General features: G+C 46.2%; 50 protein-coding genes and 1 pseudogene (1 of these 51 only partly in view). 29 read left to right on the forward strand and 22 right to left on the reverse strand.

Annotated elements, in window-relative coordinates:
• Positions 1-81: 81 nt before the first annotated feature.
• Entirely contained in the window at positions 82-1353 is a 1272-nt protein-coding gene (yjeH, locus tag ACK5NH_RS07615) for an L-methionine/branched-chain amino acid transporter (RefSeq protein WP_416918870.1), read from the reverse strand.
• A 227-nt stretch (positions 1354-1580) separates the two neighbouring features.
• Here yjeH and ACK5NH_RS07620 point away from each other — a divergent pair.
• A pseudogene (locus ACK5NH_RS07620) lies at positions 1581-2013 on the forward strand (Lrp/AsnC family transcriptional regulator).
• A gap of 262 nt (positions 2014-2275) precedes the next feature.
• Here the strand turns inward: ACK5NH_RS07620 and nrfD are convergent.
• From nrfD to ACK5NH_RS07640, 4 genes are all read right to left on the reverse strand, one after another.
• Entirely contained in the window at positions 2276-3217 is a 942-nt protein-coding gene (gene nrfD, locus ACK5NH_RS07625; protein ID WP_416918872.1) for a cytochrome c nitrite reductase subunit NrfD, read from the reverse strand.
• Positions 3214-3900, reverse strand: a complete 687-nt coding sequence (locus tag ACK5NH_RS07630) for a 4Fe-4S dicluster domain-containing protein (protein ID WP_416918874.1) — start codon at positions 3898-3900, stop codon at positions 3214-3216. The genes nrfD and ACK5NH_RS07630 overlap by 4 nt, the downstream gene beginning before the upstream one ends.
• 4 nt (positions 3901-3904) lie before the next feature.
• Positions 3905-4369 carry a nitrite reductase gene (locus ACK5NH_RS07635; protein WP_416918876.1) on the reverse strand — a complete coding sequence of 155 codons (465 nt, stop codon included), beginning with the start codon at positions 4367-4369 and terminating at the stop codon, positions 3905-3907.
• A gap of 78 nt (positions 4370-4447) precedes the next feature.
• Positions 4448-4921 (reverse strand): hypothetical protein, encoded by a 474-nt coding sequence (locus ACK5NH_RS07640; RefSeq protein ID WP_416918878.1) that lies wholly within the window; start codon positions 4919-4921, stop codon positions 4448-4450.
• A gap of 414 nt (positions 4922-5335) precedes the next feature.
• On the opposite strand from ACK5NH_RS07640, the gene ACK5NH_RS07645 reads away from it, so the two are divergent.
• The 5 genes from ACK5NH_RS07645 (at position 5336) to menE (ending at position 11549) form a co-directional block, all read left to right on the forward strand.
• On the forward strand, positions 5336-6304 hold the full coding sequence (locus ACK5NH_RS07645) for a LysR family transcriptional regulator (RefSeq protein ID WP_416918880.1): 969 nt from the start codon (positions 5336-5338) through the stop codon (positions 6302-6304).
• A 175-nt stretch (positions 6305-6479) separates the two neighbouring features.
• Positions 6480-8201, forward strand: a complete 1722-nt coding sequence (menD, locus tag ACK5NH_RS07650; protein ID WP_416918882.1) for a 2-succinyl-5-enolpyruvyl-6-hydroxy-3-cyclohexene-1-carboxylic-acid synthase — start codon at positions 6480-6482, stop codon at positions 8199-8201.
• Positions 8201-9004, forward strand: coding sequence for a 2-succinyl-6-hydroxy-2,4-cyclohexadiene-1-carboxylate synthase (gene menH / locus ACK5NH_RS07655; protein WP_416918884.1), 804 nt, complete (start codon positions 8201-8203; stop codon positions 9002-9004). The genes menD and menH overlap by 1 nt, the downstream gene beginning before the upstream one ends.
• 22 nt (positions 9005-9026) lie before the next feature.
• The gene (gene menC / locus ACK5NH_RS07660) at positions 9027-10076 is read left to right on the forward strand and encodes an o-succinylbenzoate synthase (RefSeq protein ID WP_416918886.1); all 1050 of its coding nucleotides are present in this window, start codon (positions 9027-9029) and stop codon (positions 10074-10076) included.
• Between the two features lie 6 nt (positions 10077-10082).
• Positions 10083-11549, forward strand: coding sequence for an o-succinylbenzoate--CoA ligase (gene menE / locus ACK5NH_RS07665; protein WP_416918888.1), 1467 nt, complete (start codon positions 10083-10085; stop codon positions 11547-11549).
• On the opposite strand, the gene ACK5NH_RS07670 is transcribed toward menE, so the two are convergent.
• Positions 11527-12771, reverse strand: a complete 1245-nt coding sequence (locus ACK5NH_RS07670) for an EAL domain-containing protein (RefSeq protein ID WP_416918890.1) — start codon at positions 12769-12771, stop codon at positions 11527-11529. The two genes, menE and ACK5NH_RS07670, sit on opposite strands and share 23 nt — an antisense overlap.
• 307 nt (positions 12772-13078) lie before the next feature.
• Between ACK5NH_RS07670 and ACK5NH_RS07675 the strand changes: the two genes are divergently transcribed.
• Complete coding sequence (locus ACK5NH_RS07675) at positions 13079-13702, forward strand: response regulator (RefSeq protein WP_416918892.1); 624 nt, start codon at positions 13079-13081, stop codon at positions 13700-13702.
• Entirely contained in the window at positions 13699-17280 is a 3582-nt protein-coding gene (locus tag ACK5NH_RS07680) for an ATP-binding protein (RefSeq protein ID WP_416918894.1), read from the forward strand. The genes ACK5NH_RS07675 and ACK5NH_RS07680 overlap by 4 nt, the downstream gene beginning before the upstream one ends.
• Before the next feature lie 111 nt (positions 17281-17391).
• Here ACK5NH_RS07680 and ACK5NH_RS07685 read toward each other — a convergent pair whose 3' ends face one another.
• The 8 genes from ACK5NH_RS07685 to ftsY all read right to left on the reverse strand — a co-directional run bounded on the left by ACK5NH_RS07685 (position 17392) and on the right by ftsY (position 27173).
• On the reverse strand, positions 17392-18468 hold the full coding sequence (locus ACK5NH_RS07685; protein ID WP_416918896.1) for a fimbrial protein: 1077 nt from the start codon (positions 18466-18468) through the stop codon (positions 17392-17394).
• On the reverse strand, positions 18410-19105 hold the full coding sequence (locus ACK5NH_RS07690) for a molecular chaperone (protein WP_416918898.1): 696 nt from the start codon (positions 19103-19105) through the stop codon (positions 18410-18412). Before ACK5NH_RS07690 ends, ACK5NH_RS07685 begins: the two co-directional genes overlap by 59 nt.
• A 2-nt stretch (positions 19106-19107) precedes the next feature.
• Positions 19108-21483 carry a fimbria/pilus outer membrane usher protein gene (locus ACK5NH_RS07695; protein ID WP_416918900.1) on the reverse strand — a complete coding sequence of 792 codons (2376 nt, stop codon included), beginning with the start codon at positions 21481-21483 and terminating at the stop codon, positions 19108-19110.
• Between the two features lie 318 nt (positions 21484-21801).
• Positions 21802-22362, reverse strand: a complete 561-nt coding sequence (locus ACK5NH_RS07700; RefSeq protein ID WP_416918902.1) for a fimbrial protein — start codon at positions 22360-22362, stop codon at positions 21802-21804.
• Positions 22363-22792: 430 nt separating this feature from the next.
• A complete protein-coding gene (gene rpoH / locus ACK5NH_RS07705) occupies positions 22793-23650 on the reverse strand; it encodes an RNA polymerase sigma factor RpoH (protein WP_011624492.1) in 858 nt (285 codons plus the stop codon).
• A gap of 230 nt (positions 23651-23880) precedes the next feature.
• Positions 23881-24846: a permease-like cell division protein FtsX gene (gene ftsX, locus ACK5NH_RS07710; RefSeq protein ID WP_011624493.1), complete on the reverse strand. Its 966-nt coding sequence runs from the start codon at positions 24844-24846 to the stop codon at positions 23881-23883.
• Positions 24843-25544: a cell division ATP-binding protein FtsE gene (ftsE, locus tag ACK5NH_RS07715; RefSeq protein ID WP_011718689.1), complete on the reverse strand. Its 702-nt coding sequence runs from the start codon at positions 25542-25544 to the stop codon at positions 24843-24845. The genes ftsX and ftsE overlap by 4 nt, the downstream gene beginning before the upstream one ends.
• A 3-nt stretch (positions 25545-25547) precedes the next feature.
• Positions 25548-27173 (reverse strand): signal recognition particle-docking protein FtsY, encoded by a 1626-nt coding sequence (gene ftsY, locus ACK5NH_RS07720; protein WP_416918905.1) that lies wholly within the window; start codon positions 27171-27173, stop codon positions 25548-25550.
• A 213-nt stretch (positions 27174-27386) separates the two neighbouring features.
• Here ftsY and rsmD point away from each other — a divergent pair, with 213 nt between their 5' ends.
• On the forward strand, positions 27387-28034 hold the full coding sequence (rsmD, locus tag ACK5NH_RS07725; protein WP_416918907.1) for a 16S rRNA (guanine(966)-N(2))-methyltransferase RsmD: 648 nt from the start codon (positions 27387-27389) through the stop codon (positions 28032-28034).
• Between the two features lies 1 nt (position 28035).
• On the forward strand, positions 28036-28311 hold the full coding sequence (locus ACK5NH_RS07730; protein ID WP_416918909.1) for a DUF1145 domain-containing protein: 276 nt from the start codon (positions 28036-28038) through the stop codon (positions 28309-28311).
• Between the two features lie 70 nt (positions 28312-28381).
• Here the strand turns inward: ACK5NH_RS07730 and cymA are convergent, their stop codons facing one another.
• Complete coding sequence (cymA, locus tag ACK5NH_RS07735) at positions 28382-28945, reverse strand: NapC/NirT family cytochrome c CymA (protein ID WP_416918911.1); 564 nt, start codon at positions 28943-28945, stop codon at positions 28382-28384.
• 440 nt (positions 28946-29385) lie between these two features.
• Here cymA and ACK5NH_RS07740 point away from each other — a divergent pair, with 440 nt between their 5' ends.
• The 7 genes from ACK5NH_RS07740 (at position 29386) to ACK5NH_RS07770 (ending at position 37334) form a co-directional block, all read left to right on the forward strand.
• On the forward strand, positions 29386-29748 hold the full coding sequence (locus ACK5NH_RS07740) for a hypothetical protein (RefSeq protein ID WP_416918913.1): 363 nt from the start codon (positions 29386-29388) through the stop codon (positions 29746-29748).
• Between the two features lie 101 nt (positions 29749-29849).
• The gene (locus ACK5NH_RS07745) at positions 29850-30308 is read left to right on the forward strand and encodes a DUF2057 family protein (protein WP_416918915.1); all 459 of its coding nucleotides are present in this window, start codon (positions 29850-29852) and stop codon (positions 30306-30308) included.
• A gap of 71 nt (positions 30309-30379) precedes the next feature.
• Complete coding sequence (locus ACK5NH_RS07750) at positions 30380-30856, forward strand: hypothetical protein (RefSeq protein WP_416918917.1); 477 nt, start codon at positions 30380-30382, stop codon at positions 30854-30856.
• A gap of 218 nt (positions 30857-31074) precedes the next feature.
• The gene (locus ACK5NH_RS07755; protein WP_416918919.1) at positions 31075-31335 is read left to right on the forward strand and encodes a heavy metal-binding domain-containing protein; all 261 of its coding nucleotides are present in this window, start codon (positions 31075-31077) and stop codon (positions 31333-31335) included.
• A gap of 21 nt (positions 31336-31356) precedes the next feature.
• Positions 31357-32862: an efflux RND transporter periplasmic adaptor subunit gene (locus ACK5NH_RS07760; RefSeq protein ID WP_416918921.1), complete on the forward strand. Its 1506-nt coding sequence runs from the start codon at positions 31357-31359 to the stop codon at positions 32860-32862.
• A 9-nt stretch (positions 32863-32871) separates the two neighbouring features.
• Positions 32872-36009, forward strand: a complete 3138-nt coding sequence (locus ACK5NH_RS07765; protein WP_416918923.1) for an efflux RND transporter permease subunit — start codon at positions 32872-32874, stop codon at positions 36007-36009.
• A gap of 182 nt (positions 36010-36191) precedes the next feature.
• Complete coding sequence (locus ACK5NH_RS07770) at positions 36192-37334, forward strand: ribonuclease T2 (protein ID WP_416918925.1); 1143 nt, start codon at positions 36192-36194, stop codon at positions 37332-37334.
• A 230-nt stretch (positions 37335-37564) separates the two neighbouring features.
• Here ACK5NH_RS07770 and ACK5NH_RS07775 read toward each other — a convergent pair whose 3' ends face one another.
• From ACK5NH_RS07775 to plsB, 3 genes are all read right to left on the reverse strand, one after another.
• Positions 37565-38341, reverse strand: coding sequence for a VOC family protein (locus tag ACK5NH_RS07775; RefSeq protein WP_416918927.1), 777 nt, complete (start codon positions 38339-38341; stop codon positions 37565-37567).
• A gap of 132 nt (positions 38342-38473) precedes the next feature.
• Positions 38474-39730 (reverse strand): tryptophan permease, encoded by a 1257-nt coding sequence (gene mtr, locus ACK5NH_RS07780; RefSeq protein WP_416918929.1) that lies wholly within the window; start codon positions 39728-39730, stop codon positions 38474-38476.
• Entirely contained in the window at positions 39730-42153 is a 2424-nt protein-coding gene (gene plsB / locus ACK5NH_RS07785) for a glycerol-3-phosphate 1-O-acyltransferase PlsB (RefSeq protein WP_416918932.1), read from the reverse strand. Before plsB ends, mtr begins: the two co-directional genes overlap by 1 nt.
• Positions 42154-42314: 161 nt before the next feature.
• Here plsB and lexA point away from each other — a divergent pair, with 161 nt between their 5' ends.
• The 6 genes from lexA to ACK5NH_RS07815 all read left to right on the forward strand — a co-directional run bounded on the left by lexA (position 42315) and on the right by ACK5NH_RS07815 (position 48449).
• Positions 42315-42935, forward strand: a complete 621-nt coding sequence (gene lexA, locus ACK5NH_RS07790) for a transcriptional repressor LexA (protein ID WP_416918934.1) — start codon at positions 42315-42317, stop codon at positions 42933-42935.
• Positions 42932-43444, forward strand: a complete 513-nt coding sequence (locus tag ACK5NH_RS07795) for a cell division inhibitor SulA (protein WP_416918936.1) — start codon at positions 42932-42934, stop codon at positions 43442-43444. Before lexA ends, ACK5NH_RS07795 begins: the two co-directional genes overlap by 4 nt.
• Positions 43445-43850: 406 nt before the next feature.
• Positions 43851-45392 carry a cytochrome c oxidase subunit II gene (gene coxB / locus ACK5NH_RS07800; protein WP_416918938.1) on the forward strand — a complete coding sequence of 514 codons (1542 nt, stop codon included), beginning with the start codon at positions 43851-43853 and terminating at the stop codon, positions 45390-45392.
• A 9-nt stretch (positions 45393-45401) separates the two neighbouring features.
• Positions 45402-46994: a cytochrome c oxidase subunit I gene (gene ctaD / locus ACK5NH_RS07805; RefSeq protein ID WP_416918940.1), complete on the forward strand. Its 1593-nt coding sequence runs from the start codon at positions 45402-45404 to the stop codon at positions 46992-46994.
• Between the two features lies 1 nt (position 46995).
• A complete protein-coding gene (locus ACK5NH_RS07810; protein ID WP_416918942.1) occupies positions 46996-47577 on the forward strand; it encodes a cytochrome c oxidase assembly protein in 582 nt (193 codons plus the stop codon).
• Positions 47574-48449: a cytochrome c oxidase subunit 3 gene (locus ACK5NH_RS07815; RefSeq protein WP_416918944.1), complete on the forward strand. Its 876-nt coding sequence runs from the start codon at positions 47574-47576 to the stop codon at positions 48447-48449. Before ACK5NH_RS07810 ends, ACK5NH_RS07815 begins: the two co-directional genes overlap by 4 nt.
• A 27-nt stretch (positions 48450-48476) precedes the next feature.
• On the opposite strand, the gene ACK5NH_RS07820 is transcribed toward ACK5NH_RS07815, so the two are convergent.
• On the reverse strand, positions 48477-48707 hold the full coding sequence (locus tag ACK5NH_RS07820) for a DUF2909 family protein (RefSeq protein WP_416918946.1): 231 nt from the start codon (positions 48705-48707) through the stop codon (positions 48477-48479).
• Here ACK5NH_RS07820 and ACK5NH_RS07825 point away from each other — a divergent pair.
• The 5 genes from ACK5NH_RS07825 (at position 48652) to ACK5NH_RS07845 (ending at position 52828) form a co-directional block, all read left to right on the forward strand.
• Positions 48652-49551 (forward strand): SURF1 family protein, encoded by a 900-nt coding sequence (locus ACK5NH_RS07825; protein ID WP_416918948.1) that lies wholly within the window; start codon positions 48652-48654, stop codon positions 49549-49551. The two genes, ACK5NH_RS07820 and ACK5NH_RS07825, sit on opposite strands and share 56 nt — an antisense overlap.
• Positions 49552-49620: 69 nt before the next feature.
• On the forward strand, positions 49621-50166 hold the full coding sequence (locus ACK5NH_RS07830) for a hypothetical protein (RefSeq protein WP_416918950.1): 546 nt from the start codon (positions 49621-49623) through the stop codon (positions 50164-50166).
• Entirely contained in the window at positions 50166-51224 is a 1059-nt protein-coding gene (locus ACK5NH_RS07835; RefSeq protein ID WP_416918952.1) for a COX15/CtaA family protein, read from the forward strand. Before ACK5NH_RS07830 ends, ACK5NH_RS07835 begins: the two co-directional genes overlap by 1 nt.
• 17 nt (positions 51225-51241) lie before the next feature.
• Positions 51242-52144, forward strand: coding sequence for a heme o synthase (gene cyoE / locus ACK5NH_RS07840; protein WP_416918954.1), 903 nt, complete (start codon positions 51242-51244; stop codon positions 52142-52144).
• Between the two features lie 54 nt (positions 52145-52198).
• Positions 52199-52828 carry an SCO family protein gene (locus tag ACK5NH_RS07845; RefSeq protein WP_416919002.1) on the forward strand — a complete coding sequence of 210 codons (630 nt, stop codon included), beginning with the start codon at positions 52199-52201 and terminating at the stop codon, positions 52826-52828.
• A gap of 13 nt (positions 52829-52841) precedes the next feature.
• Here the strand turns inward: ACK5NH_RS07845 and ACK5NH_RS07850 are convergent, their stop codons facing one another.
• Positions 52842-53888 (reverse strand): polysaccharide deacetylase family protein, encoded by a 1047-nt coding sequence (locus ACK5NH_RS07850; protein ID WP_416918956.1) that lies wholly within the window; start codon positions 53886-53888, stop codon positions 52842-52844.
• 22 nt (positions 53889-53910) lie between these two features.
• Between ACK5NH_RS07850 and ACK5NH_RS07855 the strand changes: the two genes are divergently transcribed.
• Complete coding sequence (locus tag ACK5NH_RS07855) at positions 53911-55281, forward strand: MATE family efflux transporter (protein ID WP_416918958.1); 1371 nt, start codon at positions 53911-53913, stop codon at positions 55279-55281.
• A gap of 341 nt (positions 55282-55622) precedes the next feature.
• On the opposite strand, the gene nfuA is transcribed toward ACK5NH_RS07855, so the two are convergent.
• A complete protein-coding gene (gene nfuA / locus ACK5NH_RS07860; RefSeq protein ID WP_416918961.1) occupies positions 55623-56201 on the reverse strand; it encodes a Fe-S biogenesis protein NfuA in 579 nt (192 codons plus the stop codon).
• Between the two features lie 227 nt (positions 56202-56428).
• Positions 56429-57671: the 3' portion of a urocanate reductase gene (urdA, locus tag ACK5NH_RS07865; protein WP_416918963.1), read on the reverse strand. It continues 506 nt past the right edge of the window; 1243 of the gene's 1749 nt are visible here — the last part of the coding sequence; the start codon falls outside the window, past its right edge — the gene reads right to left on this strand; it ends in the stop codon at positions 56429-56431.

Raw genomic sequence — 57671 nt, forward strand, 5'->3', positions numbered from 1 at the left:
ACGCGTAGCGGTTAGCGTTCTGGTCTTTCGTTCAGAGTTTAAATTTAGCTCTATGGCCTTAGTGATAGCTCACATCGTCAGCTACGAAGAAACTTTATTCACCGCTAAGCTCTGTTTGCGACTGATATGTGTCTTCTGCCACCACAGGAATGGGGCCACGAACAGGATCAACACCAACACGTAGGTCATACTCGCTCCGAGTGCGATCCCTAATGCCAAACAAAAACCACAACCTAGTACCACTAAGGGTAAGTTGCTGCGGGGTAATAACTTAGCTGCGGCTAACATCGCCATTAAGTAGATCACCACGAACACCCCATTGCTCCAGGCAATCAAATGTTCGAGCTCTTGGCCCGTGATATGAGTCAGCACTATCACACTCGCCATCACGCTGAGTAACGCCGCCAAGGCACGGATAGGCACACCGTGACGATTTTTTACCGCAAAGCAGCGCGGCAAAATACCTTCGTTACTAAAGCTCCAGATAAGACGCGCGGCACTGGCGGCATACACGTTGACCGTGGCAAGACCGCTGGCAATCCCCAGCACACCGATCACTTGTGCGCCATAGCCGCCCAAGAGCGCATCAAACACGCCAATCATGGCCACGCTTTTATCGGTCGGCACTAACAGTAAAATCAAGGTACAGGCCACATAAATAATGCCCACCAGCACAGTGCCCATCATCATCGCTGGGATCATATCCTGTTGTGGACGGCGGAAATCATCGGCGAGGTGAGTCATGGCCTCAATCCCAAGGAAACTCCAAAAGGCGATACCTGCGGCAATCATAATGGTGGGGATTTCTGGCGTGCCATAGCTTGCTAATGAGGTTAAGTGCCCGGGTTGCACACTGCTCGCCCCAAATAACAGCACCACAATCGCCACAATACAAAGGGTTAAGCCAAATTGCAGTTTGGCCGAGACTTGAATGCCACGCAGATTGAGCAGGAATAAGCCGAAAATCACTAATACCTCGGCGCCAACCTTAGGCCAGCCATCGAGGGGAATGAGTGCATTCACAAATTGGAAGGTCATCAAAATCGCGGCCGGTGCGCCCATGGGCACCACCAGCAAAAAAATCAGCCCAATAGTACGGCCAGCGGTTCGACCAAAGGCCTTTTCGACAAAATAAGCGGGACCCGCAGCATGGGGGAAGATGCTCGCCAGTCGGCCAAAAATCAGCGCCACCGGAATAATCGCCAAGGTCAGGAGTGACCAGGCGATAAGCGCGCCAGCCTGAGCTTTGTCGATTGTCATTTGCGGGAGAATAAACACCCCTGTGCCCAGCAAAGTGGTGGCCATTAAGCCTGCGCCTTGCCAACGTCCTATAGTTCCGCTATGTGAGTTCATCTGTTAAAATTCAGTGGTTTTGAAGCCGTCAGTATAGTGAGATTCTACGCCGCAATCTGCCGTCAATCTCAGTGTTCTTCGTGGCAAACACCGGCAAAATGACGGCAAAAATGCATATTTCCAGTAAAATGACGGCGCCGTTTATGCACGCGGTGCTCAACTCATGTTAGCCTGTCTTAGCGATTTGCCTCACACTTTTTTACAACCCGTTTTTATCGGAGTCCAAGTTGGATAAGTTTGATACTGCCATCATCCACAACCTGCGCCAAGATGCACGCCAGAGTATCTCCAGTATTGCTGAGCAGGTAAACCTTTCCCGTAGCGCCGTTGCCGAGCGGATCAAAAAACTCGAGCAAACCGGGGTAATCCGTGGCTATCAGGTTTTGCTGAGCGAATCCCAAAAAGAGGGCGTGTCGGCCTATTTCGAAATCCAGCATAAATGCCCGCGCTGCGCCGATGTCGTGCATGTGTTCCATAGCCATCCCCGAGGTGATCACTTGCCGTGGTATCTCTGGCGATATGGATTTACTGGTGTATGTGCACGCCCCATCGATGCGCCGCTTGCATGAAATTCGTGAATATATCGATACCCACACGGACATCATTAAAATCAAAACCCATGTGGTGATGAGTGAGTGGATTAATAACGCGGGTGAATAACTTGCTATGCCCCCAAACAAGAAACGCCACCCCTAAGGAATAAAGGTGGCGAGGCCCTTGTGGAGGCAGGGCAAACAATACCAAAAATGTGGCTTCCCTTCCCAATAACCTCCCTGTGACAGTAAATCGCGACAAGGCAACGCACCTTTAACTACTTCAGCCAGTGTAATCAAAGGCGGTTAACTCACAGTGCATTCCTTAGACACCGCTTCGCCATTCACCGTAATCCTTCTTATCTTTGCATCGGGCGAACCATGCCCCATTAAACCACCGTCATTTGCCCCGTATAGAGAATAAAGTTACGTAGCAACAGTACACCAATCAGACTAAGACACGCGGTACCAGCAACATAGGCCCATTTACGTTTTGAAGTGGCCGTCATAAACAGGTTCATCGCCAGTGGACCAGACAATCCCAGTCCGACGATACCAATCCAGAAGACCCATCCCCAAAAGCCATAACCTATGGCATTGAAGGCGGCAAACTTACTCTGACCACCGGATAGCACTAAGCCCATAAAGAAGGTGAAAATCAGCACTATCTCCACCAAAATCAATGGGATCTCAACCTTATGGATAAAGTGCACTTCCTTGGCATTAGGGTTAGCATTAAGCAGCACGCCACCCAGCAGAGAAGATGCGGCGCCGGATGACAGTCCCGAAGCTAAAAACAGCAATGGCAACACGGGGTTTTTCAACATCGGATAGCCGGGTAAGGCCGACAGTAAAAAGCCGGTATAAGCGCCAAGCGCAAGGGAGAAGATCACCAACAAACCGGTAACCGTTGCCTCGAAGCGGCCCAACCAAGCAGTCAGCTTAAGCACTATGGGAAAGCGATTCTCACACCAGGCATCGATAGGTTTACGGAATAACAAACCAATCCACATAAACATAAAGACTTGGTAGATGAGCAGGATCAGCACCCCCATCGACATCACTGACTTGGGATTATAGAAGACTAAGATCTTCCAAAAATCTAAGGGCTTAGTTAAGTCCAAGACCAAGATGCCCAAACCCGCCATCACCGCCACAGGTGCCACAATACAGGCCGCCTGCACAAAGCCAGACTGGTAGGCGTTATGCTTTAACACAAAATGTTTGAGTAACACCGCAAAGAACATAGCGCCGGCCGATGCCCCGGCTAAAAACAGGTAAATCGCGATCGGCCAATGCCACACTAGCGTATCAAAATGTAGGGCGCTCATATTGCCACCTCCCCTGATTTGGCCACGATACGGAACAGTTTTGGCCGCGTTCCTAGGTCAACCTTAGCCCTTTGGGTTGGGTTGGCCTTCAGCACTTGTACCACCTCTGAACCCGGATCCTTTAAGTTGCCAAACACCAATGCCTTAGTCGGACAAGCCGCGACGCAGGCGGGCTGTTTACCTTGAGCAAGGTTGGTTTCACGGCAAAAATCACATTTGTCCGCGGCGTGGGTAACGGGATTAATAAAGCGGATTTTGTATGGGCAGGCCGCGATACAATATTGGCAGCCGACACACTTCCACGCATCCACCGCCACGATTCCCGTCTCTTTATCGATAAAGGCGGCTCCCGTTGGGCAGACATTGACGCAGGGCGCGTCTTCACAGTGTTGGCAAGACCTACGGCTGAAGTGATAAAATTGGTTCGGATATTCCCCATAGGGTCCGGTTTGCTCTATCTTCAGCCGAGCAACACCCTCTGGCACATGGTTGGTTTCACGGCATGCGAGCTCACAGGCCTTACAGCCTATGCACTTTGTCTCATCGTGGATTAGGGCATATTTCACACTGGGTTCGGCCTTCGCTTCATTCGAGGCGCTCACCGTAGCGAGTAGGGTGGCGCCCGAAGCACCGGCTAATAGGGCGCATGTTCCTTTGAGAAATCTTCTTTTTGAAATTTCCATAACCTTACTCCTGCTGGCCTGTATGACAATGACGGCACAGCTCACTGCGAACCTTAGGCGTCATCTCAACCATAGGATCAGTTGGGCTATGTAATTTATGGCAAGCAGCACAGGCCACTTTTTGTGCATGCACATTATGCGTCCACTCCTGGGAGCTGAGTTTGCTGGGAGTGTGGCATTTTTGGCATACTTTCAACTGGGCTGCGGTTTCGGATGCCTCATTTAATCCAAAAAGTACTAAATCATTTGGTTTTTTAGGGTGGTCACCTTTTTCACCGTGACAACTTGAACAGGTCATTTTCATGGCATCTTGGCCGTGATGCCCTAACATTTGACCATTACGCTTATGACACTTCATGCAAGCATCATTGTTAATTTGCCGAGCAGGTTCAGCACTCGTGGCGGAAAAACTGAGCAACACAGCCACGGCACCCAAGCGTAATGACCACAGCCATTGTCGTGTAGACATAGCGAGTCCTCATATCGATAGATGGGGGATATAGAGAGGAAGTCAGGGTTCGGAGAGTTCCGAACCCGACAGTCGTGGTCAGACGGCTAAAGCTTGCTTAAGGCTTTGGGTATCCCACTGTTTATGCTGGTTCATTTCAATAAAACCAATATTGAATTTACCGAACAGCTTTTTCATGGGTGAGTTTGTCTGCTTGCCAGCGTCGCTGATCACCATTTTGACTTCAGAAGAGTCATGGTCAATCAACACATAGTCGAGACGGCATTCATGATTTAAATCAGCATCATGCTGGTCCATATCAAATACAGTGTCCAATGGCACATTGCAGCAGACATCGTATTTACCTTCTACGACAGTTTTTAGTGATTTAAAAAAGTTGAAACTTTCTTCATCAAATAACACAGGCTTTAGTTTCATTTCATGTTGAGCGTCATCAGGATCTGCTCTAAAAAACTTAATGCAAGTCATGATAAACATTACAAACACGAATGGTACCGCGACGAATAGTACAAAGTACATAAACGCATAGCTGAGAATGACTGAAGTGTTCATATACGCCTCCAATAACACAGTTATATTTTTATTATCTCCTTTAAAGCAGCTTCAGTATTATTGTTAACCCCAATTATTTTTTTGATCTAGATCACATTTGAAATTAACAACTAAAACATAAACAACAAGTTAAGATACAGAACACATTACCGTTTAACATAAATCTTAAATGCATATATTGATAATGGTTAATTGAAAAAATGAAATTCAAATAACCAAATATCACAAACTAGAATTTCGAATTAAATTAAAAATAATTTTTTGAAAAATGAAAAAATAAAAATCAAAAAACCGGTTATACATAGATAAAAAAAAGGTGCTAGACTTGAGACTGATTTCACATTAACTTTAATAGTCGACACCATAATTATGCTTTATTTATATGGTATTACCCAATATTAAGGAATATAAAAAATGCATATTAACAACATGGATAGCCTCGATATTTTGAGTTTGAAAATACTTGTTTCATTATATGAAAACAAGTCTGCAACCTATGTATCCAAGGCGTTAGATATTCCTGCACCTAAAATAAGTCGCAGCCTTAAAAACCTGCGGGAAACATTTGGTGATGAGCTTTTCATTCGTAAAAAGTACGGTTTATTTCCAAATGAGTTTGTGACTCATTTATATCCTATTGCGAAAAAAACCATAGAATGCTCGGATAAATTTCAAAAGGTGCGCGCAGCGAATGCAAGCCATGTCAAAACCCATGTTGAAATCGCAGCGCCAGGCCTGATTGCCTATGCGTTTCCGAAGGCTTTGATGCAGGCCATTAAGGAAGAGCAAAAGCCCATGCAGATTAATATCACCCCATGGTCGCTGCACACGACGCAGGACATCATCAATGGCGATGTGGCCTTAGGCATTTGCTGCAATAAGAGCACCGCCGATGTGGCCGCCTTCGGTGACAAACTGCAAACGACCACCTTGCAGCGCATGGGAAAGGTTTACCTCATCGCTAGCCGTAACCATCCGATTTTTAAGCGCGAAATCACGCTTGAGACCATTGCCGAGTATCCCTATGTCAACACAGATCTCGGTAATCCCAGCACGAGGCTCAGTCCATATCAGGAGTTCTGCATTAAAAATGGCATAAAACTCAATACTGAAATTACTATTACCAGTATTTCCAGCTTGTTTGAATATCTCGGCGAGAGCCAGACGATTTCATTGTTGCCCTATCGAGTGGTCTATGAAATGGTGAGCGATATTCCCGAGCTACACACCTGCCAATTGTCGCAACTGGAGGCCGAACGTTTGTACGCCCATACCGAGGCGCCGACGATTTTCCTCGTGCAAAAAAACCAACCGAATAAGGTGAATGAAGACTTGCTCTGGCTAAGCGGGCAGATAAAGAAAATCGTCGATAATATTATCTAACCACTAATAACTGTTCATTTTCCATCTTGTTATACGAGGTGATAGGCAACCTGCGCCTTAGCTTAGGCTCCACCTCACCCTCCTGCGCACAACCCCAAGTTTTGTTAAGCCAGACATACATCTTAGCCGCCAAACACGTTACACTAAGCCCATCTTTATCCTGATAGATCTTGCTATGCGAACCGAAAACACAGCCACACTTAACCTAATGTGGGGCGCATTGATTCTGGAAGAATTAGCACGTCTTGGTGTGCAGCATGTCTGTATGGCACCGGGCTCTCGCTCAACGCCGCTAACCTTAGCCGCGGCTCAGCAAACTAAGCTTAAACGTCACTTGCATTTCGATGAGCGTGGCTTAGGTTTTATGGCCCTCGGATTAGCCAAAGCCAGCTGCGCTCCGGTGGCGATTATCACCACCTCAGGCACGGCCGTCGCCAACCTTTATCCTGCGATAGTCGAAGCTTGGCTCACCCATGTGCCCTTGATTGTCTTAAGCGGTGACAGACCGCCAGAATTACTCGGCTGTGGCGCCAATCAAGCCATTGTGCAACCGGCGATTTTTGCCAATTATGCCCAGCAGGTAAACCTGCCTACGCCGGATGCGCACATTGCGCCGCAGATGTTGCTCACAACACTCGATGAGGCGGTGGCAAACCAAACACGCCCAGTGCATATCAACTGCATGTACCGTGAACCCTTATATCCGAGTGAGATGAACGGCAGCATTCTCGATAGCGAATCGCCTTATCTCAAGCCACTGCAAACTTGGTTGCAACACGCCAGACCCTACACTCAATACGGTAAGAGTGAACAACTCAGCAGCCCGAGCGATGACGCTATTATGCGTTTCGTCCACGGCAAGGGCGTGATCATTGCGGGTACGCTCACGCCGGAGCAAGATCCACAGCAACTCATCGCCCTCTCACAGAAGATTGGTTGGCCCTTGCTGACCGATGCCCAGTCGCAACTGCGACAACATCCGGCGGCGATCGGCAATATTGACCAACTACTGCAACATCCCAAGGCGCGCAATCTGTTACAAGAGGCGGATCGCGTGCTGGTGTTTGGTGGACGCTTATTGTCTAAGCGTTTGATTGCTTACCTTGCCGAGCAAAACTGGCACAGTTACTGGCAAGTGCAGCCACAGCAGGACAGACTCGATCCAAGCCATAATGCCAAACACATTTGGCACGCCAACGCCGCGCAATTTGCTCAACTTAATTGGTATCGTTCCTCTTCGGCTAATTGGGCCAACACCTTAGTCACCTACAACGATGAATTACATAGTTTATTTGTGCGTAATATCGATCAAGGTGAGTTTGGTGAGGCGCAGGTTATCCGCGCCATTGCCAATACGCGGCCGTTAGAGCAGCAATTGTTTATCGGCAATAGTCTGCCCGTGCGGTTATACGATATGTACGCCCCAGTGAGTTGTTGCACGGCCACCACTTACACCAACCGTGGCGCATCGGGGATCGACGGCTTGCTGGCCACCGCCTGCGGCATTGCCGCGCATCAAGGTAAACCGACCAGCTTGATTATTGGGGACTTATCCCAGCTGCATGATCTCAACTCGTTTGCCATTGCCCGCAGCTTAACCAGCCCGCTGGTGATCATTATTCTCAACAACGACGGCGGCAATATCTTTAATCTCTTGCCCGTTCCCAACGAGGAGCTGCGCAGTGATTACTACCGCTTAAGCCATGGCCTAGAGTTTGGTTACGCCGCTGCCATGTTTAATCTGCCATATAATCAAGTGGATAACTTAGCCGACTTCCAAAGCTGTTATCACGAAGCGCTGGATTATCAGGGCGCCTCGGTGATCGAAGTCAGTGTAAGCCAACACCAAGCCAGCGAGCAGATCGCCGCGCTGAATTTATGGGTGAAACAAAGCTAATGCCAACCGTGGCCCGTTACGGGGAAGTCTCGCAGCCAAACTTAGTCCTGCTTCACGGCTTTTTAGGGACTAAGGCCGATTGGCTGCCGCTTATCCCCGCACTGAGCCAGCATTTTCACTGTATCTGCCTCGATTTACCCGGACACGGCGATAATCAGCATGAGCTGCCATCGACGCTCGCCAATGGTTTTGAGCATTGTGTTCAAGACATTATCAGTCGCCTCGATCGTCTTGGTATTGAATCCTTTTATCTCTACGGTTATTCCCTCGGCGGCCGCATCGCTCTGCACTTTGCAAAGGCGTATCCGCAGCGCGTTTTGAGCTTATGGCTAGAGTCCTGTCATCCCGGGCTAACCGATACCGCAGAGCAAGCCGCACGCAGTAAAAACGACAACCTGTGGGCCAAACGCTTACTCAGCTTAAGCAGTCGGGATTTTTTACAGCTTTGGTATCAACAGGCGGTGTTTGCCGATATGTCCGACAAGGCTCGGCATGCCTTGATAGCCAAGCGTGCGGCGCTGCTCGAGCAACATCCCAAGCAAACGCTAAAACAGATTTTTTTAGCCACATCGCTGGCTCGCCAAGCCCCTCTCTGGGATGTACCTGCAAGCCTTGGCTGTGAATGCCATTTTTTTGCGGGCAGCCAAGATGCGAAATTCACCGCAATAGCAAAGGCTTGGCAAGCGCAACACCCCATCATCTTGCATCAGATTGAACAGGCTGGGCATAACATACATCAAGCCAATCCAGCGGCATTAGTCGCCTGCTTAAGCGCACTAAAGCTTAAAAAGTCGATGACTTGAAACAGATAAATTGAGGGAAAATATGATCTTAACTTCACTTAGCTTGTATTTATATCGCCTGCCCTTAAACCGCTTTTTGCCTGTGGGTAAACAACGCATTGACTACAGAGCTGGCTTAGTACTACAGGCAAAAGCGCAAACCGAAGGTGAAGTGCGTGAGCAGTATGTTGAAATCGCGCCACTCTCAGGGTTCGATATCGACCAACAGCCATTATTAGGCTTTAGCCGTGAAAGCCTCGATGAGGTTCAACAGGCCTTAGTGGCGCTATTACCCAAGCTGCAAAACCAATCAATTGATTGCTTGCTCGAGCAGGCCGAAGCGAGTTCCTATCCGTCCATTGCCTTTGGCTTAAGCCTGCTACATGCCAAACTCAGCGGCAAACTCGATACAGTGCGCCCAGTTACCACCACAGTGCCGCTCATCTATCAGCCGTCGGACGCGCCCAAAACCGAATTGATCGCTAACATTGCGAGTCTCGATTGCGGCGTGCGCTCAGTCAAAGTGAAAGTAGCACAAACCTCAATGGAAGATGAGTTGGGCCTGATTTATGGCATCTTAGGCCAGAGACCCGATCTCAAGCTGCGCTTAGATGCCAACCGTGGCTTTAGCTTAGAGCAGGCTCTCGATTTTGCCGCCTGTTTACCGCTAGAGAGCATTGAATATATTGAGGAACCTTGTCAGCACCCGCAGGATAATCAAACCCTGTATCGCGCCATTCCTCTGCCCTACGCCTTAGATGAATACCTCAATGATCCGGATTATCAATTTGTGATGCATGAGGGACTCACGGCGCTCATCATCAAACCCATGCTACTTGGCAGTATTGAAAAACTTCAGCGCCTTATCGATGAGGCTCACAGCCATGGCGTGCGCTGCATCTTAAGCTCAAGCCTTGAGGCCAGCTTAGGCATCAATGACTTGGCCCATTTAGCCGCCATACTGACGCCCGATGAAATTCCAGGGCTCGATACCTTGGCCGCCTTTAGCCAAGACTTAATCGTACCAAGCGGCAAGCCACAATGCTTGAAGCTTCATCAACTTAAGCTTGTCGCCAGTACGCAGCCGGATTAGTCGCCAATGTCCGAATCTCAAGCATGGGCATCATCCCAATCCATTCCACTGCAAGGTATCTCGCCATTACATTGCGCTGCGCTCACCTCGCCCACACAAACGGCAGTTAAGTGCAATGGGCAGGACGTCAGCTATGTCCGCTTAAGCCAAATGGTGCTGGCCTTGGGTGAACAGCTCACGCGCATAGGTGTTGGCCAAGGGCAACCACTGGCGTGCATCAGCCGCAATAATCTGGAGATGATTTGCCTGTATTGGGCCTGTGTGGATATTGGCGCCATCTTCTTTCCTATCTCACCGCGCTTTCCGCTGGCGCAAGTTCAAGGGCTTGTCGATAGCCACCAAATCCCTTTCTATTGGAGCGAAGTGGAGATGGCCTTGTCGGGTAGCCATAAACTCACGCTAGATTTTAGTCTCGACGCAAGTCCAAACACTGACGAAGCAGCGAAAGCCTTTGATATTTATCGCCCAAGTAATGTGATCTTAACTTCTGGCTCTAGCGGTTTTCCCAAGGCGGCCGTGCACACTCTTGCTAATCACATTGCCAATGCCGAGGGCGCCCGCAGCCTGATCCCGGTAATCAAGGGTGATGCTTGGTTGTTGTCGTTACCCCTGTTTCATATTGGTGGCCTCGCCATTCTCAATCGCTGCGCTTTAGTGGCAGCGACTGTGGTACTGCCAGAGCACACTCTCCCGCTACAGGCACAAATCGAGCGCGACGCCTTAACCCATGTCTCCCTAGTGCCAACACAATTACTCAGTCTACTCGCCGACAAACAGGCTTCGCTCAACAGCATTAAAGCCCTACTGCTCGGCGGCGGCGCTGTTTCCGTCGATTTACTGAAACAGCTCGAACAGCGGCATATTGCGAGCTTTACCAGCTACGGCATGACGGAAATGGGCTCGCAAATCACCACAGGCCCAGCACTGAGCGATGGCACGAGTGGCAAATTACTCCCAGGACGTGAGCTAAAAATTATCGATGGCGTAATTTGGGTGCGGGGAGATTGCTTATTTATGGGCTATCTCACCGAGAAAGGGATCGAAAAACCACTCGACGCCGACGGTTGGTTTTATACCAAAGACAGAGGCGAATGGGATGCCAATGGCAATCTTAAGATCCTTGGTCGCGTCGATAATATGTTTATCAGTGGCGGCGAGAACATTCAGCCAGAAGAGATTGAAGCGGCGCTAAAACTTCATCCGCTAATTGATGAGGCAATTGTCTTCCCTCAACCAGATGCCACTTACGGTCAGCTCCCCGCAGCCATAATCCGCGGCACCATTATCCACGGCAACATAAGCCAAGATATGAGTGCAATAGAGGCTGAGCTTGAAGTCTTTCTCGCCGATAAAATTGCTCGCTTTAAAAGGCCGCGCCACTATTACCCTTGGCCAGAAAATACCGAACAAACGGGTTTAAAAGTGAATCGCAAAATTTTAATAACATTGGTCACTGCTCACACTCAACACTAACCTCTTGGCATTCCCCCAGTTCAAGCCCTAGGGGTAAAAAACGTTGAATAAAAGTGTGTTCATCAATAGGGCGAGAAAAACAAAAACCTTGCCCTATAGTGCAACCTAACTGCTGCAATAGGCTCAGCTGCGAATTTGTTTCTATTCCTTCGACAACAAGATCCATATTCAATGCCTGTGATAGCGCTATCACGCTGGAAATCGCCGCTTGGCATCTTGGCTCAATACCTAACTCTCTTACAAAACAACTATCTAGCTTAATCTGTGAAAATGGTAACTCACACAAACGCGCTAATGAGGAATAGGCGGCGCCAAAATCGTCCATGGCAAGCTCAAACCCCTGCATCCGCAGGCGAATAAGGTTTTCCATGTTAAACGTTGGAGCAGCTAACAGCCCTGTTTCAGTGATCTCTAAGGTAATAAATCGAGGATGTATATTAAAACTCTTTACGATTTCGAAGATTTGATAAACCAGCTTAGGGCAATTCAGCTGAGAGATGTCGAGATTATAGGCCAATGAAATATTACGATTTACGTGTTGTAACCGCTGTTGCAAGCGACACCCTTGTTCAAACAGTTGCAAAAATAACTCATCGAGTAAGCCATAAAAAATTAAAGGCTCAATAAAAGTTGCAGGCGCCAATAGACCCAATTGAGGATGGTGCCATCTCGCAAGCATTTCAGCTCCAGAGAGGCTAAACCCCTCGACATCAAATTTTGGCTGGTAAAAACCAGAAAACTGCTGATTTACCAATCCTTTTTTAAGGTCTTCGAAGGAAAAGTCTTTAGGAACTTGCTTTACTACTGATGGGAAAATAATGCTGTCATTCTTACTACGTAACTCGACATACTTATCCAGCATAATGTGCAAATTGTCTACTGATGGGCTTTGATTCAAATCCCCTAAGTATTCCAAATTAAGCATTTTAATCATCTGCGATACGGCGCGCCTCAACTCCATATCGATACAGCTAAATAGTACTACCGAAAAGATATTATATTTTGAATTCGCCTCACGTAAAAAAGAGAGCCCATCCATTTCTGACATCATCAGATCGCAGATCACAATATCGGCACGATAATTATTATCAAACCAAATAATCGCATCCTTAGCAGAGCTGAATGAGAATACATCAACATCAGGAAAAGAAGCCAGATTCGATTCGAGTACTGCACGTTGAAAAGAATGCTCTTCTAAAATTACGACTCGAATATTACTCATAAAAGACCTTTAAATTACTTAAATCTCATATAAATCATTCAAACTTAGATTAAAGTTATAATTAATGACCTATATAATATCCAATGCTAAATTAGAAATATAGAATGATACAAAATGGTACAATCATGAGCGACACAAAGAAATAGTAATGATTGCAACCAAATAGCCCAATTTATTTAATTTTATGATAATCAAACAAAGGAAACAGCCGAACATACCGTAGGAAAACTCCGAACAGGCATGTATCATTTCGCACTTAATATTTACAAAGGATAAAATTGTTTTTCATTTGATATGGAGTTCGTGGATGAATAAGAAAATACTAATTGTTGATGACCATCCTGTAGTCGTTCTAGCGTTAAAAATACTCCTTGAGCAAAATGGATTTGACATTATCGGTGAAACAAACAATGGTGTTGATGCGCTTAAACTCATGAAAGAGTTGTCTCCCCATGCAATCATTCTTGATATAGATATTCCACAGTTAGATGGCTTGGAAGTGATTGAGAGGGCTAAAAAATTAGCTATCTGTCCACCCATATTGGTATTAACAGCACAACCATCAGAGCATTTTGTTTCCCGTTGTATTACTGCCGGAGCTGCAGGATTTATTTCAAAAAATAAGGATCTCATTGAAGTCTCTAGCGCTTTAAACGCGATTATATCAGGCCATGCTTATTTTCCAATTATGAGCAACAGTAACACTTATCAAGTGAACTGCAATGAATCTGACCTAATAAAAAAACTATCGACTCGAGAAATGAGTGTACTCAGGCAACTTGCACTAGGGTTTACCAATAATGAAATTGCCCAGAAGATGTTACTTAGCAATAAAACAATAAGCACTTACAAAACTAGAATATTTGAAAAATTAAATATTAAAAATATTGTTGACATTATAGAGATAGCAAAGAGAAATAATTTAGTATGAGATATTTTTTGCTTATTACCTTTTTTTTTATCAGTTGCATATTATCAAACACCTCGAAAGCAAGTGGAAATAATGGCGATTCTATCATCTCGATTAAACCTATAGAGCAATCTGAACTCGTTATCCCACTCACTCCCAATGATCAAAATATCAAATCATTATACCGTGTAATAAATGTAGGAGTATCAAGCTACAATTACCCACCCTATGACATCATCAATCAAGGTAAAACATTTTATCAGGGGATCAGTGCCGAGTACTTACAGATAATTTCTGATATTCTAGAGATTGATATCAACATCAAATACTATCCATCACGGGACAGGGTTATCGCCGCCGTATTAAGTGGTGAAGTTGATATTATAACCACTGCAAATGATTTCGATAAGCTCTTTGGATTGGTATTAAGTGAGCCATATATTGAAGATAAACCCTCAATATTCCGTAGTAGTGATATCGGACCCAGTGCCGAAATTAAAACAATGGCAATGGCTTACGAGTATTTGCCTGATGATGCTATAAAGAAATTATATCCGAAGAGAAAACTCATAAAATTTCCGACTCGAGAGGCCGCTATAGCCGCTGTAGTTTTTGGCCAAGTTGACTCAGTGATTATTGATTTGGTTTCAGCGAATTACATAGTCAACAATCATTTTCCTAATAAGCTAAAATTTGACACCAATATTGCACTGAACCCGCATGGCAATGCATTTGCCGCTGTAGAGGAAAAACTTGATTTACTTGCACTCATCAACAAAGCATTGGGCAGTATCAATTCTGACAAAAAGATGCTCATACGTAAAAAATGGAGTGGAGGAGGTAACATTATCCCACTACCTTCTGAGCTTCCCGCCTTTACCGACGAAGAGAAAGCATGGATCAAAACAAACAGAAACTTAACAGTAGCCATTCACAAATACTCCGCGCCACTGTCCTATATAGATAATGCCAATAATATAGATGGTTATGGTATTGAAATACTAGATTTAATCCAACTTTACTCTGGGTTAAAGTTTCATTATAAACTGACAAATAGATATTCAGAACATATTAGCTCTCTGTTTAGCAAAAGTGTTGACTTGGCAATAGTCAATGCTAACCATGTTATGAATGAAAACATCATCACGACTCAGGAATTTTCTAACTCACCTTATGTGCTAGTAACTAAGAACAACACACCCAATACCGAATTTGACTCTATCGTTATTCCCGATGGTACCCTTAGCAAAGCAGATATTAAAAATATCGAACCACACGCAGATATCACTGTTTCGAATAGCTATATTGAATCATTTTACAATATATCTACAGACAGTGCTTCAGCAACAATTGCACCTATCATTCTTGCTGATTACTATATTGCCAGCAATTTTAAAGATAGCCTCAAAATAACTAGAATTATCGATGAAGTGCCTAATATATCAATGGCATTTGGTGTAGATAAGTCAAACACTATATTAAGAAAAATTTTAGATAAAACCTTAAGTACTATCCCACCAGATGAAATACAGATGTCAGAGAATCGTTGGCATCGGAATGCAGTCCCCACCCATCAAAGTTGGATTGATTATAAATACACTATTTACACTATAGTGATATTTTCTGCCATTTTGATTTTGATCTCGCTAGTTTGGACCTTTTACACACGTTCAAATTATGCTGAAAAGCTGCAAGTTCAAGAACAATTAAGCCAACAACTTGAGTTTCTGCAACTGATCATAGACACATTACCTCATCCACTTTATGTTAGAAATAAAAATCATGAATTAACCCATTGCAATAATAGTTATTTAAGGGTTCTTAAAGTCGATAAAGATCAAGTCATTAATAAGAGAATAAAAGATAGTTTCGGTCCACATATCGACCCGATTAACTTTGAACGTGATTATGTTAATGCTGCGCATTCAGATGAAACTATTTTTATCAATAAAGAGTTTTTGGTTGAGGGTAAAAGCTACCATATTCGGCAGTGGATAAAGTCGAACACTGATAAGTCCGGCGAATTTCATGGCATTGTAGGCGGTTGGATTGATATCACTGAGCATATACAGCTCGTCCAAGACTTAGAAGAGGCGAAGGAAGCTGCTGACAGTGCTAGCCAAGCCAAAAGTACCTTTTTGGCAACCATGAGCCATGAAATTCGTACGCCAATGAATGCTATTATCGGCATGTTGGAATTGGCGTTAACACGGGCCAATACTAAACAATTCGATATCAACCATATCCGAGTTGCTTATGATTCAGCCAATGACTTATTAGAGTTAATTGGCGATATTTTAGACATTGCACGAATCGAAGCAGGTCAGTTAACCCTGTCTCCTACTCGCGTAAATTTAAGAGTACTCGTCACCTCTGTCGTTCGTGTATTTGATGGATTAGCAAGGCAAAAGGGGTTGGCTCTCCAGCTTAACTTCGATCCAGCAATAACCTATGACGTCTTGGCTGACCCAATGCGTTTAAAGCAAATTCTTTCAAACCTAATTGGTAATGCTATTAAATTTACCGATAAGGGCTCTGTCAACATTAACGTTGCCAGTGAAATTGATAGCGAGAAAGGTCATCGGATTCTATTTACAGTCAAAGATACTGGTATTGGTATATCTGCTGACAATCAACAAAAACTGTTCGCTCCTTTTAGCCAAGTGAGTAATACAAAAAATACTCGCAGTGGAACTGGGCTAGGTTTGATGATCAGCAAAACGCTATGTGAAATGATGAATGGCTGCTTAAAACTTGAAAGTTCAGAGGGTGAAGGCACCACTATTTATATGCGGCTCCCACTTACAAAACTTGAACAAGCTCACAATGTAAACACTGAAATCGAATATGACGAGCCCCATCATACTGATGCGCTCAATATTCTGATCGTTGACGACCATCCTTCAAATCGCTTATTGCTATCGCAACAATTACAACATTTGGGACATTACGTTGAAGAAGCCGAAGACGGTAATGTTGGTTTAGCCATGTTTAACAACAGCGAATACCATTTCGTAATAACCGATTGTAATATGCCAGTGATGAGTGGTTATGAACTGAGCAAAGAAATTCGTCAAATTGAAGATAAATGCAGATTTAAGCCGGTCATTATTGGCTACACGGCTAATGCTCAAAAAGAGGCCAAAGAGGCCTGCCTAGTTGCGGGAATGGACGACTGTATATTTAAGCCAATAAGTTTGAATGACCTAGATAAAACCATTAAAACCTTTAAGCAGGATAAGTGTTCATCCTCATCGGGTTTCGATCCTAAGATGATTAGTAATCTCACGGGTAACAATAAAGAACTCAGTTATAAGTTACTCAGCGAACTGCTAAAGACCAATCAAGAAGATCTACAATCCCTACAGCTAGCCTTAACTGAAGAAAACGTCGAGATGATGAAAAAGCATGCGCACCGAATTAAGGGCGCAGCCAAAATTATCAATGCGACTCAAATAGTTTTTGATTGTGAGATGTTAGAAAACTGTGCTGATAACACTAAATTTGCTTACTACGTCAGTAAAATGGGCAAATCGATCCAAATTCTAGAGAATGAAATTAAAGCCTATTTAGATATCTCATCGGAGCAAGGAAACTAGCTAAGAATCCAGGGCTTAGCAAGCTGAAGCCTACCTGAGACTGAACTTCTAGCCAAGATTCAGGTAGGACAGCACTTTTTAACAGTTTGGTATGAGGGTATGAGACAAAGTCTAATTATAAGTAAGGGTAAAATTGACACTGAATGAAAAATCCCCCAGTGTGGATTCACTTAGCGCTTGAAATAACCCCAAATAAGTAATGGTATGGGTTGAGGCAGATGCTTGTATTTTTAACTCATTTTCAACGCCAAAAATAACTGGATTGCCTGCAGTATCAGTAATACGCATATTCGTTTTGACACCGCTTGCATTTGAAAAATGTAAAACCTCATTGTTTGAGCCTAAGCTGACATTTGAGCTAGAAGCATTAGTAAATGTTGTTTTTGTATTATTACTAACACTCACTGGGTCTGCGCAGGATAAGTAAATTGAAAACGGTTTAGAGAATACTCTTCCAGAGTAGATTTCACCTACTTCAATAATGGTATCGCTCGTGATCGTACAAGTACTATCATAAACATAGATATCAGTCCCAAGATTGTAGTTTGAAAATACATTATTTTTCGATGAACCATCTGTAAAAATTATATCGAATGTGCGCTCAAGTGTCACTCCTCTCATCGAACCTGCAGAGAAACTACCTCCCGCCCCATTTCCTATAAAGCCATTTTTATCTGCCATAAACATAGGGACTCTTAAAGAACCTCGGAAAAAACCATCTGCTGAAATTTCATTGACATTGAAATGTTTCAAGTGCACATTATTTGGTTGTGTCGAAATAGTTTCCCTCGTTAATAACGATTGATAAACAAGCCCCCAAGTGTTTGTTCTATATGCTTCACCGGAGCCATAACTATTGTTTAGATTGTATGTTGCCAAGCTCATGGACCTGTTTAAATTTGAAAATGGTTTGCAAATATAATCAAATTCTAAAATGATAAAACCTTGACTCTCATTACCAGTTGAGGGTTTATCACCATAGACAAGACCTTTTCCTTCAAAACTAGATCTAAGGTTTGTCCCTTCACATGTGCCATCCCTGGTAGGAAGGGCAAAAATATTAGCGGAAAACAGCAAGAAGAAAAGCATTACAGTTCTTGTTACACTATTAAAATGTATCTTCGTTAGATCATTCAACATTGTTTTCATAAACATGCTCAACCCCACCATAATCATTAATAATTCCATGCTTAATTTTCATAATTCCCTTTTTCATACCATCAGGAATTAAATAGCTTTGCTCTCCGAAGGGAGGAACCATATTAAATCGGTCAGGGAAAGCATAACTTTTATCATTCACAATACTCAGCTCTCCCATACTTAAATAGTGAGGACTATCATTCGATGCAACTAAGTAGCTCTTCCCATTTGTACTACGTAATGAAAATTTTAAATTTTTTGATGCTTCTTCTAAGCCAGCTTGTGCGACATTTTCTGGTCTAACGATAATTTTAATCCGGCTACGAATCGCCATTTTAAGTGTATTGGGTGACTCTGTTTTACTCGGGATTTCTTGAATATTTAGCCAAAAAATACTTTCTCTATCGTTAGGTAACTTGGCAGTGATAGGCGCAAGACGCACTATCCCTCTCTCCATGCCTTGTATTTCAAAAATTGGAGGAGTGATAACTACAGGGAGTTTTTTCCTGTTGCCAGACAAATCCTCAAGCCAACTTTGAACCAAATAATTAGCATTTGATGTATTAATAATATCGACTTTATACTCACCTTCAGTGCCAATCACTTCACGGGTATAAACAGGTTTAACACTTGCATAAGTGTTAAAGCAGAGTAAAAAAACACTTGCAATAAATAATTTTCTCAAAATCATTCCTCACATACAATATTAATTAAGTCATTTAACTTATCGTTATGATTATTCATATCTACATTAAAATTGCACTTTTCATCTTCGCCAATATAAAACTCATTCGTCTTACCAGACTTTAATCCTGGAATGTAAACAATATTATCCGTCCCAACAAAAGAGATACGATTACCACTCGCCTTTTCAAACACAGGCTGTGTAAAAAAGTCAACTTTAGAGTCAATTGATACCAACTTACGAACCCCTACCCGTGCTTTAACAGGAACTAATATCGTCGCACCTCTTCTTGGGACAAATCCTCCGCTACCATTAAAAACTGATACATTAGGACTTTTAGAAGTATCTATGTTAATTTGGTTATAACCATAGGGCACAGGATAAGGTACGACACCAACGCCATCTGAATTGGTTTGACTGTTAATATCGTTGTTTAAAATAACGCCTTCCGCACCGTCACCAAAATCAAAAATCGCCGTAGTTTCACCAACCTGAGGAGCTAAAACAAAACCATCCTCATATCCAATAATACCACCAAAACCCGATAGAGTTAGCTTTTCATTACTCTCAGCCAAATCCACTCTTGCACCAAAATAGCCATATTTTGAGTTATTGTTGACTGAGCCAGACACTCCATGAGTCGTATTATCCGCTCCTGAATTAGTTAAAACTGAAAGGTTATAGGTTGTATTGGTATTCGAATGTGTAATGCCTAAGGTATTATTAAAACTTCCATTATTATTTCCAGACAAGTAATCCGAAACAATTGTTCTGTTTTTAGTTCCAAAAGGTACGGACACATTAAGACCATAACTGATTTCTGATTCATTATCATTGTAATAGTCCTTACTCACATTAATGCCTACAGTCGCAGGCCCTAACATGAAATTGAAAGATGAATAAAGACTTTCATCCGCTCTTACAGCTCTATCGTGATATGAATTTCTTCTATAACCAAAGTAGAGATAGTAATCACCAACCTTTTGATTCATAGAGATATCAATTTTATTCTTTATGTTTAAATAACTAGAAGAATATTCAAGAGATTCCTGTAATGTTTTGAAGTTTTTCGAACGATATTGCGTTCCAGCAAATTGGATACCTGTATCAGTATTCTCAATATACTTCGCATAAGAGGCCTGCAACATGTACCCCTCATTAAATTCGTCTGAACTGGATATGCCAGCGCCAAGGGAAAATGCACCAATATCTTCCAAGTCAACGGTAGAAATTGACTCTAGATAGCGGTAGTCATCTGATACAATAAAGCTTGCCTCTTGTGTAAAACGCGAGAAGCCATAAGCAAACTTACCCGTAAACAGATAAGGCTCCTCTACAGTAGAACCACTGCCTCTATATTGACCTAAAGAGAAACTATAGTCATATGCACCGGATTTAAGCATGTTGGGTAGTTTTGAGTAAACTACACCCTTCTTTCTTACCGTACCATCAGATTCCTCGATAACTAAAACTAATGTAGAACCTACCGCTTGAATATCTAGATCAGAGATAACAAACTCACCAGTGGAATAGATCTTACTGAAAACGACTTTATCTCCATCCATGATGGTAACTTTAGCAGAGGTAGAATTAACTCTATCTTTAATAATTGGTGCATATGAATTCCACTTGGGGTTAATCATTTGTTCGGATAGAGATATCCTTACCCCTGATAGTGGTATAGAGGAATTTACATTACTTCTTGATGAAGTTTTAATTTGCCCAAAGCTTAATTGTGATGAAATACTATCAATATCAGTATAAGTATATAAATCACCAATATTATAGCTAGAGAAGCTATCTGCTCGATAATATGAAGAACTACCTACAAATCGCCAACGACCTAGACTTGCTAATGCATTTAATGCAATATAGCTATTATTATAACCATCTGTATCTGTTGATAAATAGCTATTATAGTTAAGCTTTGCATGGTTAATACCATGATCCCATAACTCTTTACTCGCTTTAAATTTACGATCAAGCTTTACCTTATTGACATCGGGTATATGAAGAGTAACAGTAGAACGACTAGAAGAATAATCATAGGTAGCGTCCTCATTAATATCTTCCATGACATAACAAGATTTAGGCACCAGTGGTTTCACAATACCAAGAATAGCTAACTGTTTAGCCGTGAAGCATGGTACAACATCTTCAACAACATTAATGAACTCGACTTTCATCGTTAGATCATAGATATTATCGAGTGTTACTCCAACAGAGTGAAATCCTGGCTCAAGACCAAACTTTAGCCAATCACCACCAATAGACTCAGATGTTCCACTAAGAAAGTCTAAGTCATATTCACCTGAACCAATTTTTCCATGACTGTAAGCTGAAAAAAAAAAAGAAAAAATGAATATGAGCCTAATCACTTGTGGACCCTCTGAATCAGCTTGAGAAAGCTAAGCTATTAATAGATATACAAATAGCAAAACAACTGAGATATGTTGCATAGGAAAGGTAACGAATATCTTTATCTTAAACTAATTACACTTCCCCTATGTCAACCAATAAGTCATCAGTTAAATTTCACTTTAAATCACTATGATTTTGACTTAAGCATCAATATGTTAAACAATGACTAACGCCACAAGCTAATTTAAATAAAATTTTTAGCATTTCAATTACTGCTGAAAAATCTCATTTTTAATTAAGGATAAGTATTAAACCTATCCTTAATTAATATATGATTAGTTATATTCGACAGAATAAGTAGCAACTGCAGCGACATCACCTGTAGTTATTGCTGCACCAGCGGTATTCACATAAGCAACGTTATAATGAAGTTCTAATGCGGCTGGAGTTTCACCTTTTGCAGGGATGGTATATTGCTTATCTTTATTAGAACCATTATTGATATCGATAATAGTTGAACCATCTTGCTGTAAAAGCTGTAAACCTACACCAGTTGCAGCATTTATTGCGGCGGTATTTTTCAGTACATAGACATTGTTTTCATCCGATGTACCTACGAATGCAATTCGTACTTTCTCAGCCACAGTATCTTGAGATGCACAGTTTTCTAATTTGATAGAAAACGCAGTATGACCAGCCTTATCCCCTAATGTGCTACCGATTGCCGATGTAGAAATACTTGGCAGGCTCACAGTAAAATCCTTAGCTGAAGCACTCACATCACAAGATGCTTTTACCACTTTACCGTTAAAAGTGATTTTGCCATCTGCAGCATTCGCTTGAGAACTCATAGCTAAAGCAACTATACCCGCAACCATTAAAATATTTGCTTTCATCGAAAACTCCTTATTAGATTCAAATTCTCTTGCAAACTGTTACCAAGGTTTTAACAACAATCGTTTGGACCAAGAGGTTTTTAACAGTTCAAATAATTACTCAGAACGTGGACTTAATAACGACCCATCAGTTGTATTCATTGAATAACACTCTCACGGTGGTTATGACTTTCCACATCACTGCACTGTTTAAAAAATCATGCCGACTAACTCTGGAGATAAATTTACCAATACCAACCATGAATCAAAATCGGATGACGACGATTGCTTAGTAGGAATTTTCCTATCTCAATATCGGATAAATGCGCTATAGACAGTGAATATCTAAATAGATTTGAGAGGGTAACAGCTAGTGATTTAAGATATAAAAAACAAAAAACCTGCCGTAGCAGGTTTTTCTATTCCAACAAAGAGATAAAGCCTAATTTAATTAGGCTTCCATACAGGCCTTAAGTTTGTTCATGGCGTTTTTCTCTAACTGGCGAATACGCTCAGCTGAGACTTGATAGGTTTCTGCCAATTCCTGCAGCGTGGTCTTATCATCGTCTAACCAACGGGCACGCAGAATATGCTGGCTACGCTCGTCTAAGGTTTTGATGGCCGATAATAAACGACCTTGGGCATTGGACTCCCAGTTATCGTTTTCGATGTTTTCGGCTAAATCTGATGAATGATCTTCGAGATAATGTACAGGGGCAAAATCCTGCTCATCATCGTTATCACTGCTGAGGTCAAACGCAGGATCCTGCGCCGCCATACGTGATTCCATCTCAGTCACATCGGCCTTAGATACACCTAAGTTTTCTGCCACCATTGCGACTTCATCATCGCTAAACCAACCGAGGCGAGTTTTCGCTTTACGGATATTAAAGAACAACTTACGTTGTGCTTTGGTGGTTGCGACTTTAACAATGCGCCAGTTCTTCAGCACATATTCGTGAATTTCGGCTTTAATCCAGTGAACAGCAAAAGACACTAGACGGACACCCACATCGGGATCGAAGCGCTTAACCGCTTTCATCAGACCGATGTTGCCTTCTTGGATCAAATCCGCCTGTGGCAGACCGTAACCTGAGTAGCCCTTAGCAACATGCACCACAAAACGTAAGTGTGACATAATCAGTTGCTTCGCCGCTTGCAGATCACCCGTTTCCTGCAAACGCTTGGCTAACTCATACTCAGTCTCAGCGTCTAACATTGTCATGCTAGTCACTGAATGGATATAAGCTTCTAAACTACTGCTGCCCTGAGGGACTGTTAGTGCCATTGATTGCGTTTGAAAGGTCATTCGCGCTCCTACTTTCTTGCTACTTATCAAATATAAGTCGATTTCATCCTGTGGCTTAACTCAAAACACCTTAAGGATGAGCTGACGAACTATCGGCTAATTGACAGAGTATGTCAACCATCGCTCGTCTAGGGTGTTACTTTTAACCCCGATGAATAGACATTGCAAGTGAACAAAAGTTCATCGCCTGCCATGTTCATCAAGGTATTTAAACTATAAGGTATTGATCATTAAGAGGGTTCAATCGCTCTTAAATGTTGCCTTACCGAAAGGTAAGAACCCAGCCAACCTAAGAAGGAGGCTAAGCCCACTAATTGTAGCAGTTCGGTAAAGGTCAGAGATTTCATCTCTAACTGACTGCCGTACAAACCGAGCAACTCGGCTAGGGCAGAATCTAGATACCAAACCAATAAGTTAATGATAAGCCAAGCCAATACACCGCCAATGACCCCGTACCAAATGCCTGTATAAAGGAAGGGGCGCTGAATAAAGGACTCAGTGGCACCAACCAGCTTCATCACTTCAATTTCGGTGCGACGGTTCATAATCGCCAAGCGAATGGTGTTACCTATCACCAACACCACGGCGAGCACCAGTAAGGCTGCAATCGCCATCACGGTACGTTCGAGTAAGCGCACCACAGCTTGCAGACGCTCTAGCCATTCGATATCTAAGCGACCAAAGCTGATTTCAGGCTCGCGCTCCAGCTTAGACAACAACTCACGGGCACCCACTGGGGTCGAATAACGCTGAGTCGGCGTCACGGTAATCACCGCTGGCAGAGGGTTTTTATCGAGATAGGCTAACGCCTCACCAAACCCCGACAGGCGCTGAAATTCTTCGAGCGCTTGATTGCGGTCGATATACTGCACCTTTTCTACTTCGGCATAGGCCCGGATGCGAGTCAGTAAACTTTGAATCGTCTGCTCGCTGCGATTCTCATCGATAAACAATGAAATCTCCGCCGCGCTGTTCCAAGAGCTAGTAATAGTCTCGGCATTTTTAACTAATACTTGCAGCGCCGCAGGTAAGCTTAAACTCACCCCGAGAACCGCCATCGTCATCAAAGAAGAAACCGGGCTGCGCCACAACTCACCCATACTCGCCATGGCTTGCTGCACATGACGAATAAAAAACATCACGATACGCCCCGAGATGGGCAACTTGCTGCGCGTTAGTTTGGCATTGTCACTCATAGCCCATCACCTCGAGCAGTCGCGTGTCCATGGTGTAATTCCTGTGCGCCGAGCATACGACCCTGTTTCAGGGTGAAAGTGCGGTACTTCATCCGCGCGATAAGTCCCAGATCGTGGGTAGCGATAAGCACACTAGTGCCTGCATCGTTAAAGGTTTCGAATAAGCGCAAAATATCCATCGACAACTTAGGGTCTAAGTTGCCCGTTGGCTCGTCGGCCAACAATAGTGGCGGCTTATTCACAATGGCGCGGGCGATACCGACACGCTGTTGCTCACCACCGGATAACATAATGGGGTTATGGCGCTCTTTGCCATATAACCCCACCATATCCAGCGCACCTGCGACACGTTTGCGGATCTCACCGTGGGAGAAACCTTCAATCACTAACGGTAAGGCCACGTTGTCGAATACGCTTCTGTCCATCAATAGATGATGGTTTTGGAAAATCATCCCAATATTGCGGCGCAAATAGGGCACGTGTTTAGGACTGATTTTGGCAATATCATGGCCATTAATCGCCACTCGGCCGGTGGTTGCGCGCTCGATCACTGTGATTAATTTCAACAGGGTACTCTTACCCGCGCCCGAATGGCCGGTTAAGAATGCCATTTCACCTTTTTGTAGATGAAAATTCACCTCTTCCAGTGCCATTTGGCCACCAGGATAAATCTTACTGACCTGCTGAAAATCAATCATAAATTAGCTATCCGCTTTTTCTTGAGTGAACAAGGCATCTATAAATTCTTTAGAATTAAAGGTACGCAAATCATCAATTTGCTCACCCACGCCAATATAGCGTAGCGGGATTTTAAACTTGTCGGCAATCGCAAACACCACGCCGCCTTTAGCGGTACCGTCGAGCTTGCTGATGGTCATGCCGGTGACGCCAACGGCCTCTTGGAATAACTGCGCTTGGCTGATGGCATTTTGGCCAGTGCTAGCATCTAAGGTCAGCATCACTTCGTGCGGCGCCTCTGGGTCGAGCTTCTTCATCACCCGCACGACTTTCTTTAGCTCTTCCATCAAGTGAGACTTGTTTTGCAGACGACCCGCGGTATCGGCAATCAAGACATCAATTTTACGGGCCTTGGCCGCTTGCAGCGCATCGAAGAGCACTGAGGCACTGTCGGCGCCCGTATGCTGAGCCACCACAGGGATATTATTGCGTTGACCCCAAACCTGTAATTGCTCGACCGCTGCGGCGCGGAAGGTATCACCCGCCGCTAACATGACAGACTTGCCTTGACGTTGATATTGTTTCGCCAGTTTACCGATAGTGGTGGTTTTACCCACGCCGTTAACACCGACCATTAAAATAACAAAGGGACCGTTAGCATTTTCAGGCACTAAGGGAATCGCCACAGGATCGAGCGTCTTCTGCATTTCATCACGTAGCAGATCGTAGAGTGTTTCAGCATCCTTTAATTGCTTGCGAGACGCGTGCTCGGTCAGGCTCTTAATCAAGCGAGAAGTGGTTTCTACACCTACGTCGGCGATCAATAACTGCTCTTCCAGTTCCTCAAACAGATCATCGTCGATTTTTTTGCCTCGGAATAGGCCGATAAAACCGCTACCAATATTTTCGCTAGTGCGCATCAGCCCGCGTTTTAGACGAGCGAAGAAGCTTTCTTTAGCGGGTTTTGCCTGAGGTTCGGGTTGTTGTTCAAGGGGTTGTTCGGCTTGAATTTGTTCTGCTGCAACTCTGTCAGCTTCAGCTTTTTCAGCGGCTAACTGTTCTGCCTTAACTTGCTCTGCCGTTAAGCGTGCCACTTCGGCGGCCTGTTGTTCTGCTAACTGTGCTGCTTGTTCTTCAGCAAGACGCAGGGCTTCCGCCTCAGCTTGTTTTTTTACGGCCTGCTCCTCAGCGATTCTTTCTGCTTCAGCTTTTTCGGCGGCTAACTGTTCTGCCTGAGCTTGTTTCGCTGCTAAGCGCGCGGCTTCGGCGGCCTGTTGTTCTGCTAACTGTGCTGCTTGTTCTTCAGCAAGACGCAGAGCTTCCGCCTCAGCCTGGGCTTTTGCGGCCTGCTCTGCAGCAATTCTTTCCGCTTCTGCTTTTTCAGCGGCTAACAATTCTACCTGTGCTTGCTCCGCTGCTAGGCGCGCCTCTTCGGCGGCGAGTCTTTCTGCTTTTTCGGCAGCTAACTTATCGGCTAGAGCCTGTTCTGCAGCCGCTTTTTCAGCCGCGAGACGTGCTTCTTCCGCTGGCTGCTTTGCTAATGCTTCGGCTTGCTCGGTTTGCGATGGAGTAACGACTGGGGTTTGCTCGACAACCTCATTTTGTGATTTATCTTTACGAAACCAGGAGAAAAAACCTTTCTTTGCCATGTGTAATTCCAGCGCTCTACTTCAGTGTTGAATTTAAAATAAGACCCTGCCGTTATACCAGATTACCGCGGCAATTACGCCCAAAAAGTCGGCAATTAGTTCTGCTCTATCAGCCTTCTCACCTTTTACTAGGACTTTGATATAAAATAGTGGCCTTTATAAAGGTGGCATAGTCTACCACTTTCTTTCTTCAGGCAAAATCACGGGGGCACTTTGGTTAATAATCGTGCAAATAAAAAGCCAGTGACCAAGGGTCAAACGGCCAATAAGAAAGCCAGCAGCGGCCAAGTGCGGATCATCGCCGGGCAGTGGCGCTCACGCAAACTGCCCATCCACGACCTCGATGGCCTGCGCCCCACCACGGATAGAGTCCGTGAAACCCTATTCAACTGGCTCGCCAATGATATTGCCCACGCAAGGGTACTCGACTGTTTCGGTGGCAGTGGTGCCTTGGCGCTTGAGTCTCTCTCGCGCTACGCCAGTTACGCCAAGATTATCGAGTTGCAACGTCCTGCCGCCATGCAACTTAAAGCGAATCTCAATACCCTCAAGTGCGACAATGCCGAGGTACTCAACGCCGATACTCTAGTCGTGCTGCAAAATGGCTGCGAGCAAGGGTTTGATGTGGTGTTTATCGATCCACCTTTCCGTAAAGGCTTGGCAGAAAAAACCATTCAGCTATTGGACAGCAAAGGTTGGCTTAATGATGGCGCGCTAATTTATGTGGAGATTGAGTCGGAATTAACCCAAATGGCAGTCCCTGCGACTTGGCAACCGCTCAAAGACAAGACAGCAGGACAAGTTAGCTATCGTTTATACCAATACCAAGCCGAAGACTCTCCGGCTAACACCGAGGAATAGCATGTCGCTACTGATCAATATGGGCAAAGCCATCACCTTAATCGCGTGGCTGATGATGGCCTATAACCTTGTTATGCCTTTTGCTGGCAATATCGGCATTATTCTCAATATCTTACTTGGCATTACTTGCTTGATGCATTGCTTCCAAGTTGCCATCTTCCATATGCTGTTTAAAAACCTGCTGACATTACGCAAGCAAGATTATCTGCAGGTGTTTGTTTTCGGTGTTTTTAGTCTTTTGGTTTTTCGGAAACAGGTTTTATCTCAATCAAATTAATACCTGAAAAGCAAAAAGCCCTCTTTTGAGGGCTTTTTATTTGGATATCAGGCTATTGAAGCGCTAGACCTTATCCTTTTGGATAGGGGTGAGCTACACCTTTGTGGCAATCCACACAGGTCTTTCTCGCTTCAGGGTCTTTCTTGAAGTTGTTGGTGTGCATTCTCACAGCCATTGGCTTCATAGTTTCAGGCTGGTTTTCATAAATACGAGTATGGCAGTGCTGGCAGTTCGCAGAGTCATTACCACGGAAGTAAGCTAATGCTTTGTCTGCTTGCTCTTTGCGGTTTTCGTCTAACCAAGCTTGAGTGTTAAAGCCATCGATAGTTAAGAAACCGTATAAGTCTTTAGATACGATGATCTTCTTAATTAAGTAATCAACTGGACCATGGGGTAAGTGGCAGTCTTGACACTGTACAGTCACACCTGCCCGACCACCACCGTGGGCAGAAGCTAACACTTCATCTTTCAATGAGTGGTTGCTATGGCAGCTCATACAGAATGCGTCTTCGCTTGTCGCATGTAAGGTTTGCTGGGTTGCAAAGTAGCCTACAACACCGACAACAATACCGACGACGATCAGCGCCAGGATGGAATATTTTGCGCTTGGTTTAAATAGTGCACGCCAGTTCATCACTCTATCTCCAAAAAATAGTCAAAATTAGTTTTTATAAGATTAGTTTATGTTTTTTCACTTAATAGAAATTTGATATTAAGCCTAAAAATGCCCATTAATTTAAACTTAAAGGCGCAAAATGAGACCTAGCTCTAACTATGAATACGGCAATTCACTAAAACCAGCTTAGCAGAGTTATAGGGCACTTCAACTAAAGCTAATACAATCATAGCCATTATTGCCGCAAAGTACTGACTGTGATTAAGTACTACCTTAAGAAGCTATGACAATGAAATCATTTTTAGAATACAAAAATGTGATCAACGCTACATTTCATCTATTATTTACTTTCTAGTCAGATAGTTTTTCCTATAAAAGTAAAAAAAATGAACTTTAGATGAAACTTTTCCGGACTTTTATGGGTCTTTAAGAGTAGACACACAATTATCGAGCTTTTTATGGCTAAGTTTTGGATCACCATAGCATTGTTATTTTCACTTATCGCCCAATCGGCGATGGTGAATGCTATGCCAACTTCAGCGATAAATGATTTCCACGATGCACCCAGCATGCAAATGGCCGATGGCAAAATGGATTGTACTATGCCAGATTGTCCTCCTGACGAATGTATGCTGCATTGCCAAGACTCCCTCACCAACCACTGTAAAACCCATTGTCTAGCACAACTTTATCTCTCTACGTCACAACCCCAACTCACCTTGATGAATCATGCGAGTAAACGTATTGCGGTCCAAAGTTGGGCGATTCAAACCGCTGATCTCGGGTTAACCACACCACCTCCCAACTCCGATTTGCTGTAACCGATCTTTTTTAGCTTTATCAATTAAATCGATTCAATATCCCGCGATGATGGCGACGTGATTGCGCACTCACGCGATATAGCAAATTTTTGGAGTTTATTATGAAAACCACTTTATTAAATAAAGCATTAGTTGCCGCGACTTTAATCATGAGCACTATGGCGATTAGCGTGACAGCAACTGCAGCGACTTTAAAAGGCACTGATACTCTCAAAGTTGTCAGTATTAATGGTCAAGCCATTAAAGCCTTTAAGCCTGTGCAACTGCCAGAAGGTAAAGTGCTGGTCGAAGTAAAATATCAAGATCTGTTTAGCTACCGTGCCGATGATAGTGGCACTTGGGTAAGATCGGAGCCTTTATTCTTCACTTTAGATGTCGCGCCGCAGTCTAATTACCAAATCAACACCCCGACTAAATTAGCCAGTGAAGCAGATGCTAAACGTTTTATTAAAAACCCTAGCATTCAGTTAAGCGTGGATGGCGCCGCACCGCAGCAACTTCCACTGCAAAACCACAGCCAATTAATGGCGGATATGTTGGAAGATCATCCCTCAAAATAATTAAACCTTAGGACGAACAAGCAGGGGCATTAGCCGAAATGTGAGTTAACTCATTGCAGGATAATGCCTCTATGCTAAAATCGAGCCGTTCATCATTTGGGATATTTATGCATCAAACTCTGAGTCGTTCACTATTAGTCATTTTCACTTTACTCGCACTCGTCGGGCAAAGTGTCGCGTCTAATGGTCACGCTATGGTGATGCGCTCTATGGAAATGGGCGCTATGGTTCATAACCCTTCCAGCCAAGGAATGGACCATGCCGCCATGATGCAGATGAACACTGAGAACCGAGCTGATCCAGATGCAATGGCCAGTACAGATTGCTGTAACGATCAAATGCTTCCCGGCGCGAAGCAGCACTGCTGTGATGGCACCACATCCTGTGTTAACGAATGTGGACATTGTTTAACGATTTCAGTTGCCGGCACTCTTTTCAGCCCACACCTTTGGCCTAGTGTTGGTCTGAACGATACCCCAGTGGCCACTCCTATGCCTCATTTCCACTCTGTCTCTTTGTCTTCAGCCTTCAAACCGCCGATAGCCTAGCCTCATTGTGCCCTTTTTCTGGGCAAACAAAGCTAACAATTTATTTCGCCGTTTATTGTGGTGCACCAACAACTAAGCACCCTGAGTAAAGCAAAAACGTAGCACTGAGCCAACTTACAGCTTTGGCGCCTTTATTCTCGAGCATAATCAGTCGAGGAAGAGTATCTACCACGTTTATGCACTCATATTCGGCCATCAAACCCGATGGAGTGAACAATATGAAAACTTTAACTAATCTCGCCTTAATTGCATTATTAATGACGAGCACCAGCGTGTTTGCCACGGCAACACCCCACGAGCATCAACACAACAACACCGCGCCACAGGAACAAGCTCAAACCTATGTTTGCCCTATGCACCCCGAAGTGACTGGCAATAAAGGTGATACTTGTCCTAAATGTGGTATGAACTTAGAGCCAAAAGCGACGACAGAAAAAATGGCTGACGGTGCAATGCACAAAGATCACGCGCACCACTAAGCTAGGCTGGAGATGAGGCATATGAAGCAATTTTATAAAGTAAAAAAGCCGGGCCCTAAGGCAGTATTGATACTCAGTAGTTTACTGATGGGTACGCCTTGGTTAACCCAAGCTCAGCTTGTTAATCCTGCAACTCAATCTGAGGCAGGACAAGAGCATACACACGATAACCAAACTGCAAATCAAGTTAAAACCTACACTTGCCCTATGCACCCTGAGGTAGAGAGCCACGAACCCGGCCGCTGCCCTAAGTGCAATATGTTCCTCGTTGAAAAAGAAGAAGAGGAAGAAGCCAATACAGCCGCACAACATGCGGAGCATCAAACCAGCACTACAAGCCAAAATGCGGCTCAAGTATTTGATACACCAGCGCCTAAGGCGAATAATTTAGTGAACAATCAAAGTTCAGAGGCAACCATAAAATATGTGTGCCCTATGCATGCCCACATCATTAGCGATGTGCCCGGCACTTGCCCTATCTGTGGCATGAATTTAGAGAAGGTCGAAACTGGCGGCGATACTCAGGAAATCAACATCAATGTCTCTGGCAGTATGCAGCAGGCACTCGCCCTGAAAGTCGCCGAGGTAAAACGCGACACACTATGGAAGTTTGTCGAAACCGTTGGCCAAATCGATTATGACGAGAGCCAGATCAATCACGTTCATGCCCGCGTCACAGGCTGGATTGAGAAGCTGATGATTAAATCCGTGGGCGACTCAGTCAAAAAGGGCCAGTTGTTATACGAAATCTATTCTCCCGATCTCATTAATGCTCAAGATGATTATCTGTTAGCACTCGACACGGCAAAAGCGAGCAGTGCAGGCCGCTATCAAGACTTAGTGCGTAGAGCAGGACTACGCTTGTCATTGCTTGGGATGAATGAAAAGCAAATTCAACAACTTGCAGACTCACGCAAAACCCAATACCGTGTACCTTTCTATGCTCAGCAAGATGGCATAGTCAAAGCACTTGAAGTTCGTGATGGCATGTATATCCAGCCTTCAACCGAGGTGATGTCCGTCGTCGACCTATCCAAAGTGTGGGTCATTGCCGACGTATTTGAAAACGAGCAAAGCTGGATTGCCGTTGGTCAAAAGGCTGAAGTATCTGTTCCCGCTATGAATATCAGCAGCGTCGAAGGCACGATTGACTACATTTACCCAGAACTCGACCCAGTCACTCGCAGCTTAAGAGTCCGCGTGGTACTGAATAATAATGATGTTTCCCTAAGACCTAAGACGCTCGCTAAAGTATCGCTCTTCGGCGGCCCGAATAAAGATGTGTTAGTGATCCCGCAGGAAGCCCTCATCCAAACGGGTAAGGAAAACCGTGTGATAGTGAAACAAGCCGATGACAGCTTTACCGCCAAGGCTGTGACTGTGGGCATGATGAGCCAAGGTAAAGCCGAGATAGTCTCGGGTCTCACTGAAGGTGAGCGCGTGGTAACTTCGGGACAATTCCTGCTCGACTCCGAAGCCAGCCTCAAGGGCAGCTTAATGCGTTTAAGCAGCGGCCATCAGCACTAGGAGCGGATTATGTTGAAATATATTATCGAATCCTCGATCAGACAAAGGCTCATGGTGTTGATTATCGCCATGATGATCACTGTCTGGGGGATACAGGAGCTGCGTAAAACGCCGCTTGATGCCCTGCCGGATTTATCCGACGTGCAGGTGATCATTAAGACCCCTTATCCAGGGCAAGCGCCAAAATTGGTTGAAGAACAAGTGACTTACCCACTTTCAACCGCCATGTTAGCCGTGCCCGGTGCGAAAACCGTGCGGGGATTTTCGATGTTTGGAGACTCCTATGTCTATGTGATCTTCGAAGATGGCACCGACATCTATTGGGCACGTTCACGGGTACTAGAATACTTAAGTCAAATCAGCAGTCGCCTACCTCAAGGCGTGCAACCGTCACTCGGCCCCGATGCCTCAGGTGTGGGTTGGGTGTTTGAGTATGCGTTAGTCGATCGCTCCGGCAATTTAGACCTGTCTCAACTCAAGAGCCTGCAGGATTGGTATCTCAAACTCGAGCTGCAAAGTGTCGCAGGTGTATCCGAAGTCGCCACAGTGGGCGGTATGGAACAAACCTATCAGGTCGTGCTTGAGCCCGACAAAATGGCGATTTATAAACTCGACATCGCCGCCGTTAAGCAAGCGATCGATAAAGCCAACAGCGAGGCCGGTGGTTCTGTGGTCGAAATGGCCGAAGCCGAGTATATGGTGCGCGCTAAGGGTTATCGTCAAACCTTAGAGGATTTCCGTGAAATTCCTTTAGGGATAACCAGCCCTTCCGGCACAGGCTTGCTACTTAAAGATGTCGCGACAGTCCGTAAAGGCCCCGCCTCGCGCCGCGGCATTGTCGAACTGGATGGCGAAGGCGAAGTCGTGGGTGGCATTGTGGTCATGCGTTACGGTGAAAACGCTCTTGCGACCATTGATGCGGTCAAAGCCAAACTTGTAGAGTTAAAAACGGGTCTACCAGAAGGCGTGGAAATCATTCCAACCTATGACCGTTCTCAACTGATCCAAAAATCCGTCGACAACCTGTTCAGCAAAGTGGTCGAAGAAATGCTGGTCGTTGGCTTAGTGTGCCTACTGTTTTTACTGCATGCGCGCTCAACCTTAGTGGCAGTGATCACCTTGCCGCTATCGATTCTTATCGCCTTTATCGTGATGAACAAAATGGGGGTGAATGCCAACATCATGAGCCTTGGCGGTATCGCTATTGCCATCGGTGCCGTCGTCGACGGTGCAATCGTGATGATAGAAAACCTGCACAAACATTTGGAGCACTTTAAAGCCGAACATGACCGTGAGCCTTCGGTAAAAGAGCATTGGCGTATCGTGACTGAGGCCTCGATCGAGGTCGGCCCAGCGCTATTTTTCTCGCTGATTATCATCACCTTAAGTTTTGTGCCTGTGTTTGCACTGGAGGCGCAGGAAGGACGCTTATTCGCACCGCTTGCCTATACCAAAACCTTTGCCATGGCAGCGGCAGCGCTTTTATCTATTACCTTAGTCCCCATTCTAATGGGCTACTTTATCCGCGGAAAAATCCCGAGCGAACGCAGCAACCCAATCAGCCGCGTACTCATTGCCCTGTATCAACCGGCATTAAAACTCGTGCTTAAGTTTCCTAAGGTGACCATCCTAATTGCCTTAGTTACGCTGGCGAGTGCTTGGTACCCTATGACGCGCATGGGCAGTGAGTTTATGCCCGCCCTCGAAGAGGGGGATTTACTCTATATGCCCACGGCACTGCCGGGGATCAGCGCAGGTAAAGCCGCCGAAGTGCTTCAACAGACCGACCGTTTGATTAAAACCGTCCCTGAAGTGGCTCGCGTATTTGGTAAAGTCGGCCGCGCCGAAACGGCTACCGACCCTGCGCCACTAACCATGCTCGAAACCACGATTATGCTCAAACCCCATGATGAGTGGCGTGAAGGCATGACCTTAGACGGCATCATTGCCCAATTGCAGCAAACGGTAAAAGTCCCTGGTTTAACTAACGCTTGGGTACAACCGATCAAAACCCGTATCGATATGCTCTCTACAGGGATTAAAACGCCGGTGGGGATTAAGATCACTGGTGCCGATGTCAATGAACTACAAACCTTGGGCGCGAGAATTGAGGCTATCTTGAGCAAAGTCCCACACACTAAATCGGCTTATGCCGAACGCAGTGGCGGCGGACGTTATATCGATATAAGCCCTAAACTGGATGTTGCCGTCCGCTACGGTATGACGCTGCAGGATATTCAAGATGTAGTGCGATACGCTATTGGCGGTATGGATATTGGTGAGTCAGTACAAGGCTCTGAGCGTTACCCAATCAACCTGCGCTACCCACGGGAGCTGCGTGACAATATCGAGAAACTGCGCGAACTGCCAGTGATCACTAAATCGGGACATTACTTGCCGCTGCGTAATTTAGCCGATATCGAAATTAACGATGGCGCCCCTATGCTCAAGAGTGAGAACGGCCGGTTAATTTCTTGGGTGTTTATCGATATCGAAGGCACTTCGATTGGGGAATATATCGCTACCGCGAAAACCGCGTTGGAACAAGAGCTTGTAGTGCCAGCCCGTTACAGTTACAGCTTTGCGGGTCAGTACGAATATATGCAGCGCGTCGATGCTAAGCTCAAGCAAGTGATCCCCATGGCGCTCGGGGTGATCTTTATTCTACTGATGATGACCTTTGGTTCGACCATGCAGGCCAGCATTATTATGCTCAGTCTGCCCTTCGCCCTCGTAGGTAGTACTTGGTTGTTGTACTTGCTCGACTACAACATCTCAGTCGCCGTGGCCGTGGGGATGATTGCCCTTGCTGGGGTCGCCGCCGAGTTCGGGGTAGTGATGTTGGTGTATCTCAATAACGCCATTAAACATCGGCAGGACAAAAACACTTATCACAGCGTCGAGGACTTAAAAGAAGCCCTGATTGAAGGTGCGGTGATGCGTATTCGTCCGAAGGCAATGACAGTAGCTACCATCTTCTTCGGCCTATTGCCCATTATGTGGGGCGCGGGTTCGGGTAACGATGTAATGCAAAAAATCGCTGCGCCTATGGTCGGCGGTATGGTGACAGCACCGATATTGTCATTGTTTGTACTGCCAGCGCTGTATCTGTTGATCTATGGTCGCAAACTCAATAATGCCGAATAACCCATAGCATTAACTCAGCATAAACCCCTAGTGTGATATCCATGCTAGGGGTTTATATATTTTTGAATTCGAATTAAATTTCCAATCAAGATCCCATTAGCGCATTCCAGAATTTCACTGCACAATAGCAACTTGCAACGCATGTGTTTGTTCCACCGCCATAGCAGAAAGGACGCCAGCGAATGACAACTTTATTTTCTTTTCCCATCAATAACCGCACAGGTATTCATCGCAACACTTTATTACTGGGGCTGTTGTTGATTGGCTTAATGCCCATAGTCCTTCAGGCGGCCCCAGCCTCGGGAGAGTTTATCGCCAACAAGCGCTGCGAATTGTTCCAATCGAAAAATAAACAGACCAATCCCGATAATTGGCAGAGCAATATCGGTGAACGTTATCCCGTTGCTGAAATTTTAGGTAATAGCACAAATCCCGACTGGCTAAGAGTTCGCACCAATGCTGTCAGCTCGCCACTGCGTTGGATTAAAGGTGACTGCGGACAATACAATACTGGTTCAGCGGCAACAGGTATTTATCAACCTGCCTCTAATGTAGAACCAGCACAAACGACAACCGCCTCGGATATTAAAGCCATCAATAGTGAAAGCTTAAAAGAGCACGCTAAACCAGAGAAACGTCAAGGCAATGTGTGCCAAATCGAGGATAACTACGACTCCAATGTGCTCGCCCTGAGTTGGCAGAGCACCTTTTGCGAACTCTATGGCAGTCGCAAAGCCGAATGCCGCGCCTTAAGCCAAAAGAGTGACGCGCCTCAGTGGCAACACTTTAGTCTTCATGGCCTCTGGCCTAATCGCCAACAATGTGGCACCCGTTACGGCTTTTGTAGCAGCGTGAAACAACAACCGAGTGATTTTTGTGATTATCCCGAGGTGCCGCTTAATGCCTCTGTCCAAAAAAATCTCGAAGAAGTGATGCCAAGTGCCCGCTACGGCAGCTGTTTAGAGCGCCATGAATGGTGGAAACATGGCACCTGTCGCAACCAAGACCCTAATGATTACTTTTTACTGGCGACTCAGCTGACCCAAGAAGTAAATGCCTCGGCATGGGTGCAACAGTTTATCCATGCAAGAATTGGTAAAAAAGTGACTCAACAGGAGCTAAATCAAAGCTTTGATGCCAGCTTTGGCCAAGGTGCACACACTAAAGTCACCCTAGACTGTGCCAAAGGACTCTTGAGTGAAATCCGTATTAACCTACCTCAGGTCATCAGCAGCTCCGATTCTTTACCGAGTCTGCTCGCTAAGGCGCCAAAGGCGAAAAAAACCAATTGCCCAACCACACTGTTAATCGACAATCCAAACTAACACTCGCGTAACTGGCAGTGGCTAGGAGTATGCTACTGGCAAGCCCTCTACCAATGGTAAACTGGGTACAGGTCAACAACTGGATGGTTTAGCGAGTGAATTTCAGGTTTAACGACAGGATCCATAGAGAATAATGCAGGACGCATCAGTACAAATAACATAAAACCTAGGTAGGCGAACATCTACCTAGGTTTTATGAGTCTGCTTGTGCTGACATATAGCCTCACAGCTTAAGATAGCTGATTTAACTTTATCACCGCAAAAGTCGCGCCCTGAGCATCGGCTATCACAGCAAAGCGTCCCACATCGGGGATGTCACTTGGCGGCACGCATAGCTGCGCACCTAACCCCTGCGCCTTAGCCGCAAAGGCATCACAATCCGCCACCACAAAGTAAGGCATCCAATGGGCCGGAAGTTCTCCCCACTCTGGCATCATCTTCATCATGCCACCGATAGATTGACCGTCAATTTGCCACTCAGTGTAATCGATGCCAGGCACATGGCTGGGACGGGTCGTCCAAGGAAACACTCGAGTGTAAAAGCCCGCTTCGGCGCTAGGTTCGCGACAGGCTAGCTCAACCCAGCACAGAGTATTTTCTTCCCCTTGACGACGTGAGCCAGGGTGGTTTTTCGCTTGCCACAGGGCAAAGCGCGCGCCTTCGGGATCACTCACCTGCGCCATCACGCCCGCATCACCCACCACATGCGGCCCCATGTGTAATTGCCCACCCGCAGCAAGAATGGCGGCAACCGTCGCTTCGATATCCTTAACCGCAAAATAGATCCGCCAATGACTGGGTATCTGTGGCTCCGATGTAGGGATTTGATACATGGCCCCTAAATCATCCCCCTCTAAATTAAACAACGAGAAATGACCATTAGGAATCGCCATTTCCACCGCATTCCAACCAAACAGCGCATGATAAAACGCTTGTGCACCCTGCCAGTCATGGCTTGCCAGTTCGACCCAACATGCTTGTCCCTGCGCGTACTGAGTAATCCTCATTGCAGACTCCAATCAAACAGATGATGTGTTCGAGTTAAGCTGGAGTTTTTGCAACTGTCCAGTTTTGGCGGTAAAAAGATGAATACAAAGAAAAAGCCCTCAAATTGAGGGCTTGATTGGCAAGTAAAATGCTTAGGAAAACTGCGGCAATAAATTCGCCATTGCCAGCAAGTGGCAAGCACCTGTCACTACGCCGTATAGCACCACAAGGATAATTAATGGCGTGCCACCAAAGACTCTAAAACCTTGATGGTTAGGGAACTGCTGTCTCGATTTATAGGCCATCAGTGCAGGCACTATTACGGCCCACACGGTTGCCGCTAAGGCTGCAAAGCCAATGGCAATCAAAAAGCCATCGGGGAACAACAAACCAAGTATGGTAGGCGGCACAAAGGTGACAATCGCCGTTTTCATCCGACCCGAGCGCGAATCATCGAACCCGAACAGATCGGCCAAGTAATCGAATAAACCTAAGGTCACACCGAGGAAGGAGGACGCCACAGCTAAGTTAGCAAACAGGGTTAACATGCTGTTTAACCAAATACTTTCCATCACTTTCGATAGAGCGCCCACTAACACACCCATATTGCCGCCCTGGGCAATAATCTCGCTAAACTGGCTGCGGGGAATGTTGCCCATGGTCGCCACTAACCAACAGGCATAAATGATCAGCGCAATAAAAGTACCGACAAAAATGGCTTTGAGGATAGTTGACGAATCTTTGCCATAGTACTTCACTAGACTCGGCACGTTACCGTGGTAACCAAAACTTGCAAGACCAAAGGGCAAGGCCGCCCACAGATAAGGCATAAAGCTTTGATTACCATCGGGTTCTAGCAACTTAGTCACATCGATTTCGATGAGTAGGTTACCAATCGCGAGGAAGAAAGTGATGATCATCCCACCGAGCATAATGGTGGTAATGCGATCCACAGCCTTAGTGCTGATCAACACGATACAGGCGAGCACTACCGCAAACACTAATCCGGCGACACTCTGTGGTAACTCAATCCCCATACCCTGCAGGCTATGATTAACAATCGAGCCACCGCCGCTGATATAGGCATAGGTTAAGATGTAGAGCACGAAGGCAATCGAGACCCCATTCACAATACGCCAAAATTGGCCTAGGGTTTCCTTGGTCAGGGTATCGAAACTCGCCCCCGGCTCGAAATGCAGATTAGTTTCGAGCAGCAACAACCCCGACATCAGCATACAAAACCAAATACCGAGCAACATCAGTACCGAGTAGCCAAACCACATACCGGAACCCACGACCGGCAAAGAAAACATCCCCGCCCCGACTGTCGTACCGGCAATAATCATGGCACCACCGAGCAAAGACTTACCCACCGGCTTATTCTTTGCCGCATTCATATGGTTTGCCATTAAACGATATGCTCCGCGGTCACGCTCACAACAATGGTTTGTCTCACTGAGGCTCGGAGTAAGCTATTCGCTTGATCGCGAATACGCTCGACATCGGATTTATCTTCCTTACCGGAGAAGTAACCCAGCTCTTTTAACTTAACACTCAAGGTGTTATAGAGTTTTTTGTCGTAGAATTCTGGCGCAGTAATACCGTGCAACGCCCCTAAACGTTGGGCAAGCAGGTGGCTTTCAGACTCCAGCTCCGAACGTTCCATCTTAGGTCTGTGGGCCAGCAGATTGAAGATAATCGCATAGCGTTGCAAGGTCTCGCTAACGCTGCCAGCCAGCAATAGCATCTCGCTGGTGTGCTCAGAGACCACAGACAAGGAATCGCTTTCCTGCACTAACCCCTGTTCAATAAACAGATCCAGCACTTGATTCACATAACTTGGCAGATCTTTGATACCCATAAACAACTCCGCCTTCAGTAGCGGATAGAAGTCATTCACAATCCCAAGAATACTCGCCCTTGAAATCTGTTTATTATTGGTTAAACAACTGGCAATTAGCGACGGAATGATAAACAAGTGGATAATGTTGTTACGATAGTAAGTCATTGTAATTGCTTGATTCGCATCAATAGACACTATCTCACCCAAAGGATCGGCATTGATGGAGAACTTATTCAGCTCTAATCCTTGTTGCACTAAATGTTTGCCATCGCCTTCGGCAACCGACGTAAACGAAGTGTATGGCACACGCTTAAGTAGAGTCAGGTATAAATCTAATTGACGCTCGAGCAAACAACGCTCTAAGGCATTTTGCTCCGATGCCAGCAGCACTAAGCTAGTCAAGGTAATAGAGCTGGCCGCGGCGGCATCGTTAATGCGGGTCATCACACGATTCGCTAACACGTTCACCGCAGGGGTTAACCAAGTGGGTTTTTGCTCAGGATCGTCTGCCACTTCGCTGCGCCAGTTAGGCGCCGTTTCATTCAAGAAGTTTTGCAGCGTGATAGGCTCACCAAAGTTCACATAACCTTGGCCAAAATTACCTAATTTACGAATAGCACCAAAGACTTGCCATACAGATTCTTTCTGTTTTTTCTTACCGCTTAACTCTTTGTGATAGGTCGCCACTTCCATCACGTGATCGTAGCCTAAATACACAGGCACTAAAGTGACTGGACGTTCGATGCCACGCAGCACACTGTTGATCGTCATAGCGATCATACCCGTTTTCGGCGCCAACAAACGGCCAGTACGAGAGCGTCCACCTTCAGAGAAATATTCAACCGAATATCCCTTAGCAAATAGCTGATCTAAGTATTCACGGAACACGGCGGTATAAAGTTTATTGCCGTTAAAACTACGGCGAATAAAGAAAGCGCCGCCACGACGGAACAGCGGTCCCGCGGGCCAGAAGTTTAAGTTGATACCCGCAGCGATATGCGGCGGCACCATACCTTGGTAATACAGGATGTAGGATAACAGCAGGTAATCCATATGGCTGCGGTGGCAAGGCACATAAACAATCTCATGGCCATCATGGTGAAGCTGGCGGATTTGCTCGGCACCTTTGATGTTGATACCGCTGTAGAGCTTGTTCCATAACCAAGTTAAGAAACGCTCGGCAATGCGCACTAAGCTATCGGAATAATTCGCTGCAATTTCATCAAGATATTCAATTGCTGTTTCACGGGCTTGAGTTTCAGAAATCTTCTTACTCGCCGCTTCTTCTTGAATAGCCTTACGTAAGGATTCAGATTTCAGCAGCGAATGGAATAATGCCTGACGATTTGGCAGCACTGGCCCCGTCATCACCTTGCGCTGGCGGCGGAAATGCACCCGAGCCACACGCGCCAATTTATGGGCAATGCCTATATCGGTGCCGTGCTCGTCGGCCATATAACGCAGCGATACTGCATTCGAAAACTGGACAAAGTTGTGACGCCCTAAAAACAGAATCATCAAGCATTTACGTAGCCAAGTTGGGTTCTCACGCTCAAGCACTGCCGCCTTCATGGTGTCGTCTTCTTTACCCGGAGTACGACCCCAATAAAGGCTTACGGGCACCAGCTGAATATCTAACTCAGGCTTTTCCTTATGGACCGCCAACAAACGCATAAAACATTCGAGAAATGGCTCATTGCTGGCACGTTCACCAAACAAAGGCTTACGCCCTTCGAGGCAGACTACCCGAGGCGCGACTACCCCATTAACGACCAGAGGCTCATAGGGGCTTGGCAAACCAAGCTTGGTGGTGATCTCGCTTAAGGCAGCAATATCACTGAGGGATTCTGTTTTCATTACATAAGCAAGCGGTCTGGATGCGTCCAGATTCAGATCGGCAAAGGGGTCCTGCGGCACAACAATAGTGTGCACTAAGTGTTTTTGGATCCAGCGTAATGATTTCAACCAAAGAGAGTCTTGTTTAGGCATTATTCTTATGCAATGTAAGTACGTTCATTAGCCCCATAGAATACCAGATTCTAGGGAACATTCGCTAATACTCTCCAATCGCGTTAAAAAGTGGTTAATACTTGCACTGCGAATAATACTGTATATACTAACAGTAACTGTATAGAAAAACAGGAAAGAACATGAGACCGTTGACGCCACGCCAAGCCGAAATTTTAGAGCTGATTAAACGTAATATTGCCGAAACTGGCATGCCACCCACTCGGGCCGAAATTGCCACCCGTTTGGGTTTTAAAAGTGCAAATGCCGCCGAGGAACATCTTAAGGCATTGGCAAAAAAAGGCTGCATCGAGATCATGCCTGGAACTTCCCGCGGTATCCGCCTCCCCGTTGAGGAAGAGAATAACAGCGAAACAGGCCTTCCATTGATTGGCCAAGTGGCGGCGGGCGAACCTATTCTCGCCCAAGAGCACGTCGAACAGTATTACCAAGTCGATCCCAGCATGTTCCACCCCTCTGCCGATTTCTTACTGCGCGTAAAAGGCGACAGCATGAAGAACATCGGCATCCTCGAAGGGGATTTGCTCGCCGTTCATAAAGTACAACAAGCTCGTAATGGTCAAGTGGTCGTTGCCCGCGTTGATGATGATGTAACAGTGAAACGCTTTGAAAAGAAAGGGAATCTAGTCTATCTGCACGCAGAGAATGAAGACTATTCCCCGATTAAAGTCGATTTAAGTTTCCAAAGTCTAACAATTGAAGGGCTCGCCGTTGGGGTGATCCGCAATGGAGATTGGCTATGAACAAACTACTAGGTAATGCCCCGCGTCACCCCGGTTTATGGCTCGATGCGGTTCGCGAAACCGATACTGATTGGCAACATACGCCCATCATGTCCATGCCCACCCAGAGTCAAGGGCGCCAAGAGCTGATGCAACTGAGTAAACAGTTAGCGCAGCTGAGCCAACAAGGCCGCTGGGTCGTGCTGATTAACCCACCCAGTATTGGTTACAAGCAGTTACTGGCCAACGCTGGCGTGCGTATGGACCGCGTACTCTTAGTGCATGCAAAAGATGAAGTCGAAACCCTGTGGGCGATGGAAAAAGCCTTAACCAGTGGAACCTCAAGCGCAGTGATTACCTGGACCCACTCGCTCGATGCACGCGACAATCGTCGTTTGCAAATTGTGGCCAAGAGCGCCCGGGCCATGGGCATAGTGCTCGAAGGTGTCGCGAATCAATTACCTTCGGATGCGACACTCAAACAACCCGCTCATTTTAGTCAGCCTGCTCTTTTCAGCTCAGTTCATTAAAATATTTTCGCTACGCATTTAGCCTTGAAAGCCGCCTCACCTGTGAATGTGGGGCTTTTTTTTGACAATTTTTCAGACAATTAGAAAAAGAAGTGATCTTGATCAATTTTTAAACAGCAAGTATGTTTGATTCAGGCGACCATGATATATCGCCCTTTTAGGCAAAAAATATCGACAATTTATCGAATATCTCTTGCCCACAAAAATCGAGAATAATGGGTTTATTCAGCAGTATGTGCCAGTGTGGCTAATACCAGCAGTAACAATACTTAATCAAAAGTAAGCCGCCAACGCACGTTGAAGTCAGAGAAGCTTTTTTGGGAACTGAAGAGTTTGCATAGAGTTGAGACTTACTGTGTTGCTCTTCTTTGTAGTTGCTATTCGCAATTGGCAGAGGAGAAGTCTTGTGAAGCAATGGTTGTATTGTTTACTCGTGGTGCTATTCGCCCCACCGTTGGCCGCAGCGGACATGCGGTTCAACATGACACCCGGCGTAACAGAAATCAGTGGCAAGGTGTATCACCTGCACATGACAATTCTGTATATCTGCTGTGCGATAGGTCTAGTGGTTTTTGGCGTCATGATTTATGCCATGATCAACCACAGAAAATCCAAGGGCGCGGTCGCGTCTCACTTCCATGAGAGTACAAAAGTTGAAATAGCTTGGACGATAATTCCTTTTATCATTCTGATCTTAATGGCGATTCCGGCGACTAAAACCCTCATTGCCATGGAAGATCCCAGCAATGCCGATCTCACGGTTAAAGTCACAGGATCGCAATGGAAATGGCATTACAGCTACTTCGATCAAGACATTGATTTTTACAGTATTCTCGCGACTCCAAGACCTCAAATCGAAGGAAGCGAGGCCAAAGGTGAGCACTACTTGCTCGAAGTAGATAAACCCCTTGTGCTCCCTATCAATCGGAAAATCCGCTTTCTAATGACCTCAGAAGATGTGATCCACTCATGGTGGGTGCCCGCCTTTGCGGTTAAAAAAGACGCCAACCCAGGTTTTATCAACGAGGCTTGGACGCGCATCGACAAACCCGGCATTTATCGTGGCCAATGTGCCGAGCTTTGCGGCAAAGACCATGGCTTTATGCCGATAGTAGTGCAAGCCTTGCCCGAAGCCGAGTTCGATGCATGGGTCGAAGAGCAAAAACAAGCCGCCAATGCCGCAGCCCAAGCCGCACAGGCCGCCTTATCACAAACACTGACTAAAGAAGAGCTGATGGCTCAGGGTGAACAAGTTTACCTCGGCCACTGCGCCGCCTGTCACCAACCCAACGGTGAAGGGCTACAGGGGGTATTCCCACATCTCAAAGGCAGCCCAATTGCCGTAGGTCCACTGAGTGGCCATCTTGAAATAGTGCTCAATGGCAAAGCGGGTACGGCCATGCAAGCCTTCGGCAAACAATTAACTGCCCAAGAAATTGCCGCCGTGATTACCTATGAACGCAATGCATGGGGCAATAATACGGGGGATGCGGTACAAGCAAAAGACGTTGATGCCCATAAGTCAGGTGGCAGTACTAGTGAGCCAACAGCAACGCCAGCCGCCTCTACAACCACCGACTCGCCCAAAGCCACAGCAGAACCCGTCGCCAGTGTCGATCCCGCGAGTCTTCCCACTCTCAGCCATGATGAACTGATGGTCGAAGGGGAAAAAGTCTATGCCACTCTTTGCGCCGCCTGCCACCAGCTCACAGGTGCAGGTATGCCACCCGCCTTCCCAGCCCTTGCTGGCAGTGCTATCGCAACAGGTCCTGTCGCGAATCACATCGACATAGTGATGCACGGTAAAACTGGCACTGCGATGCAGGCATTTGGCAACCAACTCACTCCACAACAGCTTGCCGCCATCATTACCTATGAACGCAATGCGTGGGGCAACAATACAGGCGATACAGTGCAACCCGCTGATATTGCTCGCCATGGACAGTAGGGGATTAAGATGAGCACACTGACTCAAGATCAAATTGCCGCCCATGATGAACACCATCACGGTGTACCTAAAGGCATCATGCGCTGGTTACTCACCACCAACCACAAGGACATTGGCACTCTGTACCTATGGTTTAGTTTCATTATGTTTTTAACCGGTGGCGCTATGGCCATGGTGATCCGCGCCGAACTCTTTCAGCCCGGATTACAACTCGTTGAACCTAACTTTTTCAACCAAATGACTACTGTGCATGGGTTGATTATGGTGTTTGGTGCCGTTATGCCGGCCTTTACAGGGTTAGCTAACTGGCTGATCCCTATGATGATTGGCGCGCCAGATATGGCACTTCCACGGATGAACAACTGGAGTTTTTGGATCCTGCCCTTCGCCTTTGCCATTTTGCTGAGCTCCTTGTTTATGGAAGGCGGCGGCCCTAACTTCGGTTGGACCTTCTACGCACCACTCTCCACCACTTACAGCCCTGACAGCACAGCATTGTTTGTATTCTCTATTCATATCATGGGGATAAGTTCGATTATGGGCGCCATCAACGTGGTCGTCACCATAGTCAACCTACGTGCCCCCGGCATGACTTGGATGAAGTTACCGCTATTCGTCTGGACATGGTTGATCACCGCCTTCTTACTTATCGCCGTAATGCCTGTGCTTGCTGGCGCCGTCACTATGGTGTTAACCGATAAGTTTTTCGGCACTAGCTTCTTCGAAGCGGCAGGTGGCGGCGATCCAGTGATGTTCCAGCATATTTTTTGGTTTTTCGGTCATCCAGAAGTCTACATCATGATTTTACCTTCCTTCGGCATTATCTCAGCCATAGTACCAGCCTTTAGCCGCAAAAAACTCTTTGGTTATTCATCAATGGTGTACGCCACGGCGAGCATTGCGATTTTGTCCTTCCTCGTGTGGGCGCACCATATGTTCACCACAGGTATGCCCGTATTTGCCGAGCTGTTTTTTATGTACTGCACTATGCTAATTGCCGTGCCGACTGGGGTAAAAGTGTTTAACTGGGTAGCCACCATGTGGCGCGGCTCGCTGAGTTTTGAAACCCCAATGTTGTTCGCGGTGGCCTTTATTATCCTGTTCACTATTGGTGGCTTCTCTGGCTTGATGCTCGCCATCACGCCGGCCGACTTCCAATACCACGATACTTACTTTGTGGTGGCTCACTTCCACTATGTGCTAGTCACTGGTGCGATTTTCTCCATTATGGCGGCTGCCTATTACTGGCTACCTAAATGGACTGGCCATATGTACAGCGAAAAGCTCGGCCAGTGGCATTTTTGGTGTTCGGTGATTTCGGTCAACGTGTTGTTTTTTCCAATGCATTTCTTGGGTCTTGCGGGTATGCCAAGGCGTATTCCCGATTACTCGATTCAATTTGCCGATGTGAATCAAATCGTGTCGATTGGGGGTTTTGCCTTTGGCCTATCACAGTTGATCTTCCTAGTGCTGGTGATTAAGTGCATTCGGGGTGGTGAAAAGGCACCCGCCAAACCTTGGGAAGGCAGCGAAGGCTTAGAGTGGACCCTGCCAAGCCCCGCGCCCTATCACTCTTTCACCACACCACCCGAGGTGAAATAACATGCAAGGCCAACCCCATCAGCCCAACACCAAGTCAAACCGTAAGCTCATCAGCCTGCTGGTATTGGGCTGCGTTGCTATGTTTGGCTTTGGGTTTGCCTTGGTGCCGCTCTACGATGTACTGTGCGAAAAACTGGGTATTAACGGCAAAACCTCTAATACCGCCAGCAGCTATCAAGCGATTACTGTGGATAAGAACCGCGTGGTAACTGTGGAGTTTATCTCGCAGGTGCAAACGGGCATGCCGTGGAAATTTGAGCCACAAACAAAACGACTCGAAGTCCACCCAGGTGAGCTAATCCACACGGCATTTTTGGCACACAATGTGTCAGACAGAGCCACTGTCGGTCAGGCGATACCTTCAGTATCACCAGGCCAAGGCGCGGCCTATTTCAATAAAACCGAATGTTTTTGTTTTAACCAACAGCCCTTAGCGGCGGCGAGTAGTGCGGAGCTGCCATTAATTTTCTTTGTTGATCCTCAGTTACCCGAGTCGATCCACACTTTAACCCTCTCTTATACCCTCTACGACATTACCGACAAGCAGTTAGCGTCTGCCATAGAGCAAGGAGCTGCAAAATGACCACTAAACATGAGACTTACTATGTCCCCGCCCAGAGTGCTTGGCCGATTGTTGGTGCTATCGGCTTGTTTTTAATCGCCTTTGGCGCAGGACATTTTGTACATCAACTAAAATCTGGCGCATCTGGTGGTGGCTATATTCTACTGGCAGGCATAGCCGTCATCCTGTTTATGCTCATCGGTTGGTTTAGAACCGTGATCCAAGAATCGATGACGGGTCTCTACTCACATCAGATGGATAGATCGTTTCGCCAAGGCATGTGCTGGTTTATCTTCTCCGAGGTAATGTTCTTTGCCGCCTTCTTCGGCGCCTTATTTTACGCCCGTATGGTCGCAGTGCCTTGGCTCGGCGGCGCGTCCAACAATGCCATGACCCACGAAGTCCTTTGGCCACACTTCGAGGCCGTTTGGCCACTCGTCACCACGCCAGATGGCACCAAAACCGAAGCCATGCCCTGGAACGGGCTGCCTCTCATCAACACAATTGTGCTGCTGACCTCCTCTGTCACGCTGCATTTTGCCCATATCAGCTTGGAAAAAGGTAAGCGCTCGGCCATCACCCTCTGGCTGGGACTGACGATTTTACTGGGAATTAGCTTCCTTGCCTTACAGGCGGAGGAATATCGCCATGCCTACCATGAGATGGGGTTGACGCTCACCTCTGGCGTCTATGGCAATACCTTTTTCCTGCTAACAGGCTTCCACGGCATGCATGTCACCTTGGGCACAATCTTTCTATTAGCCTTGTTTTTCAGAGTGTTAAAGGGTCACTTTAGTGCGGATAAGCATTTTGCTTTTCAGGCTGGCAGTTGGTATTGGCACTTTGTTGACGTAGTTTGGCTCTGCCTGTTTATCTTCGTTTACGTGCTTTAAATACCTCTGAAACAATGAGTTGAATAATTAAGGCGTGGGATTGAGGCCAAGCAGTCCAGTCCCTAAAGCCACCAGCAAGAGCAGGATAACCAGTACAGAAAATATCACCCGACGGCCTAAATAGCGACTCATTTGCACAGGGTGGTCAGCGGTTTGGTCGTCACCTTTAACCATAATGATTAGGGCTCTGCCTAGGTTAAAAATGATAAATAGTAACAGCAGTACTAAAACACACTTAAAAATGAGCGGAATGTTCATACGCTATCCTTATGTTTTGCTGGCCAAATTGATTGGGTTGCCAAGATATATTTGGGTGCATAGGGGAGTGCCGTTATTACTGATATTGACTGTGGTGGTATTCGTGGTTTTGGTCAAGTTAGGTTTATGGCAAATGGACAGAGCCGCTGAAAAAACCGCACTACTAGCACAAATGGAGGCGAGGCAAACCGCTCCCGCACTCAGCATTGAACAACTACTCAATGAATTAAATAAAGGCAGCGTCACGGGCTACCGCCTACAGGTTCAAGCCAACCCCGCGAATCCACAAATTTGGTTACTCGATAATCAGGTCTATCAAGGGCAAGTGGGCTATCTCGCCTTTCAATTACTGCAAATAACGACAGAACATCAGGTAAGCCATTCTGAGCAACCTTGGCTGCTAGTCGAGCTCGGCTTTATTGCCGCGAAATCCCACCGAAATGAATTGCCCGAGGTCAGCCCTATCGTAGATGAGCTGGCGATTGCAGGCCGACTCTATCAAAAACAGATTAATCCCTTAAGCCATCATTTATTGGCAGAACCCTTCACCACAGAACAAGGTGAGCGAATTCGATTTCAAAACCTTAATTTGCACGAGATGGCACAAATGTTAGGGCATCCCATCCTCCCCGTGGTGTTACAACCCGATTCCTCGACCCAATTACAACCAGCACAAACCTTACCCCACCCTTGGCAGCCCTTCCCACTCTCGGCCCAAAAACATTGGGGTTATGCATTGCAATGGTTTGCCATGGCGGCGGTATTTGCGGGGCTGATGAGCTGGCAGGGAATTAAATACCTCAAACTTCATCAAGCAAATAAGGAAGCGACGAAGACCGAGTAACTAATTACCAGCAAGATTTTAATAAGAACACAATAAAACAAAGAATTAGGGACAATAAGAGGAGCAAATATGGACTCCCAACAAACAGCCAAATACCACGCATTGGGGTTATTGCTACTGGCCTTTATAGCACCTGTGGTCATCGCTAAGTTAGTGCTGAGCATGCATTGGTATCAAGAGGGCGCCACCAACCATGGTGAACTCATCAGCCCAGAAACCAGCTATGCCAGTTTGGGCCTTAACAATCCTCAGCCAAAGGAATGGCAACTGCTGTATTTATTGCCCGCCCAATGCGATGAGGCTTGCCGCGAGCGCTTGTATATCCTGCGTCAGAGTCATACTGCCCTAGGGCCAGATCAAACTCGCGTCGAACCCCTTATTCTTGTGAATCCAGATAGTGACTTAAGCGCATTAAGCACCTTTAACTTCAACACCCAGCCTGCCAGTCAAGGCCTCATCCAATGGCTTGACCAACAGCAGCTGATTATTGTCGATCCACTTGGTGCACTTGTGCTGCGCTACCCTCAAGTACAAGGCAAGGCTGCGCACTTAGCTCAGGGCAAGGCCTTGGTCGCGGATCTACGTAAGTTATTGAAACTATCGAGGGTAGACTAATGCAACTGACTTGGCTCCTACGCGTAACCATAGTCTTTACCCTGTTAGTGATTTTAATGGGGGCTTACACTCGGCTCTCGGACGCAGGGCTAGGCTGCCCAGATTGGCCAGGTTGCTATGGCCATATCAAAGTGCCCACCCACGACCATGAGATATCCCATGCCCAAACCCTGTTTCCGGACCATGATATCCATCCCGAAAAAGCCTGGCTCGAGATGATCCACAGGTATATCGCGGGGGCCTTGGGCATTCTCGTCTTACTGGTTTTTATCCTCTGCCTAAAAACATCCCAAGCCCCTAAAAAACTGCCCTTGGCCATAGTGTTACTCATCATCTTTCAGGCGGCTTTGGGGATGTGGACTGTGACCATGAAACTCATGCCAATTGTCGTTATGTCCCACTTAATTGGCGGCTTTAGTTTGCTCTCTCTCCTGCTTTTACTGTATCTGCGAACGCGACCAAGGCGAATTATTGAGACCGCTGATATTCACAATCAACGAGTTACAAGTGCAGGATTTAACAGCACCCATGCAGGGCAGCTTGGCTCGAGCCTTAAATTTCTCGGCCAGAGTAAACACTTACCGAAACTGGCGTTGCTGAGTCTCGTGGTACTGATTGGCCAAATCATGCTCGGCGCTTGGACCTCCTCCAACTATGCCGCCCTCGCCTGTACGGCTTTACCGATTTGTGAAGGTAACTGGATGGACAACCTCGCCATCGCCGATGCGTTTTCCCCTTTCCAAGGACAACACCCAAGCTTCGAATTTGGCGTATTGGATTACCATGCACGTATGACCATCCACATCGCCCACCGTATTGGCGCCATCATTACCGCAAGTCTATTGCTGCTGCTCGCCTATCGCTTGTTTTTCAGCACCCAACTCAAAGCCCTAAGCCTATTGTTGGTCGCCCTGGTAATACTGCAAGTCAGTTTAGGGATTTCAAACGTGGTAATGCATTTACCGCTGGGGATTGCCGTTTCCCATAACGGCGGCGCGGCGCTATTACTACTCACCTTAGTCGCTATTAACTATTTCCTTTGGCGCAGAGCACCTTAATCATCGGGGGATTTACCATGGCAAAACCACTCTCAATCAGCAGTCACCCCAGTATTCATTTAGCTTGGCGTGCCTATTTCGAAATGACTAAACCTAAGGTTGTGGCCTTGATGCTACTCACCGTCTTAGTCGGCATGTGTTTAGCCATGCCCACCATACTGCCAGTCCAACCTTTAGTGGCAGGCCTACTCGGCATCGCCATGATGGCGGGTTCGGCCGCGGCCTTAAACCATCTGATCGATCGGCGAATCGACGGCATGATGGCACGCACTTATAACCGTCCGCTGCCCAAAGGCCGGGTCTCGGCAACGAGGGCACTGCTGTTCGCGGCACTCTTAGGCAGCCTAGGTTTTGTGATCCTCTATGTTTTCACTAACCCACTCACCGCTTGGCTCACCTTTGCCAGCTTGATTGGTTACGCCTTGATTTATACCGCCTATTTAAAACGGGCCACGCCACAAAACATTGTCATTGGCGGTTTAGCGGGCGCAATGCCGCCGCTCTTGGGCTGGACGGCGGTAACGAATCAATTCCATGGTCATGCGCTATTGCTCGTCATCATCATATTCCTGTGGACGCCGCCGCATTTTTGGGCACTGGCGATTCACAGACGCGCAGAATATGCCAAAGTGGATATTCCCATGCTGCCCGTGACCCATGGGGTAGAATTTACTAAGACCTGTATCTTGCTCTATACGATTTTGCTGGCGATAGCCTGTCTATTGCCCGTGTTAGTCGGGATGAGCGGCCCGCTCTACTTTGTGTGCTCAAGCATACTTAGCACAGGATTTATCTATAAAGCGTGGCAGTTAAAGTATCAGGATAGCGAAGGGCTGGCGATGCAGGTGTTTCGTTTTTCGATTTATCATTTAATGTTGTTATTTATGGCATTACTGCTCGACCACTATCTTTGGGCTTAATGTGCAATGAGCGATGGGGCGAGCATGGTCAAAGGACAAAATATGCAAACAAGAATCTCCAACAAGATCTTAGTGATAGCGATTCTATTAATAGGATTGGGCGGGCTATTTGCAGTGAAGTTCAATCCACCTAAGCCCGTTGAGTTAGAGAGTGGTTTTTTGTTTCCCGAGGCGTTCGAGCTAGCGCCCTTTGAGCTTGTCGATCAACAGCAGAAACCCTTTACCAATGCGAATTTGAAGGATCGATGGAGCCTATTCTTTATCGGCTTTACCTATTGCCCCGATGTCTGTCCGACCACCTTAAACAAACTCGCCGCCGCCTATCCTGAGCTGAAAAAAATTGCGCCCATTCAAATCGTGTTTTTATCCGTGGATCCGAAGCGGGACACCCCAGAGAAACTCCTCACCTATGTGAATTTCTTTAATCCTGAGTTTAAGGCAGTGACGGGTGAGCAAACCCAAATCTTCCCCCTCACCCGCAGCCTAGGCCTCACCTATGCCATGGTCGGCGAAGGGGATAATTATCAAGTCGATCATAGTGCTGGCTATGTACTGGTTTCTCCCCAAGGCACGCGGGTCGCAGTGTTTAAACCCACGGCAGCCTTAGGTAAAGCCCCTCAAGTACTCAACGACGCCTTGATCAGCGACTTCGATAAAATCGTCAAAAGCTACAAACCTAAATAGCTTCGCAAAGGCATTATTCTTTAACCCAAGTGCCGTCGTCTTTAGGTCTCACCCATGCCTGCGAAAACCAGTAATAACCATTGCGCGTCTTACTTGGCGCAGTGCAATTGTAGCGTGAACGCCCCGCTGGCAGGGCTAAATCGGCTTGAATACTAAACTCATTGTCGCTGCTCCAAGTCGGCGTTTTAGCGCCTTGCCCTTGGATATAACACATGACCTGCTTGGCCGAAATATCGCTCATATCGAGCTTAACCTTAAGCTCGGGGCGCCAATGTCCGCCCTTAAGCTCAGGATCGCTAGGCGTTTGCTCAAGCACTGGCATATTGAGGCTGTATAACTTGGCTTTTAAGCTCTTTAAATCCGCATATTGCCCCGCCACAGGGAAACGCGGCAGCGCCGTGAGTGGCGAATAGGGGCCTGCCGCTCCAGACTGCTGGCCAAAAGCGACAAAGCCATTTTCGGTCAACATATCTTGAATCGCCTGATTGTATTCCCCATAGGGATAGGCCAGCATTTTAAAGTTCTGCCCCGTCGCCTCACGAATCGCGTTTTCGGTGTCCTGAATATTGGCCTTAATTCGCGCAATCCATTGGCTTTGGGATTCATTGTCTTGGCGGCGGATCAGATGTTCATGGGCCCAACTATGGTTAGCAATGTCGGCCCCTTCCTTGGAAAGCTTAATCAGATCTTCCCAGGTCATCATCTCGGTAAACTTTTGTTTAATCGGCTCAATTGCCACAAATAGGGTGTAGGGAAAACCAAATTCCTTTAGGATAGGGTGCGCTGTGGTCGCGATGCTGCGATAACCATCATCGAAGGTAATAGCCACCGTTTTGGCGGGTAAGTCCTGTTTATTTTTGATCGCCTCAACCACTTGAGATAAGGGGATAACCTTAAAGCCATCGTCCGCCAGAAACTGCATTTGCTCACGAAATTGTGCAGGCGTGACGCTCGTCGCCGCCGGTGTGCTTTCTGACACATGGTGATACTGTAAAACGACCACAGCATGGGCCGAGAAGGTCATCAGCCCTAAGAGTGCCAATAACGCACGTTTAACCATAATGTGAATACCTCTGAAATCAATGATTACCGAAAAACCCACCGCACTCGCGCTCCTGTTGAATGGCACCAAGAATCGCCAGCTGCTCGCGCTTGCCCTGCCGATGATCCTCTCCAATATCACGGTTCCGCTGTTGGGACTGGTGGATACGGCCGTCATCGGGCATTTAAGTGAGGCCTATTATTTAGGGGGCGTCGCACTCGGGTCAACGATTATCACATTAATCATTTGGTTATTAGGCTTTTTACGGATGGCGACCACGGGATTAGTCGCACAGGCCTATGGCGCAAATGATATTAACGCCCAATTAAAATTGCTAGTCCAAGGCGCCATGTTGGCGACAGGGCTGGGTATCGCGGTGATCCTATTGCAGATCCCGATATTGAATTTAGCGCTTAGCCTCTCCGAGGCGAGTGTTGAAGTGGAACGTTATTGCCGAGAATATTTTCAAGTCCGCGTTTGGTCGACGCCATTCGCCCTGCTCAATTTAGTCATGTTGGGCTGGCTCCTTGGCAGGCAACAACCCAAGGCGGCCATGTGGCAGCTCATCTTTGCCAACTTAACCAATATCATCCTCGATGTACTGTTTGTAATAGGTTTAGGCTGGAGTGTTAAAGGGGCGGCGCTTGCCTCGGTATGTGCGGATATCACCGCCTTTAGCGTTGCGCTCTACATGGTATTACAACAGCTTAAGCTGTCGTCTCAATTTACATTTGACCACTTGCGTGTCCATCTAACTTTTGTCGGTTACGGCCAGCTGCTTAGGCTCAATACTGATATTTTCATTCGCAGCCTGTGCCTGCAAGCCGCCTTCGCCTTTATGACCTTTCACGGTGCGGGCCTTGGGGATAATACGGTCGCAGCCAATGCGGTGTTATTGAATTTACTCTTATTAATCGCCTACGCCCTCGATGGCATTGCCTATTATGCCGAGGCGGAAGTGGGCAAAGCCTACGGGCAACAACGCACACAGCCACTGCGCGAAGCAGTACTCCTAGCCTGGTGTTGGTCAGCCATCACAGCCCTAGGTTTTAGCCTGATATTTTATCTTTTTGGAGACCATATCATAGGGCTGCTAACCAATATTGATGAGGTGAGAACCACAGCGCAAATTTATCTGCCTTGGCTGGTATTACTGCCGCTTTGGTCTTTTGGTTCTTACCTTTTCGATGGAGTCTATATTGGCGCGGCACAGGGTAAAGTGATGCGTAACAGCATGATTATCTCGACATTTGGCGCATTTTTTCCAACATGGTTTTTGCTACAATCGCTGTTACCTTCCGAGCAGGCTAACCATGCCCTGTGGGCAGCCATGACGGCCTTTATGATAACGCGCAGCCTCACCCTAGCGACACATTACCACTTTAGCAAGGCGTTCAAACTGCACTCTTAGTCATGTAACAATCTGAATAATTTGATTGTTTATCGTGAGGTGTGCAGGGTGATTTGCCATTGTTTCCCCAGTGACACGCCATCAACTCGTCCCTGAGAGCTCTACTAAAACCTCCATGTTTTAGAAGGTCACTGGTACAACAATGCCAATCTTTACGACCTTTGAACTGTTTATCCGGCTAAAAGCTTTTGCCCCAAAGTGTGTTGTGGGGTTACGAGTGAAGTTTGTACACTTAAATCCCACTATATAATATAACTGTCAGTTCGTGTATGAGTTAGTACAAATTAAGAGATATAAAAAACGCGACTCTCGGGTCGCGTTTTTCAGCTCAACAAGCAAGATTAAGCGTAAGAATGCTCACCATGTTGATGATCTGTTACGTCACGTACGCCAGATAACTCGCCAGAGAACATGTCTAACAGTTGCTTCTCGATACCATCCTTCAGGGTGATATCCACTTGAGAACAACCGTTACAACCGCCACCAAACTGCAATACGGCAACACCTTCTTGGGTGATTTCGACCAACATGATGTTACCACCATGGCTTGCCAGTTGTGGGTTGATTTCAGATTGGATCACGTACTCAACGCGCTCAGTTAATGGTGCATCAGAAGCCACTTTACGCATTTTTGCGTTAGGCGCTTTAAGGGTTAATTGTGAACCTAATTGATCGGTAACGAAGTCGATTGAGGCTTCTTCTAAGAAAGGCGCACTCTTCTCATCTACCATAGCGCTAAAGCCATTGAATTCTAATTCAATATCATCGCTTTCAACGGCATCTGGTGGGCAGTAAGACACGCCACACTCAGCTTGTGCGGTACCTGGACTGATCACAAATACGCGAATATGAGTGCCTTCAGGTTGATCGGCTAACAACTTTACAAAATGGGCCTGAGCCGCATCGGAAATAGTAATCATGGAAACCAGCTCCGTCAGGGGATACCTGAGTGTTTTAGTAAGAATTAGGCGTATGATACTCCTACTCACACGCGCTTTGTAGTCCCTAGGGTAGCAAGTTCTGGAATTTTGCAAAATCCATCACGCTTTCACGATCAGATAAAGGGCTCAAATAAATGAGTAAAATACCCTTCTTTAAAGGCAAAAAAGCGACCCAAAGGTCGCTTTTACTTGGAACCAACCGCACTCTATTTAGCGGCTTCTTGGCCTGCAATACGACCAAACACAATAATATCTGTGTACGCATTACCACCCAGTCGGTTTGTGCCATGGGTTAAGCCTGTCACTTCACCTGCGGCAAATAAACCAGGAATAATATTTCCTTTCTCATCTAGCACACGAGTATGAGTATCAACCACAAGTCCACCCATAGTGTGGTGCACTGAAGGGGTCGCTTTTAAAATCCAATATGGTCCTTTACTTAAATCGACTAAACCAGAGCGATGGTTAAAGGCTTCATCCTTGCCAGTTGCGGCATAGTGATTGACGTGTTTAATCGTAGCTAACAACTTATCTTCTGGAATGTTAAAGACTTTGGCGGCCTCTTCTAAGGTATCAACCTTGTGCATTAGCCCATCTTTGGTAAATTCTTTAAGTTCACCTTGATGCATTTCAACCGTATGGGCAACGTCCTCGATAGCCTGATTCCACAACACATAGGTATAACGTCCTGGCTGCGCCAGAATAGCTTGTGAAATCACGTCACGACGCTCTAATTCTTCCACAAAACGCTCACCATTCTGGTTAATTAACACTGCACCAAAAAAACGCGCATCGGCAATTAAAGCAATCGCACCCGAGGTTGGGCTACAAATAGGGTATGACTGGATATATCCCATATTTTTAGCCGCGGCGTGAATCTTCTCCGCCATAACAATCCCATCACCAGTACCACCTGAATGACCTGTACTGCCGTAGCGTTCATCTAACTCAGGATTGTATTTCTTACGCATTTCCATATTCGATGAGAAGCCACCAGTGGCGACAATCACTCCGAGTTTTGCATGATAAGTGATGGTTTTACCATTGTGAGTCGCCTCAACCCCAACAACCCGACCGGTTTGATCTTGAAGTAATCGCTCCGCTTTGGTGTTGGTGTGGACAGGCAAACCGACTTCTTCAGCCTTGATAGAAAACTTGCTGATCACTTCAGCGCCAGTGTGGCCTTTAGGGATTAAAGCCCGCTTAACGCTATGTCCACCAAACTGGAATAATTGATCGGGATAAAACTCAACTTTTACATAATCCCTTAGCCACTCTGCGGCCTCGACAGCATTGTCAGCCATGGTCTTAACCATTTCAGGATCGCCCTTAAAGTCCCCACCTTTTAAGGTATCGCTGATAAACAGCTCTTTGCTATCAGTTATACCCATGTTTTTCTGTACCCAGCTTCCGGCCACATTCATCTCAGCGCCTGAAATCAATGAGTTA

Source organism: Shewanella sp. (assembly GCF_047975355.1).
Classification (GTDB): domain Bacteria; phylum Pseudomonadota; class Gammaproteobacteria; order Enterobacterales; family Shewanellaceae; genus Shewanella.

Bases quoted from the DNA above. Each gene is read 5' to 3' on its own strand.
- yjeH (WP_416918870.1), bottom strand. From the start codon at position 1,353: ATGAACTCACATAGCGGAACTATAGGACGTTGGCAAGGCGCAGGCTTA.
- nrfD (WP_416918872.1), bottom strand. From the start codon at position 3,217: ATGAGCGCCCTACATTTTGATACGCTAGTGTGGCATTGGCCGATCGCG.
- ACK5NH_RS07630 (WP_416918874.1), bottom strand. From the start codon at position 3,900: ATGGAAATTTCAAAAAGAAGATTTCTCAAAGGAACATGCGCCCTATTA.
- ACK5NH_RS07635 (WP_416918876.1), bottom strand. From the start codon at position 4,369: ATGTCTACACGACAATGGCTGTGGTCATTACGCTTGGGTGCCGTGGCT.
- ACK5NH_RS07640 (WP_416918878.1), bottom strand. From the start codon at position 4,921: ATGAACACTTCAGTCATTCTCAGCTATGCGTTTATGTACTTTGTACTA.
- ACK5NH_RS07645 (WP_416918880.1), top strand. From the start codon at position 5,336: ATGCATATTAACAACATGGATAGCCTCGATATTTTGAGTTTGAAAATA.
- menD (WP_416918882.1), top strand. From the start codon at position 6,480: ATGCGAACCGAAAACACAGCCACACTTAACCTAATGTGGGGCGCATTG.
- menH (WP_416918884.1), top strand. From the start codon at position 8,201: ATGCCAACCGTGGCCCGTTACGGGGAAGTCTCGCAGCCAAACTTAGTC.
- menC (WP_416918886.1), top strand. From the start codon at position 9,027: ATGATCTTAACTTCACTTAGCTTGTATTTATATCGCCTGCCCTTAAAC.
- menE (WP_416918888.1), top strand. From the start codon at position 10,083: ATGTCCGAATCTCAAGCATGGGCATCATCCCAATCCATTCCACTGCAA.
- ACK5NH_RS07670 (WP_416918890.1), bottom strand. From the start codon at position 12,771: ATGAGTAATATTCGAGTCGTAATTTTAGAAGAGCATTCTTTTCAACGT.
- ACK5NH_RS07675 (WP_416918892.1), top strand. From the start codon at position 13,079: ATGAATAAGAAAATACTAATTGTTGATGACCATCCTGTAGTCGTTCTA.
- ACK5NH_RS07680 (WP_416918894.1), top strand. From the start codon at position 13,699: ATGAGATATTTTTTGCTTATTACCTTTTTTTTTATCAGTTGCATATTA.
- ACK5NH_RS07685 (WP_416918896.1), bottom strand. From the start codon at position 18,468: ATGGAATTATTAATGATTATGGTGGGGTTGAGCATGTTTATGAAAACA.
- ACK5NH_RS07700 (WP_416918902.1), bottom strand. From the start codon at position 22,362: ATGAAAGCAAATATTTTAATGGTTGCGGGTATAGTTGCTTTAGCTATG.
- rpoH (WP_011624492.1), bottom strand. From the start codon at position 23,650: ATGACCTTTCAAACGCAATCAATGGCACTAACAGTCCCTCAGGGCAGC.
- ftsX (WP_011624493.1), bottom strand. From the start codon at position 24,846: ATGAGTGACAATGCCAAACTAACGCGCAGCAAGTTGCCCATCTCGGGG.
- ftsE (WP_011718689.1), bottom strand. From the start codon at position 25,544: ATGATTGATTTTCAGCAGGTCAGTAAGATTTATCCTGGTGGCCAAATG.
- ftsY (WP_416918905.1), bottom strand. From the start codon at position 27,173: ATGGCAAAGAAAGGTTTTTTCTCCTGGTTTCGTAAAGATAAATCACAA.
- ACK5NH_RS07730 (WP_416918909.1), top strand. From the start codon at position 28,036: ATGTCGCTACTGATCAATATGGGCAAAGCCATCACCTTAATCGCGTGG.
- cymA (WP_416918911.1), bottom strand. From the start codon at position 28,945: ATGAACTGGCGTGCACTATTTAAACCAAGCGCAAAATATTCCATCCTG.
- ACK5NH_RS07740 (WP_416918913.1), top strand. From the start codon at position 29,386: ATGGCTAAGTTTTGGATCACCATAGCATTGTTATTTTCACTTATCGCC.
- ACK5NH_RS07745 (WP_416918915.1), top strand. From the start codon at position 29,850: ATGAAAACCACTTTATTAAATAAAGCATTAGTTGCCGCGACTTTAATC.
- ACK5NH_RS07750 (WP_416918917.1), top strand. From the start codon at position 30,380: ATGCTAAAATCGAGCCGTTCATCATTTGGGATATTTATGCATCAAACT.
- ACK5NH_RS07755 (WP_416918919.1), top strand. From the start codon at position 31,075: ATGAAAACTTTAACTAATCTCGCCTTAATTGCATTATTAATGACGAGC.
- ACK5NH_RS07760 (WP_416918921.1), top strand. From the start codon at position 31,357: ATGAAGCAATTTTATAAAGTAAAAAAGCCGGGCCCTAAGGCAGTATTG.
- ACK5NH_RS07765 (WP_416918923.1), top strand. From the start codon at position 32,872: ATGTTGAAATATATTATCGAATCCTCGATCAGACAAAGGCTCATGGTG.
- ACK5NH_RS07770 (WP_416918925.1), top strand. From the start codon at position 36,192: ATGACAACTTTATTTTCTTTTCCCATCAATAACCGCACAGGTATTCAT.
- ACK5NH_RS07775 (WP_416918927.1), bottom strand. From the start codon at position 38,341: ATGAGGATTACTCAGTACGCGCAGGGACAAGCATGTTGGGTCGAACTG.
- mtr (WP_416918929.1), bottom strand. From the start codon at position 39,730: ATGGCAAACCATATGAATGCGGCAAAGAATAAGCCGGTGGGTAAGTCT.
- plsB (WP_416918932.1), bottom strand. From the start codon at position 42,153: ATGCCTAAACAAGACTCTCTTTGGTTGAAATCATTACGCTGGATCCAA.
- lexA (WP_416918934.1), top strand. From the start codon at position 42,315: ATGAGACCGTTGACGCCACGCCAAGCCGAAATTTTAGAGCTGATTAAA.
- ACK5NH_RS07795 (WP_416918936.1), top strand. From the start codon at position 42,932: ATGAACAAACTACTAGGTAATGCCCCGCGTCACCCCGGTTTATGGCTC.
- ctaD (WP_416918940.1), top strand. From the start codon at position 45,402: ATGAGCACACTGACTCAAGATCAAATTGCCGCCCATGATGAACACCAT.
- ACK5NH_RS07810 (WP_416918942.1), top strand. From the start codon at position 46,996: ATGCAAGGCCAACCCCATCAGCCCAACACCAAGTCAAACCGTAAGCTC.
- ACK5NH_RS07815 (WP_416918944.1), top strand. From the start codon at position 47,574: ATGACCACTAAACATGAGACTTACTATGTCCCCGCCCAGAGTGCTTGG.
- ACK5NH_RS07825 (WP_416918948.1), top strand. From the start codon at position 48,652: ATGATAAATAGTAACAGCAGTACTAAAACACACTTAAAAATGAGCGGA.
- ACK5NH_RS07820 (WP_416918946.1), bottom strand. From the start codon at position 48,707: ATGAACATTCCGCTCATTTTTAAGTGTGTTTTAGTACTGCTGTTACTA.
- ACK5NH_RS07830 (WP_416918950.1), top strand. From the start codon at position 49,621: ATGGACTCCCAACAAACAGCCAAATACCACGCATTGGGGTTATTGCTA.
- ACK5NH_RS07835 (WP_416918952.1), top strand. From the start codon at position 50,166: ATGCAACTGACTTGGCTCCTACGCGTAACCATAGTCTTTACCCTGTTA.
- cyoE (WP_416918954.1), top strand. From the start codon at position 51,242: ATGGCAAAACCACTCTCAATCAGCAGTCACCCCAGTATTCATTTAGCT.
- ACK5NH_RS07850 (WP_416918956.1), bottom strand. From the start codon at position 53,888: ATGGTTAAACGTGCGTTATTGGCACTCTTAGGGCTGATGACCTTCTCG.
- ACK5NH_RS07855 (WP_416918958.1), top strand. From the start codon at position 53,911: ATGATTACCGAAAAACCCACCGCACTCGCGCTCCTGTTGAATGGCACC.
- nfuA (WP_416918961.1), bottom strand. From the start codon at position 56,201: ATGATTACTATTTCCGATGCGGCTCAGGCCCATTTTGTAAAGTTGTTA.